The sequence below is a fragment of the Desulfitobacterium sp. THU1 genome (genome assembly GCF_038181555.1).
Lineage (GTDB): Bacteria > Bacillota > Desulfitobacteriia > Desulfitobacteriales > Desulfitobacteriaceae > Desulfitobacterium.
Genome location: NZ_JBBWUA010000001.1, coordinates 402916 through 460407 on the forward strand (window position 1 = coordinate 402916; position 57492 = coordinate 460407).

Sequence of the window (57492 nt, forward strand, 5' to 3'; positions counted from 1 at the left end):
GGTCGGACCTTTGTTCGCTCCCATTCCCGTGAATTAGGGATACCGGATGATTTCTATGAAAAGACCGATCTTCATATTCATGTTCCGGAGGGAGCGATTCCCAAGGACGGCCCTTCAGCCGGAATTACTATGGCTACAGCTATCGCATCGGCTTTAACCAAACGGGCAGTGCCTTCGGATTTAGCCATGACGGGTGAAATCACTTTGAGAGGTAATGTCTTACCGATCGGTGGCGTCAAGGAAAAGGTCCTGGCGGCTCATCGGGCAGGAATCAAGAAAGTGATCTTGCCGGAGCAAAACCGCAAGGACTTAGAAGAAGTTCCTGAGAATGTCCGTGAGGAAATGGAGTTTCACTTTGTGAGTCGGATGGAAGAAGTAGCTCATATTGCCCTGCTACCTGTGGCCGAATCAGAGGAATACTTAGGGACCAGGAATCGATTCCCGATCATGGGAGAAGGGGAAATTACCTCTGTGCCAACGCCGGATCATCCAGTGTCTTGATGCCGTGCCTATATCGCAAATGGATCTTAAGATTTTGCTTACAGTGTTCGCTAACTTGAGTGAACAATAATCAAGGATTTAAAGCACGGGGCGTGTGGCTCCGTGCTTTTTGAAGAGTTTTGGGGTAGAGGAGTATGTCATGTGATTACCATTCGTAAGGCGGAATTTATTACTTCTGCTGTCAATAGTAAAGGGTACCCGGAGTTAACTGGACCAGAGATCGCTCTGGCGGGACGTTCCAATGTGGGTAAATCCTCATTGATCAACAAGTTTATTAATCGCAAGAATCTTGCCCGGACGGGAAACACCCCGGGCAAGACGCAGATGATTAATTTTTATCGGATTAATGAGGAATGGGGATTTGTGGATTTGCCGGGATACGGTTATGCCAAGGTCTCCAAAGAGCTCAAGGCCAACTGGGGTAAGATGATGGAGGAGTATTTCTCCTGGAGGGAGAATCTAAGGGCTGTTATTCAGGTCGTAGATATTCGTCATATCCCTAGTCTTGAGGATGAAGAGATGCATGGTTTTTTGCGGAATCGGGGACTACCGGTGCTTGTGGTCGCTACCAAGGCTGATAAGATTTCTAAGGGACAATGGGCAAAGCATTTAAGTCAAATTGCTAAAGCTCTGAATATTCCAGATTGGCATATGATCATCCCCTACTCAGCAGAGACTGGAATAGGGGTTCCTGAGCTGCATCAAGCACTTGAAGAAATACTTGCTATGACAGAGGAAGATGTAGAAATAGGCGAACAAGAAACAGACGTCTGATAGTTTGACGAAAAAAATAATATGGAGACTTTTCGAGATAATGAGAAGGCTTCCCTCTGAATATACATTATGGGGATAGAATAGATTGAATTCCCGAAAGTGTAGGTAAGGAGTGGAAGCCTTTTGAGCGATTTAGTGACGATGGTTATCGGTCTGGGGATAATATTAATGTCGGCTGAGGTCTTCACCAACGGTGTGGAGTGGCTGGGGAAACGGCTCAATCTAGGTGCCGGTGCGGTTGGGAGTGTGTTGGCGGCAGTGGGTACAGCCTTGCCGGAGACCATGGTTCCGATTATTGCCTTTTTGGGTATAAGCGGTGGCGAAGAACTAGCCGACGTGGGAATCGGGGCGATTTTAGGTGCCCCCTTTATGTTGGTTACCTTAGCCTTTTTTATTTCCGGGGTGGCAGTTTTGATTTTCCGGCGTAGCAACAAGCCCTTGTTCATTAACACGGCTGTGATTAAGCATGATCTTGCCTTTTTCTTAGTGGTGTATGGATTAGCAATTGCAGCTTCTTTTTTACCGAATCATCAAATGAAGTTGGCTGTGGCTGCTCTTTTGCCTATGCTCTATTTAATTTATGTGGCTAAAACTGTGTACAACTGCATAGGAACGGATGAATGCGGACATTTAGCGCCTCTTTATTTTGCTCAACGCCATTCTAACCCTTCCCTTGCCATTATTCTTTTCCAGTTGAGTTGTGCTTTGCTGGGAATCGTGGCAGGGGCGAATGTTTTTGTGGGAGCTGTGCAATCCGTTGCTCAAATGACAGGGATTCCAGCCTTTATATTGTCCTTGATTATTACCCCAATTGCGACAGAGCTTCCGGAAAAATTTAATAGTGTTATCTGGTTGCGGAGAGGCAAGGATACTTTGGCTTTGGGAAATATTACGGGGGCAATGGTTTTTCAAAGCTCCGTGATTCCGGCCTTAGGTATAGCCCTAACGCCATGGAAACTGGAACCCCTCGCTTTATGGAGCGCCCTATTGGCTATCGGTTCGGGTTTTTTTATTTATTCGACGATACGGCGAAGGGGGTCCCTTTGTCCTCTGCATTTGCTGGCGGGGGGAGGATTTTATTTGTTCTTTATCATCACTCTGCTTCAGTCTCAGCTTCACTGATCAAGGGAGTCTTAGGAGCTTCACAACCGCAGAAATGCATTTTCGCATCTGCTAAGCATTGGTAATGCCGCTCTTCATCGGCAGCGATTTGCAGGAGGATGGTTTGGATCTGGGGAATAGGGATTTTTTCGGCTAGGTCGGTATAGTGTTTTGCAGCAGTGGCTTCATCTTTCATGTTGTAGTCAAGGATGGCACAGAGGTCCGTGCTGTAATTTAGGTAACGAGAACGCCAATCAAACCAGCGCCCCTTACTGAAAGCACCATAGCGGGGATCTAAACCCAAAAAGCGGATACACCAAGCCAATTGTTCTAAATGGCGTAGCTCGTCATAGGCAAGAGGTCTTAGGAGCTCGTCGAACTCCGGACGATCTAGGACCACGGCTTGGTACAGGTAGGTAGTTACTGCGGAAAGCTCAGAATCTTTACCGGCATAAACATCGAATAGCAGCATGGCATAAGTAAAGTTAGGCTCGGATAGTTCTCCGGGCGTCATATCTTGGTATTCAGAGGTGGGTAACAAAAGCACCTGACCAGGATAAATGCGGTCTGGATGCTTAAGATGATTGAGATTGATAATTTCGGACATTTCCACCTTATAAGCATTGGCAATTTTATAGATACTGTCCCCAGGTTGCACGACATAGCGGGTGTAGTCCATGGAAAATCCCCCTTTCCTTGATTATTACTATATTCACAGGCAGGTGAAGATGGTAAAGGTAGAATGTTCCATTCATCTTTGGCTTTCTATGATTTCACGCATGAATGGGACAGGTTTAACATAGATATGTAGTAAAGAATGGAAGGGAGCGATCGGCGTGGGAAATTCGATCCTTAAGGGGATGAGTGCCGCTCTATTAGTCACCGTCATTACTTTACTTGCGGGATTATTTTGGACAGCCATGGGATTTACGGGCTTATCGACCACAATGTTGATGGATATTGGCCTAGTATTAAGCTGCCTTGCAGCAGGCTATGTGACGGGGAAGGCAAGCGGGCAGTGGATTTTAGGGGGGGCATCTAGTCTAGGCTATATCTTGCTTTGTGTTTTTTTGATTGCCCTTTTTTTAGAGCTGAGTGCGTGGGGAGTTATCCAGATTTTAGCTGAAGGTGGCTTAATTGGGATTCTTGCCGGAGCCTTTGGAGCGGGTCGCGAGGGAAGTGCATTACAATCCTCACGAAGAGCGCCCCGGTTCTATACATGGGGTGATGATTATAGTGGTAGAGGGACCTATAGTGGCTCGGCTGGACGAGCCAGTGCGTATGATGAGTGGGATAATCATGTGGATGATTGGAACGACTTCTTGGAAGAAGATCGAAAGGTCTCCTACAAGGAAGCACCCTCATTTCGGCAAAGAGAATTAAAAAAGCAGGACCGACAGGTTAATTTTACTGAAGAGGATTGGGAGTACAATCAAGGCGAAGAGGAAAACAAGTACTCTTCTAATCATCGAAAAGCATGGTGGGAAGAGGATGTCCTTTAGTATAGAATTTGGTAAGGGTCGCAGACTATAAGTAGGTATCAATATAGTTTGTAAAGGAATGGTTATGTGAACAGCGGCCTGGTCTATTTTGGTCTTGGTGTAGTAGCTAGCTTTCTTGGCTGGATGCTTTTAGTGTTGATAGCGCTCTTCTTAGGCAAACGTTTTTTTCGATCGGGGGTGCAGCGGATTTTCGATCTTGTGGCAAGTAGGTTATTATCAGATCCTTTTTCGGAAAATCTACTTGAGCTATGGAGTGCTGTGCAGAGAACTTCCTTGCAAAACATCATTCATATAAGTTTGCGAGCAGAAACAGGAAAAATTATTAAAAGGCCTTTAGGCAGTCCGAAACCCTTTAACCATTATGATAATCTCTTATTTGTTCCGGCCCAACTTGTGCGCTCCCCTATCGAAATCGGTGTCCCAGTGGATTTATCTGTAACCCTCGGCCCTAGAGCTGAAATACCGATGACCCTGCCGATTCCCTTGATGATTGGCGGCATGGGCTTCGGGGTGGGCTTAAGTGAACAAGCGAAAGTTGCTTTGGCCAAAGCAGCTAAACAATTAGGGACAGCCACAAATTCTGGGGAAGGTCCCTTTTTGGCTGAGGAGAGGGAGGCGGCGGGAAAGTACATCTGGCAAGTCAGTCGTCATGACTATGGACGAAATCCGCAAGCAATAGCAGCGGCTGATATGATTGAAGTTCAGATGGGACAGGGGGCGCGCCTGGGTGGGCATATAATTGAGCCACATGAAATTAAAGGGAAGGCCCGGAAGATCATGGGGATTTCACCTGTTGCCTCTCTGAAGGGTTACGCAATTTTCCCTGATATTGCAAATCCTCAAGATTGGCCGCGTTTCATTAGGGATTTGCGTAAAGAGGTGGGGGGAAAACCCATTGGGCTTAAGCTCATGGGTGGGGGAAGGCTTGAGGCAGATTTAGCAATCGCCATCGAGTCAGGTTTTGATGTCATTTGCGTTGGTGGGTCACAGGGGGGGACAGCCGCATCCTCGCCTACCATCAGTGATGACTTTGGCATGCCGAGTATCAATAATCTTGTCCGTGCACAACGATACCTTAGAGAACAGGGGGTAAGGCATGAGGTGAGCCTGATTGCCGCAGGAGGATATGCTACTCCCGGTGAATGCTTAAAGGCCCTCGCTTTGGGTGCTGATGCCATCTATGTTGGTACGGTGCCTCTTTTTGCCCTAGTACATAAACAAATTGGCAAGGTGATGCCATGGGAACCTTTGACACAGCTAGTTTATTATGATTCAAAATATAAGAATCGATTGGATGTCGAGCTGGCGGCACAGAGTGTGGTGAAGGTAATAAATTCTTTCATCCTGGAAATGGAGGAAGGGATTCGAGCCATGGGTAAAAAATCGATTGCTGATCTTGGCCCTCATGACCTAGTGGCACTGGACCAATGGACGGCTGAGTTGACCGGGGTACCGAGAGCTTAAAGTGAAGGGAAAAGAGAAAGAAAGTTGAAGTGAAGACAAAAGTCAAGGTCAAAAACGAGGGTATGGAAACGAAGATCAAAAGCACAAGTGAAGTCTCAAAGTGCAATAAAAAGCAGATACTGACTTAGTTCATCAGTATCTGCTTTGTAAATGTAATCAATATTATTAGTTCAATCTAAACTTACGAGCTGCCTGTTGGAGGTCCATGGCTGTATCGGATAGCTCTTGTGCAGAGGAATGAATTTCTTGCATGGCAAGCATTTGCTCAGAGCTACTGCTGGCGACCTCCTCAGTCTGAGCGGTTGTTTCTTGACAGACAGCGGAGACCTGGGTAACTTCATGAGCAATGATGTCGGAACTTTGAGTTATCCCGCGGGATAAGGAAGAGATCTTTTGAATTTGCTGACTAAGTGTTTGCGTGCTTTCTTTGATCCGGGTAAATGCTTCTTGAGCATTATGGATAGCCTTAGCCCCGCTTTGAACAACACCTTTTTCGGAATCCATACTGGCGATAGCTTCATCTAGGCTGTTTTTAATATCGAAGATAATAGTCTCGATCTGAGCGCTTGAGAGAGTAGATTGTTCAGCAAGTTTACGAACTTCTTCAGCAACCACGCTAAAGCCCCGTCCATGTTCTCCAGCCCGGGCAGCCTCGATAGCTGCATTTAAGGCTAAGAGATTGGTTTGATCAGAAATGGCCTTAATGGTTTCTACAATCGAACCAATAACAGTGGATTTTTCGCCTAGGGCGGCAATAATCACTGCCGTGCCATCTACGGAATTATGTATATGATCCATCTGCTGATTGACTACGTTCATGGCGGTATCGCCATCTTCTGCGAGTTGTAATGACTGTTGGGAGGATTGATCGGCTAAATGGATGTGATCTTCAATCTGGCGAACTCCATGGGCCATGGATTGGATGTTTGTCATTATGTTTTGCACACTATTGGCTTGGGTTTGTGACCCGATAGCCACTTGCTGAAGAGATGAAGAAACGAGCTGGGCAGATTGTGTGGTAGATTTGGATTGGGTTGATAAGACATGCGTGGAATCGGCAAAAATATCTGCGCTATTAGTAATACCACCAACCAAGGAACGAAAATTCTCGGTCATTTCATTTAAGGAAGCACAGAGAGTTCCTAGCTCATCTTTTTGTCCCATGCTGTAAATGGTTGCCGTGAGGTCACCCTTGGCTACCTTTTCAGCAAAGACAACGCTATGTCTTAGAGGGGTTGCAACTAAGAAGGATATGTAAAGACCATAAAAAAGAACAATAATACCAGCGGTTACTAATAAACCAAGATAAAGTCCAATGTTCTGTTCAAGATCGGCTCCTGTCCTAACCATGTAGTAGATTGCTCCACCTGCTGAAATGGTGATCATGGCATTGATGCCAAAAGCCAATGCCAGCTTTGACGACACGGATAAATTAAACCACCATCGAACAATCCTAGAGTGCTTGAAGAAAAATTCGCTTATTTTGTTTAAGAAATGTTCCATTCCGACCCTCCCCTGCAAGATTTGTTTCTATTTACATCTTTCAACATATTACCATTCCATATTGTATCATAAGAATTTACAATTGTGGAGTGAAGATTTTGAAAACATTCTTTCTAAATACTGGAAAAAAGTAAACACACTAAACACACTAAACACACTAAACACACTAAACACACTAAACACACTAAACACACTAAACACACTATATACGTCAAATACATAATAAAACTGAGAATGCCTTTTGACATTATCCTTGTATAAAGATATAATAAAAAATATTAATAGTAAAACCCGAGGAATGTGAGGAATAGCTGAACCGGCGGCTTAGAGAGGAAGACAAAGGCTGAAAGTCTTTCCCGTTTGGAGGTTAGGGTCGCACAGGAGGGGCAGGGGCGAATAGGGTAGCCCTTGACGGTTTGCTCGTTATCGCATTTTAGAGTGCAAAGAATTTAATTCTTTGAAAAAAGGTGGTACCGCGAGTCCTTCGTCCTTTAGTGGCTGAAGGGCTTTTTTGTTATATTTTCTATATATGAAAGGAGCATTACGAATGTCAGAGGACTTAAAAATGGAAAAGGTCTATGACCCAAGTCAAGTTGAAGGGAAATGGTATCCCTATTGGGAGGAAAAAGGTTATTTTCATGCGGATGTAGATAATGCCAAGGAACCCTTCAGTATCGTCATGCCCCCACCGAATGTCACCGGTGCTCTGCATTTAGGACATGCGATCGATAGTACAATCCAAGATATCCTTACCCGTTTTAAAAGGATGCAGGGCTACAATACCCTATGGCTTCCCGGAACGGACCATGCAGGCATTGCCACCCAAGCCAAAGTGGAGGAACAGTTGGCCAAGGAAGGCACCAATCGCCATGAACTTGGTCGAGACAAGTTCCTAGAACGGGTTTGGGACTGGAAAAGAGAGTATGGAGGAAGGATTACCGGACAACTTCGCCGCCTCGGTGCTTCCTGCGACTGGTCGAGGGAACGCTTTACGATGGATGAGGGATGCTCCGAGGCCGTACGGAAGGTTTTTGTAGATCTCTATAATAAAGGCTTGATTTACCGTGGCAATTATATCGTCAATTGGTGTCCCCACTGCCATACCACGATCTCCGATATTGAAGTTGAGCATGTGGACCGGGAAGGACATCTTTGGCATCTGCGCTATCCTGTAAAAGATAGTGAAGAATTTTTAGTGGTAGCGACCACGCGTCCGGAAACCATGCTGGGCGATACTGCAGTTGCTGTTCATCCGGAGGATGAACGTTATCAACATCTGATCGGTAAGACTGTGCTGCTACCTTTAATGAATCGGGAAATCCCCATCATTGCCGATGACTATGTGGACCGAGAGTTCGGGACAGGGGCGGTCAAGATTACCCCGGCACATGATCCTAATGACTTTGAAGTGGGTCTGCGCCACAATCTGCTCTCTATCTCAGTCATGGACCGTGAGGCAAACATGAATGAGGAGGCCGGGAAGTACCAAGGGATGGAGCGCTATGCCGCGAGGAAGGCTATCGTCAAGGACCTTGAGGACCTGGGAGTATTGGTGAAAGTCGATAATCATCAGCATGCTGTAGGAGAATGTTATCGTTGCTCTACAGTAGTTGAACCCATGGTCAGTAAGCAATGGTTTGTTAAAATGGCTCCCTTAGCTAAGCCGGCTATGGAAGTGGTAAAGGAAGGGCTAATGGAATTCGTCCCTGATCGTTTCGCCAAAATCTATCTGGGTTGGTTGGAGAATATCCGGGATTGGTGCATCTCTCGTCAGCTGTGGTGGGGTCATCGGATTCCAGTCTGGTATTGTGAAGATTGCGGGGCAGAGATCTGCGTGCAGGTCGATCCGGAGAGTTGCCCAAAATGCGGTTCCAAACAGCTTAAGCAAGACCCGGATGTCTTGGACACTTGGTTTTCTTCCGGGTTATGGCCCTTCTCAACCATGGGTTGGCCGGAAGATACCCCGGAGTTGAAGCAGTTCTATCCCACATCAGTACTTGTGACCGGGCGGGATATCATCTTCTTCTGGGTAGCCCGCATGGTTTTCATGGGTCTGGAATTCATGAAGGATGTTCCTTTTAAGAAAGTTATGATTCATGGTCTTGTCTTGGATGCTCAGGGTAGGAAAATGAGCAAATCCTTGGGTAATGGTGTCGATCCCCTAGAGATCATCGATCAATACGGCGCCGATACCCTGCGGTTCATGCTTATTACCGGCAATACTCCGGGTAATGATCTGCGTTTCCATCCTGAGCGCTTGGAGGCGACTCGAAACTTTGCTAATAAGATTTGGAATGCCTCGCGCTTTGTGCTCTTCAATCTGCAGGACTTTGCGGAAGGCCCACGGGGCGACCTTAAGCTAGAAGATCGCTGGATTCTCTCACGCTACGAAGAGACCATCGATGAAGTTACTGCGGCCCTTGATCGCTTTGATCTGGGTGAAGCTGCTCGTCTTCTCTATGAGTTTATTTGGAATGAATTCTGTGATTGGTATATCGAACTGGCTAAAGGTCGACTCTATGATAAAGAGCATCCGGAAGCACGTCATACTGTCCAGTCGATTCTCCTTGAGGTTTTAGAAGGAACGATGAAGCTATTACATCCCTATATGCCCTTCATTACGGAGGAGATCTGGCACAACCTACCGGTCACTGGGGAAAGCATCATGATTCAAGCTTGGCCTCAAGTCAAAGGATATCAAGACAGCTCGGCTGAGAAACAAATGAATCAGATTATGGAGGTCATTAAAGCTATCCGCAATATCCGTGCCGAGATGAATGTTCAACCCGGTAAAAAAGCCGAGATTATACTCGTTGCCCCAGAGCAAGAAACCTTAGGAGTTCTAGAAATGGGCAAGGATAGCATTCGACTTTTAGCCGGTGGTTCTCAAGTTGATGTGGTGGCGAGTTTGGAGGTTAAACCAGCTCAAGCTGCCAGTGCAGTTCTCGAGGGTGTTGAGGTTTACCTCCCCTTACGTGGACTCCTCGACCTCGACAAGGAAATCGCCCGCGTCGAAAAAGAAATTGCCCAAGCCTTCCAAGAGCAAAGCCGTCTGGCCGGAAAGCTTAATAACGAAGGCTTTGTCGCTAAGGCCCCAGAACAAGTTGTAGCCAAGGAGCGGGAGAAGCTTGAAGGAATCAACGGACGTATTGGGGCGTTACAGGTTCGCTTGGCTGAGTTGAAGGAGGCGTAAGCTGCGTTCGCTTCTAGGCAGGTCTTAATAGAATAGTTTTTTGGGTAAAGCATGCTGGTTTCTATGGGAATTAGCATGCTTTGCTTGTTTGGGGTCTCTGAAAGAGTCTGTCTCCAGGATATTGATTTGCACCGGTCACTCAGTAAGCTGCGCGCACCCGTTCTAACGCTCAAGCTTTCGGCCCCGAAAGGTGCCCGGCTAAATCGGCTCCTGCCTCGTAGCCGGTTGGAAACGTCCTGTTTCCAACCTTTCTACGCCGAAAGCTTTTCGCGAAGAACGGGTAGCTGCTCGCTTAGAAGTCGTTTCCCTATTGCAAATCAATATCCTTGGGTTGGCTAACGGGATTTTCAGCAGCATTTGAAGAAATCTGGTGCATTTTCTTACAGTAAGGTAGCTGGAGCTTAAAAATACTGGGGTGCGAGATACTACCTTCAAGCCCCCCGATCAAACCTCGGGCATACGTTACTTTTACCCTGAAACACGACCCAAGGATTTTGACATACAGCAGAGAACGGATTTAAGCGAGCAGGATGCCAAACTTCGCGAAAAGCTAGCAGCACAGACGGGTTGGAAACAGGACGTTTCCAACCGCCCATTGAGCAGGAGCGATTTGGGCGGAAACCCGTCGGAGCGGAGAGCTTGAGCGATTAGTTTGGCACCGCGCAGCTTATAGAGTGAACGCGTATGGCAAAATCCTGGAGATTGCTGGACACAATAACCTGCACTAATACTAGAGACTGCTGGAGGTTATAGGCTTCCATAACCTCAATAGCCACCTTCTTGCAAAGCAAAGCTAATACCCACCCGCGAAATTCTCCCGCCAATTGCAGGAAAACCGTCACCGATAGGGAATTATCGCATAGTAAACTTGTACATAATAACCATGTGCCACCGCATATAAACCATAGAGGTTCAGCACAGGCGAAGATTCAAAGGAGGAGCATAAGGTGAAGGATAAAGAAACTTCGGAGCTAAGCGAGCAATCAAATCAAGATAATTCGCAGGAGGTGTCCTCCTTAGAGCTTGAATATGAGGAAGCGCAGGAGTATCTTGTTAACCTTACGAAATTTGGTATGAACTTTGGCCTCGGTCGTATTGAGGAACTTTTAAAACGGTTGGGTAACCCTGAAGAACATTTGAAAATTATTCACATCGGCGGAACCAATGGCAAAGGGTCGACCAGCATGATGATTGCCGAAATCCTTGAAGATGCCGGATATAGGGTAGGAGTGTTTACTTCTCCCCATCTTCACGATTATCGTGAGCGGATTACCATTAATGGTAAAATGATTCCGAAAGGAGATGTTATCAAGCTGATTCAAATGCTTCGCCCTCATCTAGAGGATCTTGTGCGGCAAGGTGTAGAGCATCCTACCGAGTTTGAGGTCAATACGGCCATGGCTCTTAAGTATTTTGCAGAGCAAAAGGTGGACTTTGTGGTTCTCGAGGTAGGACTAGGGGGGGCTATTGACTCCACCAATGTGGTTAAGCCTCTGATTTCCGTCATTACCAATGTAGGTATGGATCATATGAACTACCTTGGTGAGACTTATGAAGAGATCGCTCAAGTCAAAGCAGGAATTATTAAAGCTGGAGCCATTACAGTAACTGCGACGCATCGCCCAGAGGCCTTAAATGTAATCCGCGAAAAAGCCAAGGCTGTAGGGTCCCCCCTTTGGGTGGTGGGTGAGGATGTTAGCTGGGAGACACGTTGGAGCGGGGAGTTAGAACAGGAATTTGATCTCGTTGGGCTGCGCGGGGTGTATAGTAAACTGCGTTTACGTCTAGTTGGCGAACATCAAGTAGTAAACGCCGCTACTGCGGTGACCGTGTGCGAAGTGCTGAAATCAGAATACGGAATCGGCCTTGAGCGAAAAAATGTTTATCAGGGACTCTATAAGACTCTCTGGCCAGGTCGTTTGGAATTGCTTTCCCTTAAACCTAAGATTCTTTTAGATGGTGCACACAATGTAGATGGAGCCGAGGCATTGACGAAAGCTTTAACGATTTTTCAACGGCAGCGGTTGATTTTATGTATGGGTATGTTAGGAGATAAAGAACGAGAGAAGGTCGTGAATCTCCTCGCACCATTAGCGGATGAGGTTATCGTGACGAAACCCAATTCACCTCGGGCTGGTGATTGGCAGTATTTAGCCCATTTAATAGAAGAAAAGGGTAAGCCGGTCACCATCATTGAGGAGCCCCGTGAGGCAATGCAGGAGGCCTTTTCGCGCTTGGCCATGGAAGATATGCTTTGCGTAACCGGTTCTCTCTACATGATTGCTGACGCTCGACAGGCCTTATTAGAACTATTGCGGCAAGCACACTAATAGTGATTACCACTAACGATTAGTTAAATTTTGTTAAAAAAATTAACATAAACTTAACATTAGCGGCTACAAAATTTGCTACAATACTACAAGATATCGTTACAATAACGACTGGAGGTTAGTTAATGTTTGGTCTATCTACAAAAGAAGACAAGTTTTACACTTTATTTAGGGAGAGCGCAGAATTAGCCTGTATAACAGCAAAGAAACTTGAGGGGTTAATCTGCCAGAATTCCGTGTCTGCTGAAGAGGCTGAGATGATGCATGATCTAGAGCACCGAGCAGATAAAATAACGACAGAGATTGTGGACCGTTTGAATTCAACCCTTATCACCCCATTGGACCGCGAAGATATCTATACGCTTGCCCAAAACCTTGACGATATTGTGGATTTAAGTCAAGGAGCGGCGGAGCGTATGTCTCTCTATCATACTAAAAAGCCTTCCATGGGTGCTCAGGAACTTGTACGTACCATAGTTAAAGCTGTGGAACAGCTCAAAACAGCCTTCTGTTGCTTAAATAGCATTCACTTTAAACGGAGTGAGATTCTTGCTGCAACTGAAGAAGTGTATCGTCTTGAGGCTGTAGGAGATAGCTTATACCGTCAAGAAGTGGGACGGATGTTTGAACATGAAAAAGATGCGATTGAAATTATTAAGTGGAAAGAGATTCTTGAACATTTAGAAAATACCCTAGATCAATGTGAGGAAATCGCTGATCTCCTTAAAGGAGTTGTATTGAAGTATGATTAGTTCCAGTGCGTTACTGATTCTCGTCGTATTTTTCGCACTGGCTTTTGACTACATCAATGGATTTCATGATACGGCTAACGCCATTGCGACGAGTGTTTCAACACGCGCGCTCACTCCGAAGCGAGCAGTTATTATTGCGGCAATACTAAATTTTACTGGTGCGTTGGTCAGCACAGGGGTGGCTCAAACGATAGCCAAGGATATTGTTAATCCTAAATTTGTGACTCAAGAAATTGTTATCGCTGCTTTGATTGGAGCGATATTTTGGAACTTATTGACCTGGTATTTTGGCATTCCTAGCAGTTCCTCTCACGCTATTATCGGTGGAATGATTGGAGCCGCCGTCTCTAAACTTGGTTTTGATGTCCTTCAGGTTCAAGGTATCCTGAAAATTGTTGCTGCTTTACTTATATCTCCGATTGTCGGTATTATTCTAGGTTTTATTATTATGAAGATACTCTATTTCATTTTTGGTAACTTTGCTCCTTCTAAAGTCAATCAGGGTTTTCGCAAGATGCAAATGCTTTCTGCGGGACTGTTAGCTTTTAATCATGGCTCCAATGACGCACAAAAGTCTATGGGTATTATTACGATGGCCCTTGTGGCGTCTGGTCTGCAAGACCCATCTAATCTCGATCCGGCCTTATGGGTAAAAATGGCCTGTGCTTTAGCGATGGCCTTAGGTACAGCTGCGGGTGGATGGAAAATCATTCGGACCATGGGTGGTAAGATATTCAAATTAGAGCCGATCAATGGCTTTGCGGCAGACTTGACTTCTTCAATTGTAATCTGGACTGCGACAGCTTTCCCCGGGCTACATTTACCTGTGTCCACGACTCATGTGGTATCGGGCTCGATTATGGGTGTGGGGAGCGCTAAACGGATCTCTGCTGTGCGCTGGGGTGTAGCTCAGCAAATGCTTGTAGCCTGGGTGGTTACGATTCCAACGACAGCGATCACATCATTCCTTTTCTATAAACTCATTAGTGTTATTTTGTAAGAAACGCAAGAAGAGTATAAGATGCTTTTAAGCTCACTGAAAGGAACCGTTTTCGGTTCCTTTTCTCATTTGTATTGTGGCTCTACTCATTTTATTTATTGACATGAACGGCTTATCTAGCACATAAATTGATATTAGCTTCAGGTTGTCCGAAATGTGAAAGTTTTGTTAAATCTGACTTTAATCGCGATTTTGGATTAGGAAGAAGTTGACAGCAAAATGAGAGGGTGATAGTATGAATAAATGTAATCGTTGGATTATTAAGTTTTTCGGGGTTTTTGCTATTATCTTGTTTGTATGGACGACTTATTATTTTGGTTATACTTATGTTAAGTTAGTCACACAACCCAAGGACACACATTCAACCTCGCCTAGCACTTCAGAAAGAGAAAGATTCCTTTTGACTTTGGATAAAATTGAATTCTGGACTTGTCAGATGGGAGTATTCAATTCTGAAAAAAATGCTAACAAGGAAAAGGAACGACTACAACAATTAGGGTGGGATGCCCAGGTTATCTCTAAAGATCCTTTTGTGGTAGCAATAGGCTTTGCTTATGCGAAGGATGAATTACTTGGGATTCAAGAATTGCTGAAAGAGGGTGGAATGGTTACTGTTCCAAAACTGATGATTAATCCTGAACGTGCCTTTCAGATTCGGGGCACAGGAGCAAAGAAGACGGCTGAGATTTTAAAGGGTGTCAATACCTATCTAAATACACCTTATGCCACCCGGGAAAGTATCCTTCCTCAATTTGAAAATCTAATGCTGACTACTTCGCATGGGTTGACGAATTTGCATGAAGCATCCCTATCGATGATCAAGGCGGAGAGGACACTGCCAGTCGATATGAGAAAGATTATGTCCTTGCGCCTTTATGGAGAATACCTGAGTGCTATTGAAGTTCTAAAAAGTTGAATAAAATTATTTGATGCGAATTATTTGAAATTAGCATTGTTAAAATTTGTTTACCTATGAACTTAGTGATATAATGAACTTACTTTCAAGAAATAAGAAACGGGGGATTACATTAATGAAAACACTTAAAATCCCAGAAGCTACAATTATTCGTCTTTCTGTTTATTCAAGACATTTAACAGATGTAGATCGCAAGGGGATTGTCACAATATCATCAGGTGAAATTGCTGAAGGTGTTGGCGTAAGTCCAGCTCAAGTGCGTAAGGATTTAGCATACTTTGGTGAATTTGGAACTCGTGGTGTGGGCTATAATGTAAAAGATTTGCACCGCCATATTCTGAAAATACTTGGCTTAAGCCAGGATTGGAGCGTTTGTCTCGTGGGTATGGGTAACTTAGGTTTAGCCCTGACTACATACAAAGGTTTCCGTGAGCGCGGATTTATTATCACCAGTATCTATGATAATGATCCTATGAAGATTGGGCTTAAATATCATGGTGTCGAAGTCATGTGCATTGATAATATCGAAGAAGTTGCAAAGAATAACAAGACGCAAATTGGCATCATCGCTGTGCCTTCTGCCGCTGCTCAAGAGATCGCGGATAAACTCGTCCGCGCCGGAGTGCAGGCGATTCTCAATTTTGCACCTGTAGTGTTAAATGTTCCCCCAGAAGTCGAGCTTAGAAATGTGGACTTAGCTGTTAATTTCGAAGTATTAACCTTTAATGTGGGCGCCCATCGTTTATAAACAGTATAAAAAGCAGAGATTTGAAGAAAAGTAAGACAAACTATTGTCTTGCTTTTTTGCATCCTAGGATATTGTGGATGACTAAGAGGAAGCAAAATCACTTTGTGTGCAAAAAGGAAGTATATAGAATGATGAGGAGTTATTATGCGTAAAGAAAAGGATCTACTCGGCATGATGGATGTCCCGGATAACGTCTATTATGGCATTCAAACCCTGAGGGCTAGAGAGAACTTCCCGATCACGGGATATCGCCCACATCATGAACTCATACGTGCTTTAGGATTAGTTAAGGCTGCAACGGCGAGGGCAAACATGGAGATTGGCTCAATGTCCCGTGACGTCGGAGCGGCAGTAGTCAGTGCTGCTATGGAGGTTGCAGAAGGAAGGTTCGATGATTATTTCGTGGTGGATGTTATCCAAGGGGGGGCAGGAACCTCCTATAATATGAATGCTAATGAGGTTATCGCCAATCGGGCCATTGAGATTCTTGGTGGAACAAAAGGAGATTATTCACGTGTGCATCCAAACGTCCATGTCAATATGGCCCAAAGCACAAACGATGTTTTTCCTACAGCTATTCGCATCGCTTGTTTAAATGTGGCTGACGATTTGCTCATGGCCCTCAAGGAATTGCAAGCCACCTTGGCGAGCAAGGCTCAAGAGTTTGATGGAGTCATTAAGATGGGAAGAACTCACCTTCAAGACGCGGTCCCCATACGCTTAGGTCAGGAGTTTGCGGCCTATACGCAAATGTTGGGGCGAGATATTCGGCGCATCGAGGGGGCTTCTCAATCCTTGTTGATTGTCAATATGGGAGCAACGGCTGTAGGAACTGGTTTAAATGCTGACCCGGTGTATATTGAGAAGGTTTCTGATCTTTTGAGAGAAATCACAGGTTTGCCGCTCCGCAGGGCGGAAAATTTAGTCGATGCCACCCAGAACACGGATGCCTTTATGGAGGTATCGGGAGCTCTAAAGACTTTGGCTGTTAACCTTTCCAAAATCGCTAATGATTTAAGGCTAATGGCTTCCGGACCAAGAACGGGCTTTGGAGAGATTACCCTACCGGCCATGCAGCCTGGCTCTTCTATTATGCCAGGAAAAGTTAATCCGGTGATGGCTGAAGTGGTCAATCAGGTTGCCTTCCAGGTCCAAGGTAATGATTTTACTATTGCCTTAGCCTGTGGGGCGGGACAGCTGGAACTGAATGTGATGGAGCCGGTGGTGGTCTTTAATCTGCTCCAATCCTTAGATATACTGCGAAATGTCATCAAAGTCTTTAACGAGCGTTGTGTGGTCGGTATAGTTGCCAATGTGGAACGCTGTCGTAACCTAGTAGAAAATAGCGTGGGCGTGGTGACAGCAATCAATCCTCATGTGGGCTATGAAGTAGCATCACGAATTGCCAAAGAGGCGATTATTACAGGTCGGCCTGTGAGGGAAATTGTTCTCGAAAAAGGGGTGCTAACGGCTGAAGAACTGGAAGTGATTTTGAATCCCTTTGAAATGACAAAACCGGGAATCAGCGGCTCGGAGTTGCTTAAGGGGAGCCGCACGTAGCAGATGTGATTTTGTAAAGCTTATTATGGATGAAATTAATAGTAAGTTTATATTTTTACGAGGAAGGGCCTCTTGCGAATTGGTTATGGAGGTGCTAAACTAAAAAGTGTCGAAAAATTAGCCAGGAGCAACATGCCCTGGCTACATTTCTATGGTTGAAAGGGGGAAGAATATGCCGGCAGGGCGAAATAATTCGGGGATGGGTCGCACGATTCTCCTTATTCTGTCAGGAGCTGCTATAGGCACTTTAATGGGTTATGGGCTGGAGAAATTTAGCTTTTTAGCACCTTTTTTGCGCCCGGCGGTCATCGATTTTCCTTCTCATACCTATCTGGACTTCTTTTTTATGTCTTTCTCCTTTGGCTTCCGTTTAAACATCACTATTGCAACCATATTAGGTGCTCTCGGTGGTTATTATCTAGCTAGGAAGTGGTAAAATGCTCGTACTGGCTTCAGCTTCTCCGCGTCGAGGGATGCTCCTGAAAGAAGGGGGATTTTCCTTTACTCGGGTAGCTGCAGATGTTTCTGAAGAGCTCTCCCAAGGTATTTCCCCTGATTCAGCTGTAAAACAACTGGCTTTGCGCAAAGCACAGGCAGGATTGAAGAATTGGTTAGATATAGGTGGAAGTCGCGAGGATGTAGTTCTCGGAGCCGATACGATTGTTGCTTTAGGAGGCCGAATTCTAGGCAAGCCTAAGGATGAAAAGGAAGCAGAGGAAATGCTCACTGCTTTAAGTGGACGAGAGCATGAAGTATACACCGGGGTGGCACTCATTAATGGGGCAGGCCGCCAAGAGCACGGTGCGGTAAGGACAGCGGTCTTTTTTCGTTACCTGACTCATCAAGAAATCCTCGAATATATTGACTCAGGGGAGCCTATGGACAAAGCGGGTGCATATGGTATCCAAGGTCTTGGTGCTCTTTTAGTGGATTATTATCGGGGATCCTTAAGCAATGTGATTGGTTTACCCATGGAATATGTCAAGGCAAGACTCAGCGTGTGGGGGATTGAGCATGAAGATATCGCCCTACATGAGGTGAAGGATGGATTATCGCCGGTTGAAGGATCTTCCTGAGGAATTGCTACCTCGTGAACGCTTGTTTCAATGTGGGCCTGAGGCTCTCTCTAACCGTGAGATTTTGGCAATTTTGCTGAGGACCGGCCTAAAGGGAGAGAATGTCTTAGATTTTGCTGAACGGATATTGACTCAAGCAGGAGGATTATCTGGGTTGGCTCGCTTGACAGTTCATGAATTGACCCAGCTGCATGGTATGGGAAATGCTAAAGCAGCCGAGCTCAAAGCGGCCTTGGAGCTGGGACGGCGTTCGGTTTCCTCCGACCCTCTGGTTCGGCCCGTTATCAATTCTCCTCAAGATATCGCGCATCTGGTCATGGAAGAAATGCGCTATCTGGATCGAGAGCATTTTCGAGTGGTTAGTCTATCCACCAAGAATCATGTTTTGGGAATTAGCTCCATTTCAGTGGGGTCTCTAAATTCTTCCCTGGTACATCCTCGGGAGTGCTTCAAAGAAGCTATTCGGCGTAATTCCAATGCGATTATTCTTTTGCATAACCATCCCAGCGGTGATCCATCACCCAGTCGGGAAGACCTTGATGTGACCCGGCGGTTATCCGATGGCGGACAAATTTTGGGCATAGAAGTCCTTGATCACGTAATTATTGGAGATAATCGGTACATAAGCTTGAAAGAACGAGGGATATTATAGGGGAAGGACCTAACCCCTCGGACAAGTAGCAGATTTCGGCTAAGGGGTAAGCCCCTGAAAGAACTTATGGATTTCGTATTATTTCCTAGGACATAGATATCGTAAAAACGGAAGGGGAATATCCAATGTTTTTTGGCAAGGATTTAGGAATTGATTTAGGTACTGCTAACACGCTGGTCCATATGAAGGGCAAGGGAATCGTTTGCAATGAGCCTTCTGTGGTTGCGATTGATACAGAAAAGAAAACACCTTTGGCTGTAGGAGATAAAGCGAAGGAAATGATCGGACGGACCCCGGGCAATATTGTGGCGATCCGCCCCTTAAAGGATGGCGTTATTTCGGATTTTAATGTAACTCAGAAAATGCTGAAATATTTTATTTCCAGAGCCTTGGGCACGGAATCTCCTTTTGCTCGTCCACGAGTGGTCATCTGTGTGCCTTCCGGTGTGACCCCAGTTGAAGAACGTGCAGTTAAGGAAGCAGCCTTAGCGGCAGGTGCTAAGGATCCGATTATCATGGAAGAGCCTATGGCTGCTGCTATTGGTGCAGGGCTTCCGGTGAGTGAGCCTACGGGAAATATGATTGTGGATATCGGTGGCGGGACCACGGAGGTTGCAGTCATTTCCTTGGGCGGGATCGTTACAAGCCGTTCCATCCGCATTGCCGGTGATGAGATGGATGATGCCATTGTAGCTCATATCAAACGTCGTTATAACTTAATGGTGGGTTATCGCACGGCTGAGGATATCAAAATGGAAATCGGCTGTGCTTATCAAGCTGAAAAGGATAAACGCTATCAAGTCCGCGGAAGGGATCTGCTGACAGGCTTGCCGAAGACCGTTGAGATTACGGCTGAAGAGATTCAAGAAGCTCTTCAGGAACCTGTGTTGGCTATCGTTGAAGGTGTAAAGTCCTGCCTAGAAAAGACTCCTCCGGAATTGGCAGCAGATATTATGGACCGTGGCATTGTAATGGCAGGAGGAGGATCCCTACTGCGTAATCTGGACAAGCTCCTTGCGGATGAAACGGGGATGCCGGTACATCTAGCTGAGGACCCCCTTTCTTGTGTTGCCCTTGGGACGGGAAAGGTTTTAGAGAACGAGGATATTTTCCGTAGAATTGCTGCATTGCAAAAAAGCTAGAGTTTGTCCGATGACTATCAGCCGTAAGACTCCCATCTACTATAAGTGGGAGATAACGGCTGCTAGACCCCTGGACATAGGAAACTTGCCTGCTTTGCGGGCCTAGTTGACTTGTCTAGAATCACTTGAAGGCGGGGAGGAAGGCCTGGTGCGAAAAAGAGTGAATGCAACGGGAATCATGGTTCTCGTTTTCTTCCTCGTGTTAGGTGTGCTTGTGAGTATTCGCTTAACTGGACTGGGAAGCCAATTTCCTAACCCAATCGGTGGGGTATTGCAGCGTGTCCACAGCCCAGTACAGAATGTTATTCTGAACGCGGGAAACAGCTTCAAAGAGAACACTCGCGTTTTTTGGAATTTTGATGAAGTACGAAGGGAAAATGAGGAATTAAAAGCTACAGTAGAGCAGCTGACAGGGGATAATCTTAAGCTGAAAGAGCAGGTTTTGGCTGGGTTACGCTATAATGAACTGGATCAACAGATGTTCAACAGCCCTAACATAGATAAATATTCGAAGATCGGTGCCAGTATTATTAATCGTAATCCTACCGCATGGTATCAAACTTTGAACATCAACCGTGGGTCTAAAGACGGGGTGGCTGTGAATGATCCGGTCATCGTTGCTTTAGGCTTGGTCGGCAAGATTGTCTCCGTGACGCCGACCACTTCAGAGGTCCTTTTGATCACAGATAGTGAAGGACAAGTCAGTGCCTCGGTGCGGGGAAGTACCGGATCCCCAACCTTTGGTATTGTTGAAGGAACTTATAAACGAACCACCCGACTAGAAGTTGAAGGTAATCTTCAGATGCTATTGCGTCGCGATGATAATGTCAATGTTGGTGATTTAGTGTTGACTTCCGGTATGGGAGGAGTATATCCCAAAGATATTCCTGTGGGTAAAGTGGAACAGATACAATTGGATGGCTCTGGCCTGTTGAAAACAGCCTATATTTCGCCTTTTGTGGATTTTGATTCTTTAGAGGAAGTTTATATTGTAAGAAAGACAGGGGGGCAATAACGATGCGGCGGAATATCCTCATTGTCGTTATGCTCCTTTTTAGCTTAATTCTGCCAGGAACCGTCTTCTATTTTTTGTCCTGGGGTGGGATTAAGCCGGACCTATTGCTGCTCTTTACCATTTATATGGCTTTACATCATCGGATGTTGCCGGGTGCCTTATGGGGATTAGGAGCAGGTATATTAGCAGACTTTTATTTGGGCAGGCATTTTGGAATGTACGCCTTAACCTTAACGATGGTTGCCCTGCTTACTGTTTGGCTCTCCCAGCGATGGTATCGGGAAAACTTTTTCTTGATAGCCCTCTTGGTATTTTTGGTTACGTTTGTGGGAGAAGGCGTCATCGCTCTTTTGAATATAGTCGTAGGGGCCCGCTGGGCCTTCGATGATGCGTTGCGCTTGGTCCTCGGCGTCTCAGTTTATAACGCGGTTCTTGTGCCTATAACGTATCCGTGGATTCATCGCTCGTTTACGCGAGGGTGGCTTAAATATCGGCCGAAGTATGAGCGATAGAATGGCTTTTGCTGTGCTGCGCTTTGCTCTGGCCTTGCTATGGGGTCATTTGCAAGCTTTCGTAGGGAACAAGTTAACATGTGCAAACGTTTCCTTGGGAGAAAAGTCGTGCAAGTGGAGTTGCGTTACAGGCGCTCGGAAACTACGCTCGCAAAGAAAACTAAGGGCTAAACTGCTTGATGAAAGAGGCAGGATACCCACCTAAATCGCCTTCCATGGCTCTCTAGGCGGCGAGCAACGTCCTGTTGCTCGTCCAGCTGTCTCGGGTGCAGTTTAGCCCAAGTTTTCTAGTTGCTCGCGTAAAAACCTCGCTTTCTGTAATCGCAACTCACTTCGCAGGATAGGCGTTAGAATGTCTTGTAGGAATGGCTTTAGAATGGCTCTGTAGAACGAGCTTGGAGAATGGCTATAGCATGACTTCGCCGGAAAGGCGGTAGGATGGCACAGTGGGAATGAGCTTATAGTGTGACTCTGCAGATCGCCTATCGTATGGCTACCAAGTGTGATCGCAAGACTTCTAGGATTGTTTGGCATCAGCTTGTGCGAGGCTTTGAACGCCAAGATGAGCCTTAGGCATATAAAGTGATCCTAGAAAACCTTATAAGACTACCCAAGGATTTTGATTGACAGCAGAGAACGGCTTCTAAGCGAGTAGCTACCCGTTCTTCGCGAAAAGCATGCAGCGGAGCCGGATTGGAAACAGGACGTTTCCAACCGCCTATTGAGCAGGAGCGATTTAGGCGGGTATCCGGTGGAGCGAAGTGCTTGAGCGTTAGAACGGGTGCGCGCAGCTTATAGAGTGAACGCGTCAAGCAAAATCCTGGAGAGCCCCCAGAAGACTTTTCAAGCAGAACCCAAGAAAACTCCCAGAAGATTTACGACAATTCCCTTCAGAATCCATCGCAAACGAAAAGGAGGCGAGAAAATGGAAGAAGATCAAGAACGCAAACCCTACACCCTTCGTCTCTGGGCCCTCGGCGTCGCAGTATTCCTCGTGTTCCTTGTGCTCAGCTTTAATCTCTGGCGTCTGCAGATCGCCGAAGCCTCCTACTACGAAAGCAAGGCCCAAGGGAATATCATGAAGCTTGTTTCGATTCCTTCGAATCGTGGCGATATCATCGATCGTAATGGTGAGCTACTCGTCACCAGCGTACCTCAGTTTGCCTTGACCATTGATTGGATGGAGTTACAAAGTGCCCAAAGTGAAAACTGGAAAGAAGTTATTACTCGTTTGGCTGGCTACATTAAACCCTATTGGCCAATAGAGAAACAAGGGGTTGAGTTCATTGCCGAAGATATTTTGGTAATGATTCAAAATCAGCAATGGGAACGCTATCGTCCTGTGACGGTTATGAGCAATGTTCCAGATCCCTTGAAGGCAATTATAGCGGAGCATAAGGATGAGCTGCCGGGTGTTAACGTAGAAGCGTTACCGGTGCGTGATTATCGAAAGAATACACTTGCTGGACATCTTCTTGGTTATGTGCGTGAAGTGAGTGAAGAGGAGATTGACAAGTTTAATCAAGATCCCTATGCTCAGGAGGCAGGCTTTACTTACACACATGGGGATCTGGTCGGCAAAATGGGTGTAGAGAAAAGCTATGATTATTGGCTGCGCGGAAGAGAAGGGGTACAGCAGGTCATTGTCGACAACAGTGCTCGTCCCATAGCTAAAGAAGTCATCCAGCCTGCGGAACCGGGGAAAACTCTTCAGCTAACTCTTGACGCTGAGCTGCAAGCTGTTATGGAAAAGGCGCTAGATGATGTGTTCAGAAATGAAGTGCACAAGGACCGTCCGGATGCTAATGCCGGAGCGGCAGTGGTTATTGAAGTTAAGACGGGCAAGATACTGGGCATGACTTCGCGGCCTTTTATGAATCCTAACGATTTGACCGGTATTATTTCAGAGGAAATTGCTACGAGATATTTCACAGCGGAAGAGGCGGCCTCTTTTGACCGAGCGTTAGCCGGGACTTATGCACCCGGATCAACTTTTAAGATGACGACGGCCTTGGCTGGCTTGCATTCAGGTGTAGTGACACCCAGCGAGCAGTTTAATAGCTCCAATGTAGCAGCCACCTTGGGGACTGTAAACGGTATTCAGGAATGGTCGCCAGGTGGATTTGGCTTAGTGAATTTAAATCGGGCGATGGCGAAATCCTCAAACACCTATTTCCAAGCTGTAGGGCAGAGAGTGTTTGCTAAAAATGGCGAAATGCTAAAGCAAATCGCCAATGAGCTGGGGCTTGGTGTCTATTCTGGGGTAGATATCCCCGGTGAATCTAAGGGTAATGCTCCGTCTCCTGAATGGAAAAAAGCAACCTTTGGCCCTGCATATGAAAAAACCAGAGATAATGATCTTGCCGAGATCGAAAAAGAGTTTAAGACAAAGCTTGCGGAAGCTAAGGATGAAGATGCCAGAAAAAAGCTAGAAAACCAGAAAAAAGCTAAAATTGATCAAGTGCATGCTGAATATAACTACAATGTCCGTTGGTTTGTAGATTGGCAATATTTTGAGACCTTCAACACCGCTATCGGGCAAGGGGATAATACCTATACTCCTTTGCAACTGGCAAATTACGTTGCTACGGTAGTCAATGGCGGTAAACACATGCAACCCTATATAGTAGATAAGATCCTTGACCCGGTCACTGGAGAAGTTGTTCATCAAAACCAACCTGTTGTGAGAAATACGGTCTCTGTCTCGCCTGAAAACTTAAAGGCGGTTAAAGAAGCAATGAGCAAGGTAACCAGTGGAGAAGGAACGGCGGCTTGGCTTTTTGCGGATATTCCTCAATATACAGGTGGGGGCAAGACCGGTACCGCTCAGATCGGATCGAAGAATACAGCGGCTGGGGATTTATTTAATGGAGTCTATGTGGGTTTTGCACCTTATGATGATCCCGAAATTGCTTTTGCCGGAGTTGTAGAATACGGATATCACGGGGGAGATACAGCTGGCCTTATAGCTAAGGCAGCATTTAAGCAATATTTTGGTTGGTAGTCGACCCAGTGACAGGGATTTGGTGGTAATATAACGAAAGAATGGATAAAAACGAGGAAAATTACCCTCGTTTTTTTCTTTTCCCGAAAGGGAAAAGGGTGAGCATTGTAGAATTAGTATGAGCGTCAACTAAATGGCGTAAATTTTTAATGCACAAAACTTCGGACTTGGACAAGCTTTCCTTTAGGCTAAGGCGCCGAAGAGCATACCATGGAATAATTGGGGGATTAACGGTTGACACGGACAGAGCATATTGCCTTGAAAGGCACCCGGGAGGGCTTAATTTTATATTTGGATCCCGAGGCAGATTTTTCTGTTTTGATGGATGAATTGAAAAAACTACTAGATGACTCCGACCAGTTCCTGCTAGGTGCGAATGTTCGCTGTTATGGGGGAGAGAAAGAGTATACCCCGGCGCAACAGGAAGAGCTGATATCCTGTTTAAGCAAGTATAGTCTTGCTTTTAATGGGTGGCTTACATCCGCAGAAGTATACTCTAGTGCACGGAAGACACCATCGGTTCAAGAGGTTGAGCCACCACGTGTTCTGGAAGAAGGTATGGTAGAAGGACCTAGTCTTTTTGTGGAGCGCACCCTTCGTTCCGGAGCTAGCATCCAGTATGACGGTCATGTGATTGTTGTAGGAGATGTGAATCCTGGAGCTGAGATCGTAGCTACGGGAAATATCGTGGTTATAGGTTCTCTTAAAGGGGTTGCTCATGCGGGTGCTACAGGAGATCGAACATCGACAGTGATTGCCTATCATTTAGCACCAACACAGCTAAGAATTGCGGATCTGGTGACGCGATCCCCGGAAGATGAGCTGGAATGGAGGGGCCCGGAATGCGCACGGATTAAGGGTGACCGCCTTATAGTGGAAGGGATTCAGCTCAATGGACTAAGGGGAAAAAAGATATAGCATGAAGGAAATTTAGAAAGGTAGGTTGAACTATGGGAGAAGTCATTGTCGTCACCTCAGGAAAAGGTGGGGTTGGTAAAACTACCACTTCGGCCAATATAGGAACAGGACTTGCTGCAGCGGGCCAAAAAGTGGTTTTAGTAGATACAGACATCGGCTTACGTAATCTCGATGTAGTAATGGGGCTAGAAAATCGAATTGTCTATGATATTGTGGATGTCACAAGTGGTGTGTGCCGTTTGAAGCAGGCGTTGATCAAAGATAAGCGGTTTGAGAATCTCTATCTACTCCCGGCAGCCCAGACCAAGGATAAAAACGCTGTAACCCTTGATCAAATGAAAGCCCTCTGTGATGATTTAAGGAAAGAATTTGACTATGCTATCGTTGACTGCCCTGCCGGAATCGAGCAAGGTTTTCGCAATGCGATTGTTGGAGCTGACCGAGCCGTTGTGGTCACTACTCCTGAGGTCAGTGCGGTCCGCGATGCAGACAGGATTATTGGACTTCTGGAAGCGGCAGACCTGCGCAATCCGCGTTTAATTATTAACCGGATTCGGCCCCATATGGTGAAACGTGGCGATATGATGGATATTTCAGATATCCTAGATATTTTGGCCATTGACCTAGTCGGCGTAATTCCTGATGATGAAAGCATCGTCATTTCTACAAACCGTGGTGAACCAGCAGTTATGGATCAATCCTCCCGCGCTGGAGAAGCATACCGAAGGATTACCCGGAGAATCCAAGGAGAAGAGGTTCCCTTGATGAATCTCGATGCTCCGGATGGATTTATGGATAAACTGAAGAAATTATTCGGTATGAAATAAGTGCTTGGCACTCAAGAGGAGGAATAGGCCATGTTAGACTTTATTAATCGTATCCTAGGAAAGGAACCGGCTTCTAAGAACGTCGCAAAAGAGCGCTTAAGGCTTGTCCTCGTACATGACCGAGCTACCATCTCGCCGCACATGTTAAATCAGCTGAAAGAGGACTTGATCAAAGTTATTTCGAATTATATGGAGATCGATGAGAGTGCCTTAGAGGTTAACTTAAATCAAGATGATCGAGAAGTGGCCTTAATTGCCAATATTCCTGTCATAAAAATGAAAAGAGATTATTCCACTAAGGGATAATGAGCCACGTTGTGCTGCGGCTTATGCACCGCAGGGTTGTTGTTGGACAACCCTGTGGTGCTTTTGCATTAATGCTTATGGGGTAGGTATAAGATGTATGTATGAGACGGTTGATTAGGTATAAGAAGATTAAATAGAAATAAACTTTGACCTGCAAAGCTTTGGCTGACTTATCCCTTGTGTTATAATGGAAGTTGTAATTTCGTGGTGAAAAAGGGGTACTACTTATGCTCGATCGTCGGATGCTGAAAAATATTGATATTCTCTTTGTATTTTTCTTTTTTTTGTTATTGGCTTCTAGCCTAGTCATACAGAGCACAGCATCTTTTAATGTTATTGAGTCCCAACCCTATCACTACCTAAAGATTCAATCCCTCTGGGTTGCCACAGGACTTGTTTTATGCACAATTGTAGCTTTGTTTGATTATCAAAAGCTCAGAAGATTTTCTTGGTGGATTTATGGGTTTAATATTATATTATTGCTTGCAGTATTTGCCTTTGGTGAGTCGGCCAAGGGAGCACAACGCTGGATTCCCATCACTTCGACACAAAACATTCAGCCTTCAGAATTTGCAAAACTTTTTATCATTATAACCTTCGCGGATTTCTTAGCTAAGCGTCAAGGAAAACTCAATCGATTTCGAGATTTTATTCCGCCCTTCTTATATATTCTCGTTCCGATGTTGCTGATCTTAAGGCAACCTGATTTAGGGACAACGTTAGTGTTTGTGGCAATTTTTATCGGGATGATGTTCGTTGCCGGGGCGAATCCATGGAAATTCGGTGGCTTGATTGTCGGTGGAGGACTTCTGGTGGCCTTAGCCCTGTGGTTGCATTTTTCCACTAACTTACCAAGCTGGTTGCAGTTTGCCCAAGGGCTTCCCTTGCCCCTTCATGAATATCAGCTCAAACGTTTGACAGTCTTTCTTGATCCTGCATCTGATATAAGTGGCGATGGTTACCAGATCATTCAGTCCATCTGGGCCATCGGGTCAGGTGGATTTTGGGGAAAAGGCTTTCGACAGGGGACACAGGCCCAGTTGGATTTTCTCCCTGAACACCACACCGATTTTATTTTTTCCGTAGTGGGTGAGGAATTTGGATTTATTGGTACCATCACCCTGTTGTTCTTTTTCTTTGTCTTTTTACTCCGAGCTATTAATATTGGCATGAAAGCTAAAGATGTATACGGGACGATTATTGCCGGGGGTGTTGTCTCGATGTTCACCTTCCATATTCTTGTCAACGTGGGCATGACGTCGGGGATTATGCCGGTGACCGGGATACCCCTCCCGATTATTAGCTATGGCGGAAGTGCCATGTGGACGAATTTAATGGCCATTGGCCTTTTGCTCAGTGTTAACATCCGGCGACAACGATTAATGTTTTAAGCGAAATCCCACCTGAACAACTAAGAACAGCTATGAAGCTGTTCTTTTTTTTCCTCCCCTTGCATAAGTTTTAGCAGGATGTACGAGCTTAGCACTGCTTGACTTCAGTTTAAATGCAGGAGGCATGAGGCAGTTAGTAATGGAAAAAAGCGAGGGAAACGTATGAATCCATATGAACGATGGGATGATTGGGAATGGGAAAGGGCGGCTCAAGAGGTTGGCAGAGAAAGAGGATATCGCAGCGAAGAGTGGCCCCGTAAACGACCATATATGACGAAAAGAAAACGGTTGGGGCCGTTATACCAATGGACTGGTCTGCAGAAGAAGACCACCCTTGCCGTAGCGTTTTTTCTTATGGTTTTTTTTGCTTCCAAAGGTGAGGATGTGATATCTGAAGGGCTCTATTCAGCCTATCAGGGAACGGTGCAAAGCAGCAATTATTATGCATCTCTTAACGGGATGGCTTTGCAAGTGCTGGGTATGGGTGTTGACAACAAAAGTACTCCAGTGGATGCCAGCATGCAAGGCAGATTTATACCGCCGGTCTCCGGCAAGGTTATGGCTGGCTTTGGAGAGGCGGGGGAGGGGCAAGCGAGCTTGCATCAGGGTATTGATGTTGCCAGTGCCTTGGGAATTCCAGTAATTGCTCCTTATCAAGGGGTCGTAACTCTAGTGGGAGAAGACCCGCAGTTAGGGAGGGTAATAAAGCTCGATTTTGGTAACGGTTGGACGGGGGTTCTCGGTAATTTTGGTGATATCGGAGTCACAGTGGGTCAACGAGTTGAGGCAGGGGAAGCTTTGGGTACGGTGGGGCTGTCCGCCCCTCTGAAGAAAACCTGGCTGCATATTGAATTCCGCAAGGATGGGGTGCCAGTGGATCCTTTACCCTATTTAGTGCCGGCAAATTAAACCGTTACGATAATTCATTGCAAAAAAGGAAGAGATCAGATGGAGATAGCTCGCGTTCAAGGGATTAGTATCATGGTTCATCCGACCTTTTGGTTGGTTCTGCTTGCTTATGGAGTCCTGGGAATGATAACCCAGGCTCTTCTTATCTTTCTTCTGGTGATGGGGCATGAATTGGCTCATCTTTTGACGGCTAAAGCCTATGGTTTCAGGGTGATTGGGTTAGAGCTTTATCCTTTTGGCGGTGCAGCTCTTTGTGAAGACCTTTTTGAGGGGAGGAAACTGGAAGAAAGCATGATGGCCGCGGCTGGGCCGGTCTTTAATCTTATTCTGCTTTTCGGTGCACAAACCTTGCGATGGGAAGGGATCTGGATGGGACCCCTGTCAGAGGATTTTGTGCAAATTAACTTTTGGTTAGCTGTGTTTAACCTAGTTCCCGTGCTCCCTTTGGACGGGGGCAGAGTGGTCCGGGCTATATTTTCCGATACCTTTGGTTTTGTTCAAACGACAAAAGGCCTGGCACGTGCGGGTCAAGCCTTCGGGACGATTCTAGGTATTATCGGTCTTGCCTTATTGGGTCGAGGAGCCTACGACGGCATCGCCATCTGTTTTCTACTGGCGGGGTTCTTCTGGGTGTCAGGGCACAAGGAAATTGCCTCGGCGCGACTGACTTTCCTGCGCCAAATTACTCGCAAGAAAGAGGAACTGCTCCACAAAGGTCTTATGAAAAGCAAATCCATCACTGTAACTGCAGACGTTCCCTTGATTCGTGTCGTGGAAGGATTAACTCCAGATCGTTATGCTCTAATCCATCTGCCAGGAGGTGAAGCCTTTGGGATTGAGCGCACCTTAACGGAAACTCAAGTTGTCGAAGGGATGCTCAAGAAAGGGATACAGTTCCCCATTGGGAAGCTTTAAAGTCAGAATATAAAGCAAGCTTTTTACATCATTCAGTCAGTAAACTGCGCTGAGCAAACTAAGGCTCAAACTCGCTTTGGGGACAGGGTTCCCGCCTAAATCGTCTCCTCGAAAGCACTGCTTTCGCACTTGTTCTCATAGGCAGCGCCACACCTCCATGTGAGTCGCCCATGCTGAAGTCTGGGTTCTCGTTTTCGTCAAGTTTGTTTTGCAGCTCGTTTGAAATCCTTCATTCCTGTAAAAAGCTTTCTTTTGGGTCTAGTAACCTGAAGCTTGCTTTCAAGGAGCTCAAGTTCCTATCTTGGCTTATCCTCTATCGTTGTGCTATAATTATTAATTACTGACGAACAAGCATAACAAGGAGGAGTAGCTGAAGCATGAGTGAGAATAAGGCGGCTGAGATTCATAAGCAGGTGGAACGTTTCCTGCCTAAGGTCATGAAGCCGAGTCGATATTTAGGCACGGAATGGAATGCAATACGTAAAGACTGGGATCAGACCAAGGTGCGAATGGCTTTTGCTTTCCCGGATGTCTATGAAGTTGGGATGTCTCATCTAGGGCTACGGATTCTCTATCACTTAGTCAACTCTTATGATGATTTTCTTTGTGAACGGGTCTTTGCCCCATGGGTAGATATGGAAGAAAAAATGAGGGAACGCCATATTCCCCTCTATGGGCTGGAATCAAATCAGCCCCTTGCAGAATTTGACGTGATAGGATTTACCTTACAATACGAAATGAGTTTTTCCAATATCCTTAACATGCTTGATTTGGCAGGTATTCCAATGCGAGCCAAAGACCGAGGCCCGGAACATCCTTGGATTATCGCCGGTGGTCCCTGTGCCTATAATTCGGAACCCATCGCGCCCTTTATCGATTTCTTGATGGTTGGTGAAGCAGAAGAGACCTTGCCGGAGCTGTTGCGATTAATCCAAGAGCAAAAAGAAAACCCGGTTTCCCGTGAAGAATTCCTATTAAAAGTATCTCAAGTCGAAGGGGCTTATGTCCCTGAATTTTATGAGGTTCATTATCAAGAGGATGGCAGAATCCAAAGGATTGAAGCAGATCCTCGCGTCCCCCAAGTGGTACAAAAGGCAATTGTCAGGGATTTGGATCAAAGCTACTTTCCGACCAGTCCCATTGTTCCTTACATGGAGATTATTCACGATCGCATGATGTTGGAAGTGATGCGCGGGTGCTCTAGGGGATGCCGTTTCTGTCAAGCGGGAATACTTTATCGACCGGTCCGGGAACGTTCGCCGGAAACTTTATTAAAGCATGCTGAAGAGTTAGTGAAATCTACAGGCTATGAGGAAATCTCCTTGACCTCTTTGTCTACCGGGGACTACAGCTGTATCCAACCGGTGATACGGGGGATCCTAGATAAATATAGTGAAGATAAAGTGAGTGTGTCCTTGCCTTCACTCCGACTGGATTCTTTTGATGTGAAGCTGGCCGAAGAGGTGCAGAAGGTGAGAAAATCTGGTCTTACTTTCGCTCCGGAAGCAGGCACTCAGCGTTTACGTGACGTCATCAATAAAGGGGTTACGGAAGAGAACCTGATGGAGGCGGCAGAATCCGCCTTTAAATCGGGATGGTCCAGTATTAAGCTCTACTTTATGATTGGTTTGCCGACAGAGACCCAAGAGGATATCGATGGCATCGTTACCTTAGCAAAGAAAGTGGTCGACTTAGGAACGCGACTGGGTCGACGTAATGTTCACGTCACGGTATCGACAAGTTCCTTTGTGCCGAAAAGTCATACCCCCTTTCAATGGGAGCCCCAAGAAGGGATGGCTTCTCTTGACCAGAAACAAAAATACTTGCGTGAGAAGTTGCGCGACCGTCGTATCAAATATAACTATCATGATGTGGAAACCAGCTATCTCGAGGCGGTTTTTGCGAAAGGGGATCGACGGCTGGCTGATGTGCTGGAACTGGCGGTTAAGAAAGGTTGTAAGTTTGATGGGTGGCATGAACATTTTAAATATGACACTTGGCTGGAATGCTTAGAGGAGTTAGGGCTTGACCCGCACTTCTACGCCAATCGGGCGATGGACTACGACGATGTCCTGCCCTGGGATCACATCGAGAGTGGTGTGAATAAACGCTTCCTCGTTGATGAACACCATAAAGCCTTGCAAGAAACGCGCACACTAGATTGCCGGCATCTGGATTGCACCGGGTGTGGCATCTGTCCTGATCGAGGGGTTCAGATTGATTTGAAAGGGTGAGAGCCTTGAGGGTAAGAATCGCCTATACGAAGCTTGAAGAAGCGAAATACATTGCCCATTTAGATTTAGCAAAGGTCTTTGAACGGGCTTTGCGCCGAGCGGGTGTCCGCTTGGCTTATTCGGAAGGATTTAATCCCCATCCGAAGATTTCTTTTGGCTCGGCGCTGGCCGTAGGAGTCGAAGGGGTAAACGAGTATGTGGATATTGAGTTGGAGCAGGAGATTGATCTTAAAGAGATTCTCGGTCGTTTGCAGGAGCAGCTTCCAGCGGGAATCCGTTTGAAGGAAGGTCGGCTTGTTACCCCTGCGGCTAAAGCCTTGATGGCAGTCTTGAATGCGGCAAGCTACGAGATTGCTGTTTCAATAGGCCTGCCGGTCAGCGAGGAACGGCTGCAGGAGGGAATTTCTGCTTGGCTAGGGAGAAGTCATGTAGCCTATGCTCGCTATAGCAAAAAGGGCAGGGTGGAAAAGGATATTCGACCTTGGGTTAAGGTATTGAAGGGAAAAATCCAAGGGGATGAAGCTGTCTTTGAATTAGAAGTTGAAGTAGGTAATCAAGGGAGCGTTCGACCCGAGGAGGTCATTGCTAGCCTTTGCGATTTAGAAAACCTCCCCTTAGATTTGGATCATCTACGCATCAAGCGAACCGGAATCTATGTGAACTACGAAGGACAAAAGTTCTCTCCCATGGATCATGAAGCCTTCGGGAAGTGAGGAAACGCCCGTGAAAGAGATTGTGCTGCAAGGACAAGGTCAAACCATGCGCGCAGCGGTTCTTGAAGATGGAGAGTTGGTCGAGGTTCATGAAGAGGAGGGCATGCTATCCCGTCTGGTTGGCAATATTTATCGAGGAAGGGTTGTCAACATTTTGCCAGGAATGCAAGCAGCCTTTGTCGATATCGGTCTAGAGAAGAATGCTTTCCTGTATGTGGGCGATGCAGTGCCCTTCCAATATGATGAGGATGAGAAGCTCCCGACCTCGACCGAGCTACGTGTGGAACAGGTACTTAAGCCTCGTCAAGAGCTTTTAGTTCAAATAGCAAAAGAACCTGTAGGGTCAAAGGGAGCTCGAATCACGACCAATCTTACTATTCCTGGTCGTTATGCCGTTCTGATGCCCCACACGGAATACGTAGGTGTATCACGCAAGATTACCGATGAGCAGGAGAGGTCACGTCTGAGGGAGATCGCACGAGCGGCCTGCCCGCCTGGGAAAGGGATTGTTGTTCGGACCTTAGCCAAAGGAATTGATGCCCAAGAACTTGTCGATGACCTGGAAGAGCTCGTGACTTTGTGGGATCAGGTAGAAAAGAAAGTTCCCCATGTTTCGATTCCGGGGTTGGTTCATCAAGACGTGAATCTGGTAGCGAGGGTGATTCGCGATTGGATCGATCGGGAGGTCGAAATCATTACGGTTAATCAACCGGAGGTTGCGGAAGGGATGCGTCAGGCTTTAAGAGAGTTAGGTCATCCGGCCGCGAACCACGTGAGTTTAATTTTTCAAGAGGATATCTTTTCTAGGTATGGTATCGATGATAAAATCCGTCACGCCCTTCTCTCAAGGGTATGGTTGAAGAGTGGTGGCTATTTAGTGATCCAGCAGACTGAAGCACTATCTGTCATTGATGTGAACACAGGAAAATATATAGGGGAGAAGTCCCTCCAAGATACAATCATGCATATTAATCAAGAAGCTGCTGCGGAGATTGCGCGACAGATTCGTTTGCGTAATTTGGGCGGAATCATTATTATTGACTTTATTGATATGACAACTGAAGAAGCCAAAGAGCAGCTAATGAACGTCCTGGAAAAGGCTGTAGCTCAGGATAAGGTAAAGTGTCAAATCATGGGCTTAACTCAATTGGGACTTGTGGAAATGACACGTAAGAAAGTAGGACAAACTCTCGAGGTACGCTATGGACAAGCCTGTCCCCATTGTGAAGGTACAGGGAGAATAGAGAAGGGTTGAAGGTCTGTGGAGATCTTCAACCCTTTTTACGTCAGTATTATGAGATGCGATTTTCTTGGGCAAAGGCTTGTGTCAATTCTTGCGCTAATTCTTCTAGTTTGTCTCTGGTGACTTGAGAATCTGTAATTAAGCGAATGGTGCTTAATAATTGGACCGGATTGGGGGATTGAAAAATGTTCCTTCCGATAGAAATCCCTTGGGCACCAGCCTGCAGAGCATCATAAATCATGAATAGTAGTTCAGCTACAGTTGATGTTTTTGGACCGCCAGCAATGACGACAGGAACCATAACCCCTTGGGTCACTTCCGAAAAGGATTCTACTGATCCGGTATAATTGACTTTTATAATATCTGCTCCCAGTTCTTGGGCAATACGGGCAGCATGTTTCACTTTTCTCGGATCAAACTCGTTTCCTGTGGAACCATCTCTGACATACATCATAGCTAGTAAGGGGATTCCCCAACGTTGGCAGTCTTCTGATACTCTGCCAAAGTCCCGAAGCATATGCGATTCGGAGGGGTTACCCAAGTTGACGTGAATAGAAACAGCTGTCGCCCCCAAACCAATGGCATGCTCTACGGTGGAAACAAGTTCTTTGCGTTGAGAATCTGAGGAAAGATTTGAGGATGCTGAGAGATGAAGGATGAGTTCACATTGGCTAGCTCCTAAAACGTTAGAAACTTGAGGAACAAGACCTTTATGAAGGACGATAGCATTAGCCTTTCCTTGAGCAATAAGGCTAACAGTCTTTGCGACATCCTCAATTCCATCGATGGGGCCAGCTGTGACTCCATGGTCCATGGGTACGATGATAATTCGGTCGGAGCCTTTAAAGAGACGCTTAAGGCGAATTTCTTTCCCAGTCACTCGTTTGTCCTCCTGTAATTGCTTTCGGGACAAGGAACCTGTCCCTTTGTCTCACTCTTGCCTTATTACTTTTCCAAGATGGTTTCGTTAACCTTAATTCCTACATGACGCCCTGGTTCGCCTACGTAGGATAGGAGTTGGTCTCCAGGATTAATAAGTGTTGCATTTTTGGGTTTTCCATCAGCACCCATGATGCGAATATGCCAGTCATCTTGAACAATGACGTTAATCTCTTTGCCTGCGGCCTCTCCCTTAATGAGGAGTAGAGGCCGTACTTCTGTTTTGATACGTCCCACGCTGAGAGTCCGTACTTCACCTTGGGTGTTTACGCAGAGGACATGACTTCCTGCCGCAAGGTCGGTAAGATATTCCGCGGTGTTATTAGGCATCCAAACGTAGGAGTGGACGGCTCCCGCATTCACTCGGAACGGGCGGAGATTCATATAAGGGAGGTGATGGGTCTCGGAACAAACAAGAATCCCGCCTTGGGAAGTAGATCCAATCAGCATACCTTCGTCTTGAGTCATGAGGCCGGTAGTATCAATACAGGACCTCAGCCCCATACCAATATGCCGAACCTCAGTTACAGTTAAGGGCTGAAGATTCAGCTTTGCGATAGTATCCTTTTGTAAAAAATCACATACTTTGATAATTTCATGAATATCCGTACTGGCAAAGGTAACTCCGTCGCTTCCTTGCTCCATGACACCGAAGCATACTTCCATATCAGTCAGGGTGGATACTGGTTTGAGAATGTTTGTTTTTCCTTGTTGAAGTCTAGCAATGATAAGCTCAAGAGGAATATTCGTGGGTAAGTCAAAATCCACGAGGGTATAGTCATAATTTGCAGCGTCTTGCCAAGCGGATTCTAAAGCAGTTCGGCCGACGATATCGAAGAATACACAAGTTTTATGACTCTTTGCTTTGGCATAGTGTAAGAGATTTTGATCCTTCGAGAGAACTGTTGCCTCGATACTAAGATCATCGATTTCTTCTCGTGTAGATATTTCGATCATAGCCTGCGTTTTTAAAGGGTAGTGCCCTTCATCCCATTGGGGTTTAGTAAGAATTATTTTTTCGATGATCGAGTTATTAATCAAACTCCATATTTCTTGACGTTCAATAGGGAGATTTCTACCGTCAAACCAAACCTCACGTCGGGAATCTCTTTCCTTTTCCAAACAATTTCATCTCCGTTTCTTAAGGGTGTCCGCTTATAACAAAATAACGTCAGAATAATGTATTCAAAAACCTAACAAAGGTGAAGAAAGGAGAAAGGAGCAAAATCAAATAATTACCATATAATGGAATGAAATTTTCAAATCTCTGAAGTGGGGTGTTGGTATTGGAGAAGATCTATGAATGTAAGAAATGCGGTGCACATCATTGGGCCTCTGAATGGGAAGAGATGACCTCAAATCTCACTGGAATTTCTGCCCAGAGGTATACGCTCGATTATTGCCCTTCCTGTAAGCAGGTTGGTGAGATAGAGGAAATAGATTATTTGAATTCAGGATTTTACAACAGGTTTTGGCCTTACTCTATAGATAAAAAGGATCTTCTTAACCAGTACCCCGAAATAGACAAGTGGCTGTGAGTAAGACCCGAGGGGTAGGGATATAGAAAGGAAAACAGCCACGATCCGAGTTGTTCGATCGTGGCTGTAAGTATGCAGAAACCTTGCCTGGTCTTATGAGTTTTAAGGACTATTCTCGTGTAATCTTTTCAAGGATTATTGGATCCTTCGTTATTTGGGAGAGCTTAGCCCAAACCGCCTTCGTCTGCTCTTTTTTTCCTACTCGTTTATATGCGACCCCTAAGTCATAGAGCAGTTGGTGGTAAAAAACCTCACTAATGGCCTTTTTGTCATGCTCATACCTAGTAATGAGGGTGTTAAAATCCTCAATCGCTGAACCGGTACGATGAAAAACCATCTCGGGAAGGTTAAAGTTTACATAAGCTCGGATGCTCCGAGTCTCGATATTTTGCGGGTCCTTGGCGATTACTTTGTCTAGCATTTTCATCCCGCTGAGGGCAAGCTTCAGCTTTTGATTAGGGTCAATAGAGTCCCGTCCCAAAAGAGCGGTTGAACTTCCTAAATAGGCTTCAACGAGAAGGCTTTGAGGATCGGCCCTGTGAAGCTTCTCAAAGATTTCGTAGGCCTTTTTTACTGCGTATTTATCCCCCGCAATTCCGAGTTCATGGAGCTTTACTCCATTGGAAAAAAGTTGTTGATGGTTCGGGTCGTTTGTCATTTCAGACCTCCCGCATTTTTAGATTTCGATGAACTTTCTGAGGTTTTCTTCATCTGCATGGAACTGCTCTGGAGTACCGCCGTAGACGATTTTGCCTTTGTTCATGATATAGATAAAGTCCGCTATTTTGGTTGCAAAGCGGATATTTTGTTCGACTAAAAGGATCGATAGACCGGTGTTTTTTAGACTAAAGATCTTTTCCCCAATATCTTTGATGATGGTTGGCGCAAGTCCCTCAAAGGGTTCATCCATTAAGAGCAAATCAGGTTCAGTCATCATAGCTCGCCCGATAGCAAGCATTTGCTGTTCTCCGCCACTTAATTTCTTCCCTAGCTGCTTCGAGCGTTCTTCGAGGATGGGGAATAATTCGTAGGTCCGATCGAGTAGATCGGTCGCCGATGCTGTTTTCTTGTTATACCCTATCATTAGATTTTCTTTGACTGTGAGAGAACGGAAAATTCTTCTTCCTTGGGGGACAAGAGCTATCCCCATTTGGGCTATTTTAAACGAGTGCAGCCCACTGATCCGATGATCTCGAAACGTGATTTCCCCCTGACTGGGTGGATTGATGCCGATGATCGAATGGATTGTTGTGGTCTTTCCCATACCATTGCGACCTAGTAAGGCAACAACAGAACCCTTTTCGACCTCTAGCGAAACCCCTTGAAGGATATGACTCTCCCCATAATGAGCATGAACATCCCTGAGCTTAAGCATAGTAGCACCTCTTTTAATCGGTTGTACCCAGATAGACTTCCTTGACTCGCTGATCGGAGCGCACTTCTTCTTGAGACCCTTCAAACAACACCCGACCATAATTCAGAACGGTTATGCGATCGGCGAGATCGAATACAACCTCCATATCATGTTCGATGATTAGAACGGTGATTTCTCGGGAGAGATTGCGAATCATGGAAGTGATTTTCTGGGTTTCCACGGAGGACATACCTGCCGTAGGTTCATCAAGGAGGAGTAAGCGGGGGGATTGGGCCAGGGCTAATAGCAGTTCAACTTGCCGTTGATCACCGTAGGAAAGCTCCTTCACTGGCATATCTCGCTTTTCCCACCAACCCCAAGTCTCAAGAAATTCCTGGGGTGACGATTGAGTATGATGGGGAAGTATAGCCAGATGGATATTTTCCAAAAGAGTTAAGTTAAAGAAGAGATTGTTCTGTTGGAATGTACGGGCAAGCCCTGCACGGGCTCTGCGGTAAGGGGAAAGGTGTTCAGATCGTTTGCCAAAGAGCGAAATTGTCCCTGAGTTGAGAGGAAGAGTTCCACTAATGATATTGAAAAGTGTGGTCTTTCCGGCGCCATTAGGGCCTATGATAGCTCTTCTTTCTCCCACTTCGACGGAGAGGGAGACATCTTGCAATACGGCAAGCCCCCCAAAAGTTTTACAAGCGTTTAGTATTTCTAATGCGTTCATAGTTCTTCAGACCCTTTTTGCTTAGTTTGATGGTCTGTCCCGCCACACCATCTCGGAGATACATGACACAAAGGATAAAAATAATCCCCATGGACATGGGCCAACGCTCAGTCTGGGCGCTGATAAGATTTTGCAGGATAAAGATGCTACCAGCTCCTATGACAGGCCCGATTAAGGTTCCGGCCCCACCCACGATGACCATTAGTATAACGAGGCCGGACATGGACCAATCCAGTTGTTGAGGGCTAATAAACCCATTGAAATAGACAAAGAGAACACCGGCTAACCCGGCAAACCCACCAGCAATAGCATAGGACAGGTATTTTATCAACCAAGTGTTATAGCCTAGGGCTTGCATTCGTGATTCGCTTTCTCTTACCCCGATGATAGAGCGTCCTAGTTTGGAACGAACAATTTTCCATAGGACAACACTACACAGAACAAAGAAAACAAGGACAAGATAGTAGAAATTCTGTGAATCCCACATGGAAAAGGGTAAACCAAGATTCGGTCGAGGAACCCCGGATAAACCGTCATCACCGCCGGTTAAGGAACGCCATCTCCAGGCGAGAGCAAAAATCATTTGTCCAAAGGCTAAGGTGATCATTAGGAAATAGGGGCCAGAACTCCTCAAGACCAATGAACCGAGTAGAAGAGCGAGGAGTAGTGAAGTGAAAATACCTGCCAGAAGAGTTAGCCAAAAATTTTCTACTCCTCGTGTGACAAGGATCGCAGCAGTATAGGCTCCCACGCCAAAGAAGGAAGCATGGTTAAAGGAGACCAGTCCGGTATAACCCACTAAGAGATCTAGGCTCATAGCAAACAGGCCGTATATCAGGACCTGGGTCAAGAGACTTAGGCCATAAGCAGAAAGAAGTGACGGTAAGATCACGAGGGCCATGAGGGTAATGATACTTCCGATAAAGGGGAAGCTACGCCAGTTCAGCTTCACTTCAATTCCTCCTTCCCCAATAGGCCGGAGGGTTTAAAGATAAGGATCAGAGCCATGGTGACATAGATAGTGAACATGGCAAAGTCAGGAAATAGGGCTTTGCCAAAGGTTTCAGCGAACCCGATTAATAGACTACCCAGGAAGGCTCCTTCCAGGGTTCCTAGTCCTCCGACGACTACGACAGCCAAAGCAAGTACAAGGATCTCAAAATCCAGACCCGGATAGGCACCGGTAATCGGGCCGCTTATGACTCCACCGAGGGCGGCGAGCAAAGCCCCAAGGGCAAATATTCCCGCAAAATAGAGTTGGATATTAATCCCTAGTGCACTGACCATTTCCTTGTCGTCCACGCCAGCGCGGATTATATTTCCTGTTCGAGTCTTCTCCAAGAAAAGCCAAAGGAGAACGGCTATGCTTAAGCCTATGAGAATCATACCAAAGCGATAGATGGGAAAGGCCTCCCCTAAGATCGAAACTGAACCCTCAAGGAAAGGGGGTTTGGGCAGGATACGGGGTACCCCGCCCCAGATCCCTTTGGCAATGTCGAGAAAAAGATAAGCAAAGCCGAAGGTTATCAGGACTTGATCCAGTTCTCGCTTGTAGAGCTTACGAAAGAAGAAGCGCTCCATGATGATTCCTAAAAGAGCCAAGGCTACACCGGCGCCAAGCAACCCAATCAGGAAGTTACCCGTTTTTTGAATGATTACAAATCCAATATAAGCTCCTAACATGTAATAGGAACCATGTGCGAGGTTAACAATTCCCATTAACCCAAAAATCAGAGAAAGTCCCGAGGCCAGTAAGAAAAGGAGTAGCCCGTAGGATATTCCGTTAAGGACTTGGATGATAAATGAAGAAAGATCCATGAGTTTCCCTCCCAAGGGTGAGAGTTTACTTATTACCACTCCAATAATCTGAGGTATTCGGGATACTCTTGATCACGGTATTTACTAACTTGCCGTCGACTTTCTCAACTTTGCGGATATGGGTGTCAAAAATCACATTCTGTGTTTTTTGGTCAAACTTGAAGGGTCCTCTGGGCGCGTCGAATTGGACGGTGCGAATGGCTTGAAGAAGTTTTTCCTTATCAGAAGTGTCTCCCTTTATGGCTCCGAGGGCTTTGACGATGACCTGAGCTGAGACATAGCCTTGTTCAGCAAACATATTGGGGCTATCGCCGTACTTGGCGGTATAATTTTTTACAAAGTTTTGGTTCTGAGGATTTGTTAAAGCTGCACTGTAATGAAGGGCGCTAATGATTCCTAATGCGGAATCACCTTGACCCGGAAGGGAGGACTCGTCGACAAGATCCCCGGCACTAAATAATGGAATCCTTTTGAGTCCGTATTCATCATATTGCTTAACAAATTTGATAGAATCGGCTGCTGAAAAGTGAACAAATACTGCATCAGCATCCTTGACTTGGGCTAGAAAGGGGCCATAATCAGTTGTACCTAGCTTAGGATAGATTTCTTGAATAACCTCGCCGCCTGCTTCTTTAAAGGAGATCATGAAGCCTTCGGCCTTTTCTAGACCTGCTGCGTAATCAGGTGCCATAACGACGATTTTGTGGATCTTCAGTTCGTTATACATATATTTAGCGAAGGGATATTCATACTGTCCATTGGCAAAGGATACGCGGAAGATATATTTACTGGCATCCCCTCGCGTTAAGTTCCGAGCTCCAGCGTTAGAGATAATAAAGGGTAATTCATTGCCTACCACATAATCTCGGATAGCATAAGCGACGGTGCTGCTCACAACCCCGGTTAGGATATCAATCTTTTCGCTCTCTACAAGTCTCCTGGTTTTTTGTAGCCCCACTTGCCCATTCATCTCAGAATCTTCTTTTATGAGTTTGATGTCGCGACCGCCCGCTTTCCAGCCGACCTCATCTAGGTATAGTTCTACTCCTCGGGTAATATCCACCCCATTACTTGTAAATACGCCAGTGTAGGGAACGAGTAAGCCTACTTTTATCGGATCTGTGCTAGCTTGCCCCTTGTCCGTTGGGGTATTACTTGCTTGATTCCCACATCCGGTCCCGGTAAGGCTCAAAAGAATGATGAGAAAGAGTATACCCATCCGGATGATTAATCTTCTTTTGTGCATGATCTTTAACTCCCCCTTTAAATTCAATAGACCTTCAATGATTCTTTTTGAAACCTCTACCTTCAGGTTATTCTAAAGGGGCTTAAACGGTGTTTGGGATTCTCTAATCTCTTTTGTATCGGAGCAATCACATATTCGAAATTGCACGCATACTTTATAAAGGATAAAACACAAGGTTCATGGATGGAGATTATTACAAGAAAGGGAGGCTGTTTAAGGATGCGAGTGACGTTTAATATTAGTTCGGGTTCTGAAGATCCCAAACAAGCCGTTGAGCTAAGGGAAAAGTTTGAAGCTCTAATGGTAGAATACGGGCTGCAAGGAACCACCCGTGGAGACGAATATAGCAAGCGGGCGATCTTTAACGGTTCTTATCGCACAGAAGAAAAAGAGGAATAATACTTAAAAGCACCGTACCTGCCGATTAGGCAGGTTTTTTTCTGCTACTCAGACTTCCTAGTTGCATGAGAGGAATCACAGGAGGATGGAAAATAGTGAAAAAGGGCTGGTGCCAAGAATCTTTCGGCTCCAGCCCTGTAGATTTTATAAAGTTTCGCTTATTCCTCTGGCTTCTCTTCTTTCTTCGGGCGTTTAGCTCTGTTCATTGCTTTTTCAAGGGCTTCCGCTCTCGCTTTTTCTTTTTCTTCACGACGAGCTTTTTTCTCCTCGGGGCTGAGTTTAATTCGTTCGGAAGTTTGGGGTGTGACAGGGGTGATCTCACCCTTTTTACGGTCTTTTCTGTGATGACGAGGGGTTGCTGTAGCAGTTAAAACAGTAGGATTTGTTTCATCCTTTTTACGGCGGCGACGTTTATTTTCTACTGTCTGACCAGTTGGCTGTTCAGGGTTAGTGTTGTTAGGGTGCTTTCTTTCTTTTCGTCTATCTTTTGCTTTCTCCTTTGCTTTTTCTTCAGCAATGTCTGTGGCGATATCTTTGAACTTATCTCGAATCTTATCTTTATCCATATCGAGTGCCCCTTTCTGTTCAATATTTGTAAATTGGCTATATTTTGGGTCAAGGGTGAGCTTCGAGAGCTTTTCCCAACACTTTTGGGCTTTCTCAGAGTCTCCGGCACGCTGATAACAGGCTCCTAGATCATAGAGTATCTGCAAATACTCCTCTTCTGGGAAAGCACTATGGTCTCTTTCATAGGCGAGCTTAAGAAACTTGAATTCTTTAACGACTTTTTCATTCCCTTGGAAGAAGCTGGGGGAATGATGGTGCATCACTTTTGCAAGAAGAAGGTGCAGGGTATAGTTGTGGGGATCCATGGCGATGGCTTGCTTAATCTGTTTCATCCCCTTGAAGAAATGGTGATAAATCTCCGCGGGATCTGTCTTGCCTTGCCCTAAGATAGCCATGCTGCTGCCGAGATACCCTTGGGCTACTGGATTAGTGATATCTGCCTGATGAGCTTTCAACAAAACTTCATAAGCCCTAGCACTCGCTTTCTTATGACCGGTGGCCGCGAGCCCATGAAGCCTTATTCCTTCACGGAGAAGTTCATCAGGGGTCTGATCTGCGGTGGAAGTCAAAGGGTTTTCTAGGTCTTCATCCAGAAGTTCACTAACAGCATCTGAATAGGGGGTATTTTCGCAACGTGCAAGTTTCAGCCAAGTAGATTGGGATTCCTCAGATAAATCTAATCGATCATAGGCATCCCCCAAGTCATAGAGTATTTGCCAATAGGTCTCTTCAGGAAGCAAGGATGAGTCTTCTTCATACCGACGAACAATATAGCTAAAATCATAAATGGCAGTAAGAGTCCGTCTGAAGAAGGCTTCCGGGATTTGATAACTATTGTACCCTCGAATAAATCGTATCGTTATATCGTCTGGCCTTGAGTTCACCGCTTGATCTAAGAGTTTGATCGCATGTGAGGCATGCCGAAACATTGTGCTGGTATCAGAGGAGTTTAAGCCAAGAAGACAGAGGCAGTCTGCATAATAGGCTTTATTTAGGGGGTCATGGGGATTGCGCTTATAAGCTTGTTTGAAGATATCAAAAGCTTTGTCGAGGGCGTATTCATCATCTTTAATCGCTCGACTATGCAGGCTGATCCCTTCCTGGAGTTTTTCATCGTACATGAGTTTAGACCATTCATTTTTGACACCGGACCTGGGTTCAGTTTGTCGCTGCCAACGGGGGAGCTTAGAACCTAAGAGACCTTCCTGGTCAATGAGCGCTTTGTATTTGGGATCGCTGGTGAGGGAAAGAAGCTTACGGCTAGTTGACTGTGATTCCTCTTTTTTATCCAAGCGATGGTATGCCAAGGCTAATTCGTAGAGAATCTGATAGTAGAAGTCTTCAGGAAATAAGGAATCGTCTTCATCATAGCGCGATACTAAGTATGTGAAGTCTTCAATGGCAGTATCGCTGCGATGAAAGAACTGTTCAGGGAGCCTTGCACATACAAAAGCGCGCAAGCTGCGAATATCCAGATTTTCAGAATCCAAGGAAACGACTTTATCAAGGATTTTTAATCCTTTGATGGCTAATTTAAAACGTTCAGTGACGTCTTGGGCATCTCTCCCCATTAAGGATATAACACATCCGAGATAGGCCTCCGCCATAAGATTTTGTCGATCATTTTGAAGCAAGTGGATAAGCAGTTTAAACGCTTGAGGGACAGCCTCTTTCTCTCCTGCCAGCCCTAATTGATAAAGGGTTATTGCTTCGGAGTAAAGCTCCTCGTTTGACTTCCCGCGGGGATCCACGGACTCCGAATCCAAAGACCAGATCTTTATATGGCTTATATCGGCTAGGGCGTCAGAAATCGGTGGCAGGGACACCGATGGAGAATCAGGGATAGTTGCTTCTGATAATACTGGCCCTGGGGGTGCCAGTTGTACGGGCTCTGGCACTAAAGATTCCACGGGTTCCACAGACTCTTCTAAGGGTTTTAATGGTTCTTCTTTCGGGGCCTGAACGGCAGGTGCTGGATTTTTGCGAAGAGGAACACTTGAAGATGCTTTGTCTTTAGAGAAGATATCAATTACCAAGTCAAGGGTTTGCTTGATTACAGGATTGATTGGATGACTAGCAACCTGTTGCTTTCCTAATGTGCGTGGTTTGGAAATCTCCTTAGAGGCAGGCATGTCGTTAGCTGTAACTAATGGAGGTGTCTTTGCCTGCGTTTTAAGAGGTTCACTTAGTGTCGGTTTTCTTCTAGGTGGGTGGGTTTGAATATTTGATGTGCTTGTGGTAAGGCTTTTTTTCTCAGTATTGGGTGGATGGTTGGTTTTGTCCTGCGGCTCTTTTTCATGTTTGGCCCATGGTTTATGCCAAAAAACTATTTTCTTTGACATTAGACAACTACCCTCCTATATAGCGATATTTCGCCATTAATATCCTTCCTTACATTATTCTGTGTTTCAATAGAGTGTGATAGAAGGCCGTGCTTAACTTTGGGCACGGCCACTTGATTTAGAGGTCTTTGCCCAGGGACATATTGTGCTTTCCAACCAGGCGACAAAGGAAAAGAGTGCAATTCCCATTAAGGCTAGGATTGTTACAGCTGAAAAGGCCAAAGGTCCATTCATTTGTGAGGTTGTAATTAATAAGGAATAGCCAAGACCTTTATCTGCACTAACAAATTCGCTGATTACAGCGCCTACCACAGCCATACTTGTGGAAACCCGGAGTCCGTTAAACAGGTAAGGAAGGGCGGCGGGAAAGCGGATTTTGAGGAAGGATTGTGTCCGGCTCGCTCCAAGAACATTCGAAAGCTCAAGCAGCTCCCGGGGTGTAGCTTGTAGACCAGAGACCATACCGACCATAATAGGAAAAAAACACATGAGAAACACCATGGTGATCTTGGAGGTCTGACCAAGACCTAACCAAAGGACAAGTAAGGGGGCAATGGCGACCTTCGGGATGGAAAGGGTTGCCGCCAGAAGCTTATAGAGGGTTTTCTCCAGTAGTGGAGAATAGGCAATAATTACTCCGAGGAAGATCCCAATTCCAAGGGCAAAAATAAAGCCGATGAGGACCTCCTCTAAAGTCACCATAGTATGCAGATAAAGATACCCGGAGGATTGCCCCATCTCACCGAGAATGGCTGACGGGGCAGGCAAAAGCCATTGGGGCAACTCAAAAAGATGAACGAGTGCTTCCCAAAGGACTAGCACGACTCCAAAGCTTAGGAGAGTCATGATCCATTCGCTGTTGTAAAGCTGTTTCCAGCGATTCTTCATCGCTTATGACTCCTTTCACAGTGCGTTAGAGCCGAGGAGCTCATGCACCCTTTTTGCACAAGTGCTGAAGTCCTGCTCATAAAGATGTTCTTCCTTGCGAGGACGGGGCAGGGGGACATCGATAATGGCTGCAATTCTTCCCGGCCTAGGTGTCATTACGATAATACGGTCAGCGAGAAAAACAGCTTCTTGAATGTTGTGGGTTACGAAGAGCACAGTCGTCTGTTTGATGCTCCAGATGTCCAGTAATAAATGAGAAAGTTCAAAGCGAGTAATAGCATCAAGTGAGGCGAAGGGCTCATCCATAACCAAAATCTTTGGGTCTGAAATGAGGGCTCGACAGATGGAAACCCTTTGCTGCATTCCGTAGGAAAGCTCTTGGGGCTTGCGATGAATAAAGTCTTTTAGTCCGACCATGTCTAGCAATTCATAGGCTGATGCTCGAGCCTGAGTCAAATTTTGTCCCCGAATCTCACTTGGCAAAAGCACATTATCTACTACTTTGCGCCAAGGGAGCAGGGCAGGTTGTTGAAACACCATACCTAGAAGATGCTGGTGGGATTTTTGAAGGGGTTCACCATCGACGGTAATGCTTCCTTTCGACGGTTGAATCAGCCCTGATACGAGTTTGAGCAGGGTTGTCTTGCCACATCCACTTGGCCCTACAATGGCAATAAATTCTTGATTATTAATTTCGAGGTTAATCCCCTCGAGGGCGGTCATACCCTCTCCGGAAGTAAACCTATAGCTCTTTTCGATATCGGTCAAGGATAGCAACGCAGTCAATTTATTCCCCCCTTATTTGATATGCTCTGTTATTGCTTAGGTGGGAATAGGGGTTCGTGAGGAAGGAATTCAGTGGTGTAGACAGAATTCGGAGAGAGCTCCTTGTTGATCCCATAGGCATCCAAGACAATCTTGATGGTCTTGGCCATGCGATCCTTAGACATCGAGCCTAACCCGTTAGAGTATTGTTCCTCGCCAACAATGGCTTTAAAATTTAATTCGGATTCCCACATTTTCACAGTAATTTCGGGATCGGATTCGGGTACATATTTCTTTACAATTTGCCCTACTTCGGAGGGATTTTCTATACTGTATTGGAGTCCCTTTAAGAAACCGGCAACAAATCGGCGAACCATTTCGGGGTTTTCCTTCAAGATATCCTCATGAACGATAATGGTTTCACCATAGCGGTCTAATTTTCCATCATCTCTGTAGGAAAAGAACGCAATAGGCTTGCCAATGAGTTTTTCAACCCGGGGGATATACTTGACCATTGCTGTAAAAGCATCTGCTTGCTTTTGAGCAAAGGCACCATATTGAAGGGCGGGATCGATATACTTCCATTCTATGGTGTTCTGATCAATGCCTGCAGCTTTGGCAAAGGCAGGGAAGAAGAGAGTATTTGAGGCGTTGGCAGCACCGATAATGGATCTACCTTCAAGATCCTTAGGAGATTTAATTCCCAGCCCATCATGATACATGACGATTCCTTGATAAGAATCTTTAAAGTTAGCTACCGCCTTTAAGGGGGCATTTTCCCTAGCCTGTGCTAGGATAACTGTGCCCACATCGGCAATTCCGAATTCTGCCTGCTTTGTTGCTATCTTTGTGACGGTATCTCCAGAACCATAGCCACGAATGATGTTGACATCAAGATTTTGCTCTTTCCAAAAGCCTTTGTCTAATGCGACCCAGTAGGCAACATCCTCCGGCAGCCATTGCAGGTTAAAGGTTACTTTATCGAGGTGAACTGGAGCTGAGAGCTTATCTGTGTTTGATGAACCTTGGGTGTCGCAAGCAATCGTCCCGAAGGTAAGGGAAAGCAGAAGCAGGGCAAAAGAAATCAACTTTAGGGGTTCTTTGAGCATAAGGGAACTCCTTTCAGTTTTTACTTGTTAGATTTTTATAGATGAAGCAGTTCTTTGATATTGCCGCCAAGGACTTTATCAAGGTCTGCATCATTTAGCTTGAGAACAAGGATTTTGGTCAATTCAACCTTGGGATTGGACAAGGGGAATTCAGAGCCGAAGATGACTTTATACGGACCCGCTTTAGCTATGGATTCTTTGATATGCAGGAAACTTCCGCTGGAGGTTTCTAAGAAAAAGTTATCTAGCTTCATAGCAGCTTCAAGTCCCTCTACATCGGCAGGTCCAAATCCCATGTGCCCAAGGATAAAGTTTGTTTTTGGAAATTGTTTGGCTAAAGCGATATACTTAGCGGTATTGGAGCCTGGGCTAAAGACCGTGTGTGAATACACAGGGAAACCGTATGCACCACAGATAGAGGCTAGTTCGGCAACCGCCTTGCTGGAAAAGGAAAATTGGTGAGTCATGGGGGAGAGCTTTAGTCCGCGAAATCCGCTTTTGAAACCATTTTCTAGCTTACTCGCCACATTAGCTTCGTGGGGGTCTAAATTCATGAAGCCTATGAGGAGGTTAGGATGGGCATTAAAGGCTTGGGAGATATAATCGTTATTGGGGATGGGGTTTTCTGGTTTAGCTTTCCCTGTCACATACTCGGTCATCTTGCGAACATCCATTGTACCGCCGGGGAGGACAACACCGCGGTTGATGCCGGCCTCCTTGAGTTGTTCCAGGTAAAGGGCGAGATTCCCGTAGGAGCTATCCGATAGATGAGCATGGGCGTCAATAATCATTAAGGTTCCTCCTATCGTTCAATCGCGGACAACACGGACTGATTTAGCCCCTGTACGCATGAGCTTCTCTTGAAATTCAAACTCGCAGGGTATGCCAAGTGAGTATTCCATTTTGCTGGCAAGCCGGTCGGCTAATTCAGGCGTAGGTTCAATCCCAGGGGCAAGCTCGGTGCGAATTTTCAAGTTCTCATTATCTTCGGGTTGGACAACGAATTGATACCAGTTTCCTACCTCGGGTAAGCGCATGAGGAATTCCTCTAAATAGAAAGGAGAAAATCCAATTCCCTGAATAGTGATTTGATCTACAGTACGCCCCCTCATAAAAAAGCGAGGAAAGGTCATGCCACATTCGCAAGGTTCGGGATCGATATACCCTAAATCCAGAGTCCGATAGCGAAGTAAAGGGGTATCGAAGCGCAAAAGAGGTGTCGTGACAATTTCGCCAATTTCTCCAGGCTCTAAGACTTCACCGGTTTGGGGGTCGATAATTTCAATAATGACGTGTCCCATGGGGATGTGGTAACCCGCATGGTAATCGCATTCGATGCCAAGCCCCATGGCCTCAAGTGATCCATAGTAAAAATTAGCGATGGTCCCCCAGATTTTCTCCACCCGATCCCGGAAAGCAGGTGAACAGCCTTCTCCCGTTAACCAGACCTTTTTAAGATTTAGACTGGCTAAATCAAAGCCTATCTCCGCAGCGGCTTCGGCAAGGGTAATAGAGTAGGAGGGTGTCGTCATGACTACTGTGGGCTGCAAATCCTTCATAACTTGAACAATTTTTCTGGGAGTAGAGTATGCCCCGCCTTTGCCCACGGGCACAACGGTGACACCGGAGATCTCCATAAACACTTTGTGAAAGGCTAGACCCGAGGAACTCATTTCATAGGGCAATGCATTGATGCAGATATCCCCGGGGACGAGTTTAAGCAAATGGGGATAGCCTGCAGAGAATTCATTAAGGTAGAGATCTCTCCAGCTTTGCATCATATAGATTTCTTCTCCTCCAGTAGTGCCGGTGGAGACGTGTACCAAACTAATATCCCGCTTGTCTGTGGCCAAGAGTTGCCAAGGGTTTCTGCGCAGTTCATCCTTAGTGGTAAAGGGGAGTTTGGCGAGATCGGACAAGGTTTTTATGTCTTGGGGCTTAACTCCCGCTTCTTTCATCTTTTCGTAATAGAAAGGATTCTTGTAAGCTTGGGCTATATTGGCCTGTAAGGCATCCTTTTGAAACTCTAGGAGTTTTTCAAGGGTCGCCTCCTTTTCAGTCAGATTAGAATAACGCTTGAGGATAGGCTCTTGAGTATAATTGCGCAGATGATTTTTAAAGCGATATTTCATAATAAATTCACTCCATTTGCATTTGTATTGATAGGGGATTGTGCGATTAATCCGTATATTTAATCCTCTTGGCTTTTATCATGGGGCGATCCATTTTTTCCACGAATTGCACTTCACAAGATACCCCTATGGCAGCATGGAGCTGGCGGGAACATTTTTGGATTAGCTCAGGGGTTACTACAACATCGTGGGCAGGTTCAGTGAGAATGGTAAGTTGTTCGTTATCTCCGTGCTGAACAATAAATTGATACCAATTTCCGATCTCTGGGAGTTTAATAAGATACTCCTCTAAAGCATAGGGGGAGTAGGATTTTCCCTTCAGAGTAATGTGATCGGCTGCGCGTCCTAAGTGATAGAGACGAGGCAAAGCGACTCCGCATCGGCAGATCTTGGGATTGAGATAACCTAAATCCTGAGTTCGGTAGCGAATTAAGGGGGTGTCAAAGCGAAGGAGACAAGTCACGACAATCTCGCCAATTTCACCGGGCTTGAGGACTTTGCCTGTTACAGGGTCAACGATTTCGACGAGGACATGGGCTGCTGTGATATGAAGGCCATCATGCAGATCGCATTCCCTGGCAATAAAGCCGCATTCCGTGGCTCCGTATTGAAAATTAACTGTGGTGTTCCATATTTTTTCCAACCGGTTGCGAAAGGCGTTAGAACACCCTTCCCCGGCGACGAACATTCTTTTAAGAGGAAGGGTTGTTAAGTCAAGGGATGCCGCTTCTGCCGCTTCGGCAAGATGGATCGCGTAGGAGGGAGAAGTTGCAATAAAGTTTGGCTTGAGGTTCTTCATGAGCTTGATGGTTTTTTCTGGGGTGGAATAGGCGCCGCCTTTCCCGACCGGAACAGCGGTGGCTTGATGACCGATTAAAAATAGATTGTGAAAGTTAAGCCCTGATTGGCTCATTTCATAGGGCAGGGCTACAAAAGCGATGTCTTCTCTCTTGACCGGAGTAAGCCGAGGATAGATAATGGAGTGGTTAAAGTAGTACTCTTTCCAGGTATGGGGAGTATAGATTTCTTTTCCGCCTGTTGTTCCCGACGAGACGTGAATTAGGCTTATTTCTTTTTTATCACAAGCTAAACGGATCCAGGGATCTTGCCGTAGATCCTCTTTGGTCGTAAAGGGTACTTTCTCAAGATCCTCAAGAGTTTGAATATCTTCGGGTTGAACCCCGGCTTGAGTGAGCTTATCCTGATAAAAGGGAGAGTTTTGATAGGCGCGGCTGATCACTTCTTTGATAGCTTCCTCTTGATACGTTTGGATGCGCGAGCGAGACATTTGATCTGGAGTAATCGCTTTGGAAAAGGTGCGTTCGGCGAAGGGAGGGAAGGATGCTTCCTGGATAAGCCTTTCAAAACGCGAGGTCATGACTATTCACTCCTTACCTATTGTGAAGATTGAATAAAGTGTAAATATGTGAGAAAAACTAATTATTGGACATAAAAACTATTTGTTGCTTTCCTTAACAATCTATTCCTAGCTAAAAGGATTGGTTAACTCTGCGTAGTGTCCAGCTAAGTTTTTAGAGAATCCGCTTCATTCTTGCAGAAGGGCAAAGAGTTATTCGACTATTAATTCGATTGACTAATAGTTGACAATAAGGGTCTTTAATAATTGACAACATTGGGTAATAGGTGCTAAAATATCTAAATGTGGTGACTTCTCACCGCAACCGCGCGAAACAGGCAATTTCAACAGGTTTAATGTTAAAATTCTTTTAAAGGATTTTAGCAAACCGGCCTGACAAGGCGAGTCTAGGCATGGGAGGTGTAAATAATGTACGCAGTGATCGAAACAGGCGGTAAGCAATTCCGTGTCGAAGAAGGCAAAGTCCTCTTTGTGGAAAAGCTTGACGCAAATGTAGGAGATACCGTGACCATCGATCAAGTTCTTTTAGTTGAAAAGGACGGAGCGGTAAAGGTTGGAACTCCGGTTGTAGAAGGTGCTAAGGCTCTTCTGAAAGTCGTGGAGCATGGCAAAGGCGAAAAGATAATTGTCTTCAAGATGAAATCCAAGAAGAATTATCGTCGCAAGCAAGGTCATCGCCAACCCTACACAAAAGTAGTGGTTGAAGCTATTCAAGCTTAAGATGAAGCACAAAGGTATTATCTTGAATCTTTGGTTGGATGACAGCCAGCAGATTCACAAGTTTGAATTATCAGGGCACGCAGGATATGCCGAGTATGGACTTGATGTTGTCTGTGCCGCCGTATCCGCGCTTGGTATCTCAGCAGTCAACGGCTTGGAACATTATCTTCCAAACAAACCGGAGGTTGAAGTGGACGACCTGCAAGGGTTTTTAAGCTGTACTCTCCCAGAATTAGAGCCTGTGACACTGGAGCATGCCCAATGGATTTTAGGAACCATGGTTTTAGGTATTGAAGGAATTCGACAAAGCTATGGTTCAGAATATGTGAAAATCAATCGGAGGAGGTGGACTCCATGTTAAAAATGAATCTGCAATTATTCGCCCATAAAAAAGGGGTAGGTAGTTCTCGAAATGGTCGTGATAGTAATGCACAGCGTCTTGGCGTGAAGCGTGGAGACGGTCAATTCGTTACTGCAGGCAACATTATTGTTCGTCAACGGGGAACAAAGTTTCATGCTGGCAAAAACTGCGGTTTGGGTAAGGATGACACCCTCTTTGCAACCATCGATGGCTATGTCAAATTCGAACGCAAAGATCGCACTCGTAAACAAGTTAGCATTTATCCTGAGCGCCAGGTTGCTCAAGCTTAAATTTTGGCATTCAGAATCGCACCCCTGGGAGAATCCCGGGGGTTTTCTGTCTATCGGGACTATTTTAAGACGAGGTGAACCCAATGCCAAAACCCACCATAGAAAGACTGCTCCTCGCTGAGCAGCTATCCCACTACCGCCTGCAGCGCCATGACTTCCTCAACCACTGGCAAGTGATTATGGGGTATCTACAGTTAGGTAAGGCGGACCGAGCCTTGCTCTATATGCAAGAAGGGGTTGGGGGTTTAGAGGCTGAGCAGCAGATCGGACAGATTCCTCAGGATATCGTATCCGCATCCCTCCTTGGCTTAGTTATTGACCTACGCAAGGAAGGACTGTGGGTTGAAATTCAGCTCGCTAGTCCTGTAAAAAAAGAAGAGTTTTGGCAAGAATTTTGGCAAGAAGAATATGGTGAAGCCGTATTCGGGTACACTAAAGAGTGTTTAGCTGCAATTCTCAATAGTTTTCAAGGTTTAGAGGACCCTGTTGTTGAGATCGATTTATGGGGTGCGGAAAGCTTTGGCTGTCGTATTTCATTATTAGATGATGAAAAAGTTATTTTTGAACATAGCCTAAGATTGTAGTAATTTTAGTCAAAATAGATTAAAATGCGATAATGTAATCTTGCTTTACTCTGGATAAAGAGGTTAAGTGATACGATGTGTACTATGGCTTAGGGATCAGAAGGGGATAATGTCATGTTTTACGATCAGGCAAGAATCTATGTTAAAGGTGGAGACGGTGGGGCCGGAGCAGTGGCTTTCCGTCGTGAAAAGTATGTTCCTGACGGAGGACCCAGTGGCGGGGATGGTGGTCGAGGCGGCAAAGTGATTTTTGAAGCTGATGAAGGATTGTGGACCTTGGCGGATTTTCGCTATAAGCGCCAATACAAAGCCGATCGCGGCGAGCATGGACAAGCGAAAAATATGCACGGGAAGAGCGGCGAGGATATGATTGTACGGATTCCCGTGGGTACCGTAGTGAAAGACGCGGTTTCGGGGGAAATTCTTGCCGACCTCGTTGAGCATGGTCAGCAAACCATAGTAGCAACAGGGGGAAGAGGCGGACGAGGCAATGCCCGTTTTATGAGTAATACCAACAAAGCCCCTAGGGTCGCCGAAAATGGGGAACCCGGAGAGGAACGGGATCTTTTGCTTGAGCTGAAGCTTTTGGCTGATGTCGGTCTGGTCGGATTCCCTAATGTGGGAAAGTCGACGATTATTTCCCGGATTTCTGCAGCCAAGCCTAAAATTGCCGATTATCATTTTACGACGCTTGTTCCTAATCTTGGGGTGGTTGACCTTGAAGATGGGGAAAGCTTTGTTGTGGCTGATATTCCCGGTCTTATTGAAGGAGCTCATACGGGTGCCGGATTAGGGCATGAATTTCTCAGGCATACGGAAAGAACACGTCTTATTCTGCATGTCTTAGATATAGCAGGTTCAGAGGAACGGGATCCCTTGGAAGATTTCAAAATCATCAAAGATGAGCTTCGCCAGTATAGTCCAGAGCTAGCGAATCGGACCATGCTGATCGTAGCCAATAAGATGGATATACCCGGCGCCGAGGAAAACTTAAAACGATTAGAAGAGCAACTAGGTGAAGAGTATCGTATTTTCCCAGTGTCTGCCGCGACCGGGGAAGGGCTTCAGGAGCTGGTTTATGGCGTAGCCCAAGTTTTGCCGGAGGTGCCTGTTCCGGAAATTTTCGTGAAGGAAGAGGAACAGCATAGGGTAACTCATGCAGAAGCCCCCGATCGTTTCGAGATAACTCGTGAAGAAGATAGCTTCGTAATTACGGGTCAAGAGATTGAAAAGCATGTCAAAATGACGATGTTTGATACTGAGGATGGACTTTACCGCTTCCAAAATATCCTTAAAGCTATGGGAATTGAAAAGGCCCTGCGCGCAGAGGGGATTAAAGAAGGGGATAAGGTTCAAATTGCCGGACTTCAATTTGAATGGCAAGAATAAATAGAGTTAGCGAAAGATTGGAGGTTTTGCGGTGTTAACCGGAAAGCAAAAGCGCTTCCTACGTGCCATGGGCAATGAAATGGACCCCATCTTACAGGTAGGTAAAGGTGGAGTGACAGATTCTGTCGTTGTTCAGGCAGAAGAGACTTTGGCAGCGAGGGAATTAATGAAGGGCAGGATCCTTCCGAATAGTGCAGAAGATGTTCAGGGAGCGGCCGAGCAATTAGCTGAACGCACATCATCTGAGCTTGTTCAAGTGATCGGTAGAAATTTTCTGCTTTATCGCGAATCAAAAAAGAACCCCATCATTATGTTGCCGAGATAAATCAAGCTCGAGTTAAAGAAGATGGAGCATGAATCATGGATCCAATGAGTGATAAATTTGACATCGGAATAACCCGCAGATTAGGGATTATGGGGGGCACATTTGACCCTCTGCATTATGGGCATCTGGTGGCGGCGGAGATGGCTCGTCATGAGTTTCACCTGGAGAAAGTGATTTTTATTCCTACGGGTAAAGCGCCACACAAGATTGGTCGGCGCATAACTGCGCCTAAGGATCGTTATGAGATGGTGAAGCGAGCGATTGCTGACAACGCCTTTTTTGAAGTTTCAGATCTAGAAATTGAGCGAGAAGGATATTCCTATACAGTGGATACCTTACGTCAATTGCATAAAATCTATCCGGAGCATGAGCTTTATTTTATTACGGGAGTCGATGCGTTTCGGGAGATTTTTACTTGGCGAGATGTCCAGTCTGTTCTCTCCTTAAGCCACTTCATCGGGGCCTCCCGGCCAGGCTTTGCTCCAGATGAGTTTCTGATAGAATTTGAAAAAAAGTATCCGGAATTCATTCCTCACATACACCTTTTCGATGTACCGGCCCTCGCCATATCTTCAACGGATATCCGATCCCGGGTAAAAGAGGGGAAAACTATTCGTTATTTACTTCCGGAGCCGGTTCGCCTCTATGTTGAAGAGGCAGGGTTGTATGTGATATAGTTTAATTACACGATTAAATAAGTATAGTTCTGATGCTTTTGCTTATACTAAAATCGAATCCAAAAAGCAAGAGGTGACAACAAAATGGCAACCCTATACGTCGGAAATTTACCTTGGAACACAACCTCCGAAGATCTCAGTTCTTTCTTTGGCCAGTATGGTCAAGTCATCAGCAGTCGTATCATTACCGATCGTGAAACTGGCCGTTCAAGAGGCTTTGGTTTTGTCGAGGTTGAAGATGACGATGCATCACGCATGGCTGAAGATCTTAATGGGAAGGATTTCGGGGGCCGTCCTTTAACAGTGAACGAGGCTCGACCAAAGCAACAGATGTAGAAAACATAATCCTACGGAGACCCTCTTACCGATGGGTAAGAAGGGTCTTCTCGGCGTATCTGAATCTAATAAAAGGAGTTTAAGTGTCTTGGATATTCAGCAAGCAAATGAGCTCGCTCAACGTTCTATGTCGACGAAACGCTTTAGCCATACTTTGCGAGTCGTACAGTGGGCAAAGGAACTAGCCGCCAAGCATCATGTGGACGAAGATAAGGCTCAGATTGCTGCTTATCTACATGATATAAAAAAGGAAATTAGCTTACAGGAGCAAATTGAGTTAGCTAGAGAATGGCACTTAAGTCAATATACTGCAGCTGAAGATAATCCACATGTTCTACATGGTCCTCTAGCAGCATACTGGTTAGAACATGAATTGGGTTATAAGGATACGGAAGTCCTTGCTGCCATAGCAAATCATACATTGGGGGCTCCGGGTATGGGGAAATTAGAGATGCTGATTTATAGTGCAGATTTAACAGAACCTTACCGAACATTTCCGAATGTGGACAAACTCCGTCAATCCTTGTATGATAATCTTGAGAACGGTACACTATTATGTGTTGAACATACTTTGAATTATTTGCTAAAGAGTAAGCGTGCCATTCATCCGCAGACGCGGCTTACCTATGAAGATTTAAAAAGGAGGCAAAAATTTGCTGACAGATGATCAATTGCAAGGGACTATAACTCTAGTTGAAGAGAAGAAGGGTCGGGATGCCATACTCCTAGATCTTAAGGGGATTTCGATGGTCACAGACTACTTCTTGATTGTCACCGGAAACTCCACAACTCAAGTCAAAGCGATTACGGATAATTTAACTGATAAACTTCCAGAATTAGGGGTGACTGTCTTAAGAGTCGAGGGTCTTCAAGAAGCCAAATGGGTTCTTGTGGATTGCGGGGATCTGGTGATTCATATTATGACTCCGGATCAGCGAGAGTTTTATAATCTTGAGCGGCTTTGGGGAGACGCCAAGACAGTCAGCTTTACGACGACCTAAGCAACTCGATTTGAGCAGATGATTTAGAAAACTTGACATTTTTGTTAATTATGGATAGTATAAAATATATTTTATTTTGCTATATTTTTAGTTAGAAAAAGAGCATTAAAGGCAATGAAGGGGAGCAATCCCATATACCTCATTATAGAGAGGCAACGTTTGGTGAAAGTTGCTAGAGGATATGATGAACACTCGCCCCGGAGCTGTACCCAGGTAACAATGGGTACCGGTGCGAGCCGTTAAGATCGACAAAGTGCTATTGAAATTGGGTGGTACCGCGGGATTATGCTCTCGTCCCTTTAGGGGACGGGAGTTTTTTGCTATTTAACTTATTTTGAAGCTATTAGGCAAGCTCGGATTTAAGGGGGAAATATTTTATGCAAGAGAAATATCTGTTTTC

61 protein-coding genes and 2 other annotated features (2 of these 63 cut by a window edge) are annotated in these 57492 nt (G+C 45.7%); of the genes, 43 read left to right on the forward strand and 18 right to left on the reverse strand.

Features of this window, described 5'->3' with window-relative positions:
- From lon to AAC978_RS01880, 3 genes are all read left to right on the forward strand, one after another.
- Positions 1-501, forward strand: the 3' end of a protein-coding gene (gene lon / locus AAC978_RS01870) for an endopeptidase La (protein WP_341546255.1). Its footprint begins 1911 nt before the window's first position; only the last 501 of its 2412 coding nucleotides appear in the window; its start codon lies beyond the left edge, outside the window; it ends in the stop codon at positions 499-501.
- A gap of 141 nt (positions 502-642) precedes the next feature.
- Entirely contained in the window at positions 643-1275 is a 633-nt protein-coding gene (gene yihA, locus AAC978_RS01875; protein ID WP_341546256.1) for a ribosome biogenesis GTP-binding protein YihA/YsxC, read from the forward strand.
- A gap of 123 nt (positions 1276-1398) precedes the next feature.
- Positions 1399-2397 carry a sodium:calcium antiporter gene (locus tag AAC978_RS01880; RefSeq protein ID WP_341546257.1) on the forward strand — a complete coding sequence of 333 codons (999 nt, stop codon included), beginning with the start codon at positions 1399-1401 and terminating at the stop codon, positions 2395-2397.
- Here AAC978_RS01880 and AAC978_RS01885 read toward each other — a convergent pair.
- The gene (locus AAC978_RS01885) at positions 2369-3055 is read right to left on the reverse strand and encodes a ferritin family protein (RefSeq protein WP_341546258.1); all 687 of its coding nucleotides are present in this window, start codon (positions 3053-3055) and stop codon (positions 2369-2371) included. The two genes, AAC978_RS01880 and AAC978_RS01885, sit on opposite strands and share 29 nt — an antisense overlap.
- Positions 3056-3212: 157 nt before the next feature.
- Here AAC978_RS01885 and AAC978_RS01890 point away from each other — a divergent pair, with 157 nt between their 5' ends.
- Together AAC978_RS01890 and AAC978_RS01895 are read left to right on the forward strand one after the other, a co-directional pair.
- The gene (locus tag AAC978_RS01890; RefSeq protein ID WP_341546259.1) at positions 3213-3878 is read left to right on the forward strand and encodes a YrzE family protein; all 666 of its coding nucleotides are present in this window, start codon (positions 3213-3215) and stop codon (positions 3876-3878) included.
- Between the two features lie 123 nt (positions 3879-4001).
- Positions 4002-5342, forward strand: a complete 1341-nt coding sequence (locus tag AAC978_RS01895) for an FMN-binding glutamate synthase family protein (protein ID WP_341546351.1) — start codon at positions 4002-4004, stop codon at positions 5340-5342.
- 165 nt (positions 5343-5507) lie between these two features.
- On the opposite strand, the gene AAC978_RS01900 is transcribed toward AAC978_RS01895, so the two are convergent.
- Positions 5508-6845 (reverse strand): methyl-accepting chemotaxis protein, encoded by a 1338-nt coding sequence (locus tag AAC978_RS01900; RefSeq protein WP_341546260.1) that lies wholly within the window; start codon positions 6843-6845, stop codon positions 5508-5510.
- Between the two features lie 285 nt (positions 6846-7130).
- Positions 7131-7340 (forward strand) — a binding site (T-box leader).
- Between the two features lie 52 nt (positions 7341-7392).
- Here AAC978_RS01900 and AAC978_RS01905 point away from each other — a divergent pair.
- Positions 7393-10038, forward strand: coding sequence for a valine--tRNA ligase (locus tag AAC978_RS01905; protein WP_341546261.1), 2646 nt, complete (start codon positions 7393-7395; stop codon positions 10036-10038).
- 415 nt (positions 10039-10453) lie between these two features.
- Positions 10454-10681, forward strand: coding sequence for a hypothetical protein (locus tag AAC978_RS01910; RefSeq protein WP_341546262.1), 228 nt, complete (start codon positions 10454-10456; stop codon positions 10679-10681).
- Between the two features lie 4 nt (positions 10682-10685).
- Here the strand turns inward: AAC978_RS01910 and AAC978_RS01915 are convergent, their stop codons facing one another.
- Complete coding sequence (locus AAC978_RS01915; protein WP_341546263.1) at positions 10686-10829, reverse strand: hypothetical protein; 144 nt, start codon at positions 10827-10829, stop codon at positions 10686-10688.
- Positions 10830-10985: 156 nt separating this feature from the next.
- Between AAC978_RS01915 and AAC978_RS01920 the strand changes: the two genes are divergently transcribed.
- The 23 genes from AAC978_RS01920 (at position 10986) to AAC978_RS02030 (ending at position 34213) form a co-directional block, all read left to right on the forward strand.
- Positions 10986-12368 (forward strand): bifunctional folylpolyglutamate synthase/dihydrofolate synthase, encoded by a 1383-nt coding sequence (locus AAC978_RS01920; protein ID WP_341546264.1) that lies wholly within the window; start codon positions 10986-10988, stop codon positions 12366-12368.
- A gap of 125 nt (positions 12369-12493) precedes the next feature.
- Positions 12494-13120 carry a DUF47 domain-containing protein gene (locus AAC978_RS01925; protein WP_341546265.1) on the forward strand — a complete coding sequence of 209 codons (627 nt, stop codon included), beginning with the start codon at positions 12494-12496 and terminating at the stop codon, positions 13118-13120.
- A complete protein-coding gene (locus tag AAC978_RS01930) occupies positions 13113-14120 on the forward strand; it encodes an inorganic phosphate transporter (RefSeq protein ID WP_341546266.1) in 1008 nt (335 codons plus the stop codon). Before AAC978_RS01925 ends, AAC978_RS01930 begins: the two co-directional genes overlap by 8 nt.
- Positions 14121-14355: 235 nt before the next feature.
- A complete protein-coding gene (locus AAC978_RS01935; protein WP_341546267.1) occupies positions 14356-15036 on the forward strand; it encodes an SPOR domain-containing protein in 681 nt (226 codons plus the stop codon).
- A gap of 115 nt (positions 15037-15151) precedes the next feature.
- Positions 15152-15784 (forward strand): redox-sensing transcriptional repressor Rex, encoded by a 633-nt coding sequence (locus AAC978_RS01940; protein WP_341546268.1) that lies wholly within the window; start codon positions 15152-15154, stop codon positions 15782-15784.
- Positions 15785-15928: 144 nt separating this feature from the next.
- Entirely contained in the window at positions 15929-17344 is a 1416-nt protein-coding gene (locus tag AAC978_RS01945) for an aspartate ammonia-lyase (protein ID WP_341546269.1), read from the forward strand.
- Positions 17345-17516: 172 nt separating this feature from the next.
- Positions 17517-17780 carry a DUF4321 domain-containing protein gene (locus tag AAC978_RS01950; protein ID WP_341546270.1) on the forward strand — a complete coding sequence of 88 codons (264 nt, stop codon included), beginning with the start codon at positions 17517-17519 and terminating at the stop codon, positions 17778-17780.
- A 1-nt stretch (position 17781) separates the two neighbouring features.
- The gene (locus AAC978_RS01955) at positions 17782-18420 is read left to right on the forward strand and encodes a Maf family protein (protein ID WP_341546271.1); all 639 of its coding nucleotides are present in this window, start codon (positions 17782-17784) and stop codon (positions 18418-18420) included.
- Positions 18389-19072 (forward strand): RadC family protein, encoded by a 684-nt coding sequence (radC, locus tag AAC978_RS01960; protein ID WP_341546272.1) that lies wholly within the window; start codon positions 18389-18391, stop codon positions 19070-19072. Before AAC978_RS01955 ends, radC begins: the two co-directional genes overlap by 32 nt.
- A 125-nt stretch (positions 19073-19197) precedes the next feature.
- On the forward strand, positions 19198-20214 hold the full coding sequence (locus tag AAC978_RS01965; RefSeq protein WP_341546273.1) for a rod shape-determining protein: 1017 nt from the start codon (positions 19198-19200) through the stop codon (positions 20212-20214).
- Between the two features lie 148 nt (positions 20215-20362).
- Positions 20363-21229 carry a rod shape-determining protein MreC gene (gene mreC, locus AAC978_RS01970; RefSeq protein ID WP_341546274.1) on the forward strand — a complete coding sequence of 289 codons (867 nt, stop codon included), beginning with the start codon at positions 20363-20365 and terminating at the stop codon, positions 21227-21229.
- A gap of 2 nt (positions 21230-21231) precedes the next feature.
- On the forward strand, positions 21232-21741 hold the full coding sequence (gene mreD, locus AAC978_RS01975; protein WP_341546275.1) for a rod shape-determining protein MreD: 510 nt from the start codon (positions 21232-21234) through the stop codon (positions 21739-21741).
- Positions 21731-21946, forward strand: coding sequence for a hypothetical protein (locus AAC978_RS01980; RefSeq protein ID WP_341546276.1), 216 nt, complete (start codon positions 21731-21733; stop codon positions 21944-21946). Before mreD ends, AAC978_RS01980 begins: the two co-directional genes overlap by 11 nt.
- A gap of 720 nt (positions 21947-22666) precedes the next feature.
- On the forward strand, positions 22667-24745 hold the full coding sequence (mrdA, locus tag AAC978_RS01985) for a penicillin-binding protein 2 (protein ID WP_341546277.1): 2079 nt from the start codon (positions 22667-22669) through the stop codon (positions 24743-24745).
- A gap of 234 nt (positions 24746-24979) precedes the next feature.
- On the forward strand, positions 24980-25663 hold the full coding sequence (gene minC / locus AAC978_RS01990) for a septum site-determining protein MinC (protein ID WP_341546278.1): 684 nt from the start codon (positions 24980-24982) through the stop codon (positions 25661-25663).
- Between the two features lie 32 nt (positions 25664-25695).
- Positions 25696-26490 carry a septum site-determining protein MinD gene (gene minD / locus AAC978_RS01995; RefSeq protein WP_341546279.1) on the forward strand — a complete coding sequence of 265 codons (795 nt, stop codon included), beginning with the start codon at positions 25696-25698 and terminating at the stop codon, positions 26488-26490.
- A 30-nt stretch (positions 26491-26520) separates the two neighbouring features.
- Complete coding sequence (minE, locus tag AAC978_RS02000; RefSeq protein WP_341546280.1) at positions 26521-26796, forward strand: cell division topological specificity factor MinE; 276 nt, start codon at positions 26521-26523, stop codon at positions 26794-26796.
- A gap of 227 nt (positions 26797-27023) precedes the next feature.
- On the forward strand, positions 27024-28187 hold the full coding sequence (gene rodA / locus AAC978_RS02005) for a rod shape-determining protein RodA (protein ID WP_341546281.1): 1164 nt from the start codon (positions 27024-27026) through the stop codon (positions 28185-28187).
- A gap of 162 nt (positions 28188-28349) precedes the next feature.
- Positions 28350-29096, forward strand: a complete 747-nt coding sequence (locus tag AAC978_RS02010) for a murein hydrolase activator EnvC family protein (RefSeq protein WP_341546282.1) — start codon at positions 28350-28352, stop codon at positions 29094-29096.
- A gap of 39 nt (positions 29097-29135) precedes the next feature.
- A complete protein-coding gene (locus AAC978_RS02015) occupies positions 29136-30011 on the forward strand; it encodes a M50 family metallopeptidase (protein ID WP_341546283.1) in 876 nt (291 codons plus the stop codon).
- 377 nt (positions 30012-30388) lie between these two features.
- A complete protein-coding gene (locus tag AAC978_RS02020; RefSeq protein ID WP_341546284.1) occupies positions 30389-32245 on the forward strand; it encodes a TIGR03960 family B12-binding radical SAM protein in 1857 nt (618 codons plus the stop codon).
- On the forward strand, positions 32242-32958 hold the full coding sequence (locus AAC978_RS02025; RefSeq protein ID WP_341546285.1) for a TIGR03936 family radical SAM-associated protein: 717 nt from the start codon (positions 32242-32244) through the stop codon (positions 32956-32958). Before AAC978_RS02020 ends, AAC978_RS02025 begins: the two co-directional genes overlap by 4 nt.
- 10 nt (positions 32959-32968) lie before the next feature.
- Complete coding sequence (locus AAC978_RS02030) at positions 32969-34213, forward strand: Rne/Rng family ribonuclease (protein ID WP_341546286.1); 1245 nt, start codon at positions 32969-32971, stop codon at positions 34211-34213.
- Between the two features lie 37 nt (positions 34214-34250).
- Here the strand turns inward: AAC978_RS02030 and AAC978_RS02035 are convergent, their stop codons facing one another.
- Together AAC978_RS02035 and AAC978_RS02040 are read right to left on the reverse strand one after the other, a co-directional pair.
- Complete coding sequence (locus AAC978_RS02035; protein WP_341546287.1) at positions 34251-35081, reverse strand: 2-amino-3,7-dideoxy-D-threo-hept-6-ulosonate synthase; 831 nt, start codon at positions 35079-35081, stop codon at positions 34251-34253.
- A gap of 65 nt (positions 35082-35146) precedes the next feature.
- The gene (locus AAC978_RS02040) at positions 35147-36262 is read right to left on the reverse strand and encodes a 3-dehydroquinate synthase II (RefSeq protein WP_341546288.1); all 1116 of its coding nucleotides are present in this window, start codon (positions 36260-36262) and stop codon (positions 35147-35149) included.
- Positions 36263-36426: 164 nt separating this feature from the next.
- Here AAC978_RS02040 and AAC978_RS02045 point away from each other — a divergent pair, with 164 nt between their 5' ends.
- The gene (locus AAC978_RS02045) at positions 36427-36678 is read left to right on the forward strand and encodes a hypothetical protein (RefSeq protein ID WP_341546289.1); all 252 of its coding nucleotides are present in this window, start codon (positions 36427-36429) and stop codon (positions 36676-36678) included.
- A gap of 109 nt (positions 36679-36787) precedes the next feature.
- Here the strand turns inward: AAC978_RS02045 and AAC978_RS02050 are convergent, their stop codons facing one another.
- From AAC978_RS02050 to AAC978_RS02075, 6 genes are read right to left on the reverse strand one after another with little or no spacing between them, the layout of a single operon-like run.
- Positions 36788-37336 carry a tetratricopeptide repeat protein gene (locus AAC978_RS02050; RefSeq protein ID WP_341546290.1) on the reverse strand — a complete coding sequence of 183 codons (549 nt, stop codon included), beginning with the start codon at positions 37334-37336 and terminating at the stop codon, positions 36788-36790.
- A gap of 18 nt (positions 37337-37354) precedes the next feature.
- On the reverse strand, positions 37355-38053 hold the full coding sequence (locus AAC978_RS02055; protein ID WP_341546291.1) for an ABC transporter ATP-binding protein: 699 nt from the start codon (positions 38051-38053) through the stop codon (positions 37355-37357).
- Positions 38054-38066: 13 nt separating this feature from the next.
- Complete coding sequence (locus AAC978_RS02060; RefSeq protein ID WP_341546292.1) at positions 38067-38765, reverse strand: ABC transporter ATP-binding protein; 699 nt, start codon at positions 38763-38765, stop codon at positions 38067-38069.
- Complete coding sequence (locus AAC978_RS02065) at positions 38734-39717, reverse strand: branched-chain amino acid ABC transporter permease (protein ID WP_341546293.1); 984 nt, start codon at positions 39715-39717, stop codon at positions 38734-38736. Before AAC978_RS02065 ends, AAC978_RS02060 begins: the two co-directional genes overlap by 32 nt.
- Positions 39714-40583, reverse strand: coding sequence for a branched-chain amino acid ABC transporter permease (locus AAC978_RS02070; RefSeq protein ID WP_341546294.1), 870 nt, complete (start codon positions 40581-40583; stop codon positions 39714-39716). Before AAC978_RS02070 ends, AAC978_RS02065 begins: the two co-directional genes overlap by 4 nt.
- A 25-nt stretch (positions 40584-40608) precedes the next feature.
- Positions 40609-41829 carry an ABC transporter substrate-binding protein gene (locus tag AAC978_RS02075; protein ID WP_341546295.1) on the reverse strand — a complete coding sequence of 407 codons (1221 nt, stop codon included), beginning with the start codon at positions 41827-41829 and terminating at the stop codon, positions 40609-40611.
- 219 nt (positions 41830-42048) lie between these two features.
- On the opposite strand from AAC978_RS02075, the gene AAC978_RS02080 reads away from it, so the two are divergent.
- Positions 42049-42228, forward strand: coding sequence for a hypothetical protein (locus tag AAC978_RS02080; RefSeq protein WP_341546296.1), 180 nt, complete (start codon positions 42049-42051; stop codon positions 42226-42228).
- A 158-nt stretch (positions 42229-42386) separates the two neighbouring features.
- Here AAC978_RS02080 and AAC978_RS02085 read toward each other — a convergent pair whose 3' ends face one another.
- The 7 genes from AAC978_RS02085 to AAC978_RS02115 all read right to left on the reverse strand — a co-directional run bounded on the left by AAC978_RS02085 (position 42387) and on the right by AAC978_RS02115 (position 51409).
- Positions 42387-45137 carry a hypothetical protein gene (locus AAC978_RS02085; protein WP_341546297.1) on the reverse strand — a complete coding sequence of 917 codons (2751 nt, stop codon included), beginning with the start codon at positions 45135-45137 and terminating at the stop codon, positions 42387-42389.
- Between the two features lie 93 nt (positions 45138-45230).
- Positions 45231-46025: an ABC transporter permease gene (locus tag AAC978_RS02090; RefSeq protein WP_341546298.1), complete on the reverse strand. Its 795-nt coding sequence runs from the start codon at positions 46023-46025 to the stop codon at positions 45231-45233.
- Between the two features lie 15 nt (positions 46026-46040).
- Positions 46041-46811, reverse strand: coding sequence for an ABC transporter ATP-binding protein (locus tag AAC978_RS02095; RefSeq protein WP_341546299.1), 771 nt, complete (start codon positions 46809-46811; stop codon positions 46041-46043).
- 29 nt (positions 46812-46840) lie between these two features.
- Entirely contained in the window at positions 46841-47899 is a 1059-nt protein-coding gene (locus AAC978_RS02100; protein WP_341546300.1) for an ABC transporter substrate-binding protein, read from the reverse strand.
- Between the two features lie 35 nt (positions 47900-47934).
- A complete protein-coding gene (locus AAC978_RS02105; RefSeq protein WP_341546301.1) occupies positions 47935-48690 on the reverse strand; it encodes an amidohydrolase family protein in 756 nt (251 codons plus the stop codon).
- Positions 48691-48708: 18 nt separating this feature from the next.
- Entirely contained in the window at positions 48709-50031 is a 1323-nt protein-coding gene (locus AAC978_RS02110; RefSeq protein WP_341546302.1) for a phenylacetate--CoA ligase family protein, read from the reverse strand.
- A gap of 46 nt (positions 50032-50077) precedes the next feature.
- The gene (locus AAC978_RS02115) at positions 50078-51409 is read right to left on the reverse strand and encodes a phenylacetate--CoA ligase family protein (RefSeq protein ID WP_341546303.1); all 1332 of its coding nucleotides are present in this window, start codon (positions 51407-51409) and stop codon (positions 50078-50080) included.
- Positions 51410-51817: 408 nt separating this feature from the next.
- Here AAC978_RS02115 and rplU point away from each other — a divergent pair, with 408 nt between their 5' ends.
- From rplU to leuS, 11 genes are all read left to right on the forward strand, one after another.
- On the forward strand, positions 51818-52129 hold the full coding sequence (gene rplU / locus AAC978_RS02120; protein ID WP_341546304.1) for a 50S ribosomal protein L21: 312 nt from the start codon (positions 51818-51820) through the stop codon (positions 52127-52129).
- 1 nt (position 52130) lies between these two features.
- A complete protein-coding gene (locus tag AAC978_RS02125; protein WP_341546305.1) occupies positions 52131-52490 on the forward strand; it encodes a ribosomal-processing cysteine protease Prp in 360 nt (119 codons plus the stop codon).
- Positions 52484-52780, forward strand: a complete 297-nt coding sequence (gene rpmA / locus AAC978_RS02130) for a 50S ribosomal protein L27 (protein ID WP_015263399.1) — start codon at positions 52484-52486, stop codon at positions 52778-52780. Before AAC978_RS02125 ends, rpmA begins: the two co-directional genes overlap by 7 nt.
- Positions 52781-52863: 83 nt before the next feature.
- Positions 52864-53364 (forward strand): Spo0B domain-containing protein, encoded by a 501-nt coding sequence (locus AAC978_RS02135; RefSeq protein WP_341546306.1) that lies wholly within the window; start codon positions 52864-52866, stop codon positions 53362-53364.
- 114 nt (positions 53365-53478) lie between these two features.
- Complete coding sequence (gene obgE, locus AAC978_RS02140) at positions 53479-54753, forward strand: GTPase ObgE (RefSeq protein WP_341546307.1); 1275 nt, start codon at positions 53479-53481, stop codon at positions 54751-54753.
- A 31-nt stretch (positions 54754-54784) separates the two neighbouring features.
- Positions 54785-55078 (forward strand): ribosome assembly RNA-binding protein YhbY, encoded by a 294-nt coding sequence (gene yhbY / locus AAC978_RS02145; RefSeq protein ID WP_341546308.1) that lies wholly within the window; start codon positions 54785-54787, stop codon positions 55076-55078.
- A 35-nt stretch (positions 55079-55113) separates the two neighbouring features.
- On the forward strand, positions 55114-55755 hold the full coding sequence (gene nadD, locus AAC978_RS02150) for a nicotinate-nucleotide adenylyltransferase (RefSeq protein ID WP_445900269.1): 642 nt from the start codon (positions 55114-55116) through the stop codon (positions 55753-55755).
- Between the two features lie 84 nt (positions 55756-55839).
- Positions 55840-56091, forward strand: a complete 252-nt coding sequence (locus AAC978_RS02155) for an RNA recognition motif domain-containing protein (RefSeq protein WP_341546309.1) — start codon at positions 55840-55842, stop codon at positions 56089-56091.
- 88 nt (positions 56092-56179) lie between these two features.
- Positions 56180-56758: a bis(5'-nucleosyl)-tetraphosphatase (symmetrical) YqeK gene (yqeK, locus tag AAC978_RS02160; protein WP_341546353.1), complete on the forward strand. Its 579-nt coding sequence runs from the start codon at positions 56180-56182 to the stop codon at positions 56756-56758.
- The gene (gene rsfS / locus AAC978_RS02165; protein WP_341546310.1) at positions 56745-57092 is read left to right on the forward strand and encodes a ribosome silencing factor; all 348 of its coding nucleotides are present in this window, start codon (positions 56745-56747) and stop codon (positions 57090-57092) included. The genes yqeK and rsfS overlap by 14 nt, the downstream gene beginning before the upstream one ends.
- A gap of 105 nt (positions 57093-57197) precedes the next feature.
- Positions 57198-57394: a binding site (T-box leader), on the forward strand.
- A 75-nt stretch (positions 57395-57469) separates the two neighbouring features.
- Positions 57470-57492, forward strand: partial view of a leucine--tRNA ligase gene (leuS, locus tag AAC978_RS02170; protein WP_341546311.1) — the beginning only. The gene runs 2479 nt beyond the window's last position; 23 of the gene's 2502 nt are visible here — the first part of the coding sequence; it begins with the start codon at positions 57470-57472; its stop codon lies beyond the right edge, outside the window.

Coding starts and splice junctions, on each gene's coding strand:
- AAC978_RS01885 (WP_341546258.1), bottom strand. CDS start 3,055: ATGGACTACACCCGCTATGTCGTGCAACCTGGGGACAGTATCTATAAA.
- AAC978_RS01895 (WP_341546351.1), top strand. CDS start 4,002: ATGCTTTTAGTGTTGATAGCGCTCTTCTTAGGCAAACGTTTTTTTCGA.
- AAC978_RS01900 (WP_341546260.1), bottom strand. CDS start 6,845: ATGGAACATTTCTTAAACAAAATAAGCGAATTTTTCTTCAAGCACTCT.
- AAC978_RS01905 (WP_341546261.1), top strand. CDS start 7,393: ATGTCAGAGGACTTAAAAATGGAAAAGGTCTATGACCCAAGTCAAGTT.
- AAC978_RS01925 (WP_341546265.1), top strand. CDS start 12,494: ATGTTTGGTCTATCTACAAAAGAAGACAAGTTTTACACTTTATTTAGG.
- AAC978_RS01930 (WP_341546266.1), top strand. CDS start 13,113: ATGATTAGTTCCAGTGCGTTACTGATTCTCGTCGTATTTTTCGCACTG.
- AAC978_RS01935 (WP_341546267.1), top strand. CDS start 14,356: ATGAATAAATGTAATCGTTGGATTATTAAGTTTTTCGGGGTTTTTGCT.
- AAC978_RS01940 (WP_341546268.1), top strand. CDS start 15,152: ATGAAAACACTTAAAATCCCAGAAGCTACAATTATTCGTCTTTCTGTT.
- AAC978_RS01945 (WP_341546269.1), top strand. CDS start 15,929: ATGCGTAAAGAAAAGGATCTACTCGGCATGATGGATGTCCCGGATAAC.
- AAC978_RS01950 (WP_341546270.1), top strand. CDS start 17,517: ATGCCGGCAGGGCGAAATAATTCGGGGATGGGTCGCACGATTCTCCTT.
- AAC978_RS01955 (WP_341546271.1), top strand. CDS start 17,782: ATGCTCGTACTGGCTTCAGCTTCTCCGCGTCGAGGGATGCTCCTGAAA.
- radC (WP_341546272.1), top strand. CDS start 18,389: ATGGATTATCGCCGGTTGAAGGATCTTCCTGAGGAATTGCTACCTCGT.
- AAC978_RS01965 (WP_341546273.1), top strand. CDS start 19,198: ATGTTTTTTGGCAAGGATTTAGGAATTGATTTAGGTACTGCTAACACG.
- mreD (WP_341546275.1), top strand. CDS start 21,232: ATGCGGCGGAATATCCTCATTGTCGTTATGCTCCTTTTTAGCTTAATT.
- AAC978_RS01980 (WP_341546276.1), top strand. CDS start 21,731: ATGAGCGATAGAATGGCTTTTGCTGTGCTGCGCTTTGCTCTGGCCTTG.
- mrdA (WP_341546277.1), top strand. CDS start 22,667: ATGGAAGAAGATCAAGAACGCAAACCCTACACCCTTCGTCTCTGGGCC.
- minD (WP_341546279.1), top strand. CDS start 25,696: ATGGGAGAAGTCATTGTCGTCACCTCAGGAAAAGGTGGGGTTGGTAAA.
- minE (WP_341546280.1), top strand. CDS start 26,521: ATGTTAGACTTTATTAATCGTATCCTAGGAAAGGAACCGGCTTCTAAG.
- rodA (WP_341546281.1), top strand. CDS start 27,024: ATGCTCGATCGTCGGATGCTGAAAAATATTGATATTCTCTTTGTATTT.
- AAC978_RS02010 (WP_341546282.1), top strand. CDS start 28,350: ATGAATCCATATGAACGATGGGATGATTGGGAATGGGAAAGGGCGGCT.
- AAC978_RS02015 (WP_341546283.1), top strand. CDS start 29,136: ATGGAGATAGCTCGCGTTCAAGGGATTAGTATCATGGTTCATCCGACC.
- AAC978_RS02020 (WP_341546284.1), top strand. CDS start 30,389: ATGAGTGAGAATAAGGCGGCTGAGATTCATAAGCAGGTGGAACGTTTC.
- AAC978_RS02050 (WP_341546290.1), bottom strand. CDS start 37,336: ATGACAAACGACCCGAACCATCAACAACTTTTTTCCAATGGAGTAAAG.
- AAC978_RS02055 (WP_341546291.1), bottom strand. CDS start 38,053: ATGCTTAAGCTCAGGGATGTTCATGCTCATTATGGGGAGAGTCATATC.
- AAC978_RS02060 (WP_341546292.1), bottom strand. CDS start 38,765: ATGAACGCATTAGAAATACTAAACGCTTGTAAAACTTTTGGGGGGCTT.
- AAC978_RS02070 (WP_341546294.1), bottom strand. CDS start 40,583: ATGGATCTTTCTTCATTTATCATCCAAGTCCTTAACGGAATATCCTAC.
- AAC978_RS02075 (WP_341546295.1), bottom strand. CDS start 41,829: ATGCACAAAAGAAGATTAATCATCCGGATGGGTATACTCTTTCTCATC.
- AAC978_RS02080 (WP_341546296.1), top strand. CDS start 42,049: ATGCGAGTGACGTTTAATATTAGTTCGGGTTCTGAAGATCCCAAACAA.
- AAC978_RS02085 (WP_341546297.1), bottom strand. CDS start 45,137: ATGTCAAAGAAAATAGTTTTTTGGCATAAACCATGGGCCAAACATGAA.
- AAC978_RS02090 (WP_341546298.1), bottom strand. CDS start 46,025: ATGAAGAATCGCTGGAAACAGCTTTACAACAGCGAATGGATCATGACT.
- AAC978_RS02100 (WP_341546300.1), bottom strand. CDS start 47,899: ATGCTCAAAGAACCCCTAAAGTTGATTTCTTTTGCCCTGCTTCTGCTT.
- AAC978_RS02105 (WP_341546301.1), bottom strand. CDS start 48,690: ATGATTATTGACGCCCATGCTCATCTATCGGATAGCTCCTACGGGAAT.
- AAC978_RS02110 (WP_341546302.1), bottom strand. CDS start 50,031: ATGAAATATCGCTTTAAAAATCATCTGCGCAATTATACTCAAGAGCCT.
- AAC978_RS02115 (WP_341546303.1), bottom strand. CDS start 51,409: ATGACCTCGCGTTTTGAAAGGCTTATCCAGGAAGCATCCTTCCCTCCC.
- rplU (WP_341546304.1), top strand. CDS start 51,818: ATGTACGCAGTGATCGAAACAGGCGGTAAGCAATTCCGTGTCGAAGAA.
- AAC978_RS02125 (WP_341546305.1), top strand. CDS start 52,131: ATGAAGCACAAAGGTATTATCTTGAATCTTTGGTTGGATGACAGCCAG.
- rpmA (WP_015263399.1), top strand. CDS start 52,484: ATGTTAAAAATGAATCTGCAATTATTCGCCCATAAAAAAGGGGTAGGT.
- AAC978_RS02135 (WP_341546306.1), top strand. CDS start 52,864: ATGCCAAAACCCACCATAGAAAGACTGCTCCTCGCTGAGCAGCTATCC.
- obgE (WP_341546307.1), top strand. CDS start 53,479: ATGTTTTACGATCAGGCAAGAATCTATGTTAAAGGTGGAGACGGTGGG.
- nadD (WP_445900269.1), top strand. CDS start 55,114: ATGGATCCAATGAGTGATAAATTTGACATCGGAATAACCCGCAGATTA.
- AAC978_RS02155 (WP_341546309.1), top strand. CDS start 55,840: ATGGCAACCCTATACGTCGGAAATTTACCTTGGAACACAACCTCCGAA.